Source organism: Nocardia anaemiae NBRC 100462, assembly GCF_001612725.1.
Lineage (GTDB): Bacteria > Actinomycetota > Actinomycetes > Mycobacteriales > Mycobacteriaceae > Nocardia > Nocardia anaemiae.
The window spans coordinates 57,672-111,938 of sequence record NZ_BDAZ01000051.1 but is presented as its reverse complement, the minus strand read 5'-3'; the positions used below and the strand labels follow the sequence as shown (position 1 = coordinate 111,938).

Here is a 54,267-nt window from a genome sequence, read left to right as displayed (position 1 = left end):
GCGGCGAATTCATCGAGCATGGGCTCCATCAACACCGAATGAAACGCATGACTGACCGTCAGCCGCCGAGTGCGCCGATCGGCCCAGCGTTTTTCGAGTTCGGCGATGCCCGCCTCCGGGCCCGACACCACCACCGAACCTGGTGTATTGATCGCGGCCACTGAAACCCCATCCGGCAAATCGTCGACCTGATCGACCGCATCGATCTCGCCGCCCGCGCTGAACTGGACTGCGAGCATCGCCCCACCCGCAGGGAGCCCCGCCATCAAACGACCACGAGCAGTCACCACACGCACCGCATCATCCAGCGACAACACCCCCGCCACATGCGCGGCGGTGATCTCACCGATCGAGTGCCCGATCACCAAATCCGGTATCACACCCCACGATTCGAGCAGTCTTGCCAGCGCGACCTCGACCGTGAAAACACCCAATTGCGTGTTGTCGGTCCGATCCAGGTCGGTGTCGGATGCGAAAAGCCATCCCGGATCACAAATCTCACGCACCGCCTCCGCGAACACCGGGAACGCGTCGAACAACTCACGCCCCATCCCCGCATACTGCCCACCCTGCCCAGGGAACACAAAAACCGTCTTACCCCCGACCACCCGTCGCGGAGTCACAGCATCCAGTTCGGATCGATCCAACACCGCAGCCCGCCACGGCAAATGCGCCCGCGTCATCGCCAACGAAAACCCGGCATCCAACGCCGAGATCTCCCCCAACACCGATAGTCGATCCGCTTGTGCCACAACAGCTTCAGCAGAACGCCCAGAAATCAACCACGGCACCACCGCCAACCCGAGCCCAACATTGCGCGACGCCGATCCATCCCCAGCTTCCCGCGACGCCCACTCCGCAGGGGCCTCCTCCACAATCACATGCGCATTCGTTCCACTGATCCCGAACGACGACACCGCGGCCCGTCGTGGCCGACCCACCGACTCCCACGACCGAGCCTCAGTCAATAGTTCGATTCGACCCGAAGTCCAATCCACATGCGAACTCGGCGCATCCACATGCAACGTCGCAGGCATCACCCCACGCCGCATGGCCTCGATCATCTTGACCACCCCGCGACCCCAGCGGCCGCCTGAGTGTGCCCCATATTCGACTTGATCGACCCCAACCACACCGGCTCACTCCGACCCTGACCATAGGTCGCCAACAACGCCTGCGCCTCGATCGGATCACCCAGCGTCGTACCAGTACCGTGCCCTTCCACCACATCCACATCAGCAGCGGTCAAACCAGCACTCGCCAACGCCGACCGAATCACCCGCTCCTGCGACGGACCATTCGGCGCCGTCAAACCATTCGACGCACCATCCTGATTCACCGCACTCCCACGAACCACACCCAAAACCCGATGACCATTAGCCAGAGCATCCGAAAGACGCTCCAACACAACAACACCTGCCCCCTCACCCCACCCGACACCATCAGCCGACTCGGCAAACGACTTACACCGACCATCCCGCGCCAAACCACGCTGACGCGAAAACTCCACGAACACAGCCGGTGTGCCCATCACCGTCACCCCGCCGACCAGGGCCAGACCGCACTCCCCCATACGCAACGCCGCACACGCCTGGTGCATGGCGACCAGCGAGGACGAACATGCCGTGTCCACCGAAACGGCCGGACCGAGCAGCCCCAGCGAGTAGGCGACCCTACCGGTCACCAGCGATCCGGCAGGCGTGGGCGCTCCATAGTCGTGGTACATCACGCCCGCGAACACGCCGGTATCGCTGCCCCGCAACGACAGCGGATCAATTCCCGCGTCCTCGAGCGCCTCCCAGGCCACCTCGAGCAGAATGCGCTGCTGCGGGTCCGTCGCAAGTGCCTCACGCGGGCTGATTCCGAAGAATCCGGCATCGAAATCACCAGCGTCGTAGAGGAATCCACCGGCGCGGGTATATGACTTGCCCTGGGCATCTGGATCGGGATCGTATAAATTCTCGGCCCAACCGCGATCGGTAGGGAACTCACCGATCACGTCGCGTCCGTCCGCGACCACCTGCCACAGGTCTTCCCGAGATCCGACGCCGCCTGGATAGCGACATCCCACACCGACGATCGCGACCGGCTCCGCCAGTTCGACGGAGCGCACCGCATCGGTGCGGGTGCGCTCGGCGGCGGCGCCGAGCCGTTCGAGCACATGCTCGGCAAGCGCGGTGGGGGTCGGATAGTCGAAGATCACCGTCGTCGGCAGCGTCAGCCCGATCGTCTCCTTGAGACGGTTGCGGACCTCGAGCGCTGTCAGCGAGTCGAATCCGAGGTCGCGAAAGTTCCGGTCGGGATCGACGCTGTCCGGACCTCGGTGTCCGAGCACCGTCGCGGCCTCGGCGCGGACGAGCTCGAGTAGCGACGAAAGCTGATATCCGGCAGCACCCTTCGTGTGCGCCGGGTGACGGTGGGATTGCGCCGCGGGCCGTCGGACGGACGCGATGGTCTGCCAGATCGGTAGTCGATCCCGGCCGGTCCGCGTATCGAGCACCGCGGCAACTATCTCGGGGCGGCCCGAACCGATCGCGGCATCGAACAGTGCCAGACCCTCGCGCTGCGATATCGGCATGAACCCGAGACGCTGGATGCGTGCGGTGTCACTCGCGCCGAGGGTGGCCGTCATTCCCTGATCGGCGGTCCACGGTCCCCATGCGATCGAAGTCGCCACCGAACCGGCCACGTGCCGATGCCGAGCGAGGGCGTCGAGAAATCCGTTCGCCGCAGCGTAATTCGCTTGCCCGGGTGAACCGACAACGCCCGCCGCCGAGGAGAACAGCACGAACAGGCGCAAGTCGCCGGTGAGCGTGTGCAGGTGCCAGGCTCCATCGACCTTGGGCCGCAGCACCCGATCCAGCTGGTCCGGTCCGAGTGAATCGAGCACACCATCGGCGAGCACACCGGCCGCGTGCACGACACCGATCAACGGCACGTCGGCGGGTATCGATGCCAAGAGCTCAGCGACAGCCGCGCGATCGGCGACATCGCATGCGATTATCCGCGTGTCGGCCCCGGCCTCGGTCAGTTCGGCCTGTAGTTCTGCCGCACCCAGCGTCGCCGCACCTCCGCGACTCACCAGCAGCAGGTGCCGTACTCCATACTCCCGCACCAGATGTCGCGCGAGGACCGCACCCAGCCCGCCGGTACCGCCGGTGATCAGCACGGTTCCGGTCGTCAGGTCGGCCGCCAACCGCTCGGTCGGTGCGGCGATGCGGACGAGCCGCGGCACGTACAGTGTCGCGCCACGCAGTACGAGCTGCGGTTCTGTCGAAGCCGCTGCCACAGCGACGATCTCGGCGAGGTCCGCGGCGGCGGTGTCGACGAGTGTGACGCGGCCGGGCTCCTCCGCCTGCACCGACCGCACGAGTCCCCAGACCGCGGCCGCGGCCAGATCGACCGTCTCGGTGTCGGCGATGGACACGGCACCATGGGTCAGCACAACCAGGCTGCTCTCGCCGAAGCGCTGATCGCCCAGGAACTGTTGCAGGACAGCCAATATCCTCCGCGTTGTCGCGTGCACGGCCGCGACAGCGTCGGCGTCGGCCGTTCGAAGGTCCGCCACGACCAGGGCCGGTGGCGCGCCATCGCCGAGCCGCTCCCACTCGACGAACGACACCGGCGTCGCGGACACCTGCCTCGGCTGCCATTCGACGCCTAGCAATGCCGCCCGAGGCGGCACGATTCGTTCCGTCGGTGCGGGCAATGCCGTGAACTCGCCGATCGACAGCACCGCGTTACCCTGCGGATCCGCTATCTGCACTCGCATAGCGCCGTTGGCCGTCGGCGCGATCCACGCGCGCACCGCCGCCGCACCGGATGCGTGCAGCGTCACGTGTTCCCACCCGAACGGCAGGAGCACGGCATCATCGACCGGACGTGTCACCAAGTGCGCGTGCAGAACCGCGTCGAGCAGAGCCGGGTGTAATCCGTATCGACCCGCATCCGCCGAATCCGGCAGTGCCGCCTCGACGAACAGCTCATCGCCGCGCTGCCACAGTGCGGTCAGGCCGCGAAAAGCGTCGCCGTAGCGGTACCCGTCGGCGTCGAGCCGGTCGTACGCGCCGGTCAGATCAACCGGATCCGCGTCCGCGGGTGGCCATGCGAACGGTTCGACCGCCGCGGCGTGCTCGCCGGGTACGAGCGCACCCTGTGCATGCAGGGTCCAGTCGTCCATTGACGTGTCGGCCCGGGCGTACACCGACACCGGCCGATCACCGGATTCGCTTGTGCCACCGACGATCACGTGGACGATCACGCCGCCATCGTCGGGCAGGTGCAGTGGTGCGATGAGCGATAGCTCGCGGATGGTCGGGCAACCCACCTCGTCACCGGCTCGGACGGCCAGTTCGACGAAGACGGTTCCGGCGAGCATGACGTGGTCGCCAATTCGATGGTCGGCCAACCACCGCTGCGTCGCGATCGACAGCTGCCCGGTCATTATCACGCCGCCCGAACTCGGGTTCGCCACCAGCGCATTCACCAACGGATGACCGGTGGCGCGCAGTCCGGCCGGTGTCTGGTCGGACTGCCCGGGCACCGCCCAATAGCGTTCGCGCGCAAAGGCATACGGCGGCAGTGGCACACCGCGCGCACCCCGGCCGTCGAGCACCGCGGTCCAGTGCACCCCGGCACCGCTGCCCGCCAACGCAGCCACCGCACCGACCGTCGTGGCGACATCGCCGCGATCCTTGCGCAGCATCGGCACCGACACCACATCGGCCGAGCGCACCGAATCCGCCATCAAGGCAGCCAATCCGCCGTCCGGGCCCGATACCAGGAATCGAACAGCTCCGGCGTCCTCCAGCCCGCGCACCGCGTCGGCGAATGCCACCGGCTCACGCACCTGCCGGACCCAGTAGTCCGCCGTCGCGATATCCAGATCCACCGTCGCGGCGGACATGGTGACGACCGGCATCGACGGTGCCGTGTACCCGATGCCGCGGGCGGTCACCGCGAACTCGTCGAGCATCGGTTCGACGAGCGCCGAATGGAATGCGTGCGACACCGGCAGCCGATGCACCTTGTGCCCGCGCCGTCGTAGTTCCACGACCGCGTCGTCGACCGATGCCGCCGCCCCGGACACCACGACCGACCTCGGCCCGTTTATTGCCGCGATCTCGGCGCCGGGAACGAGCGCCGAGCTGACCTCGGCCGCGCTCGCCAGCACCGCGACCATCGCACCGCCGTCCGGGAGCGCCGCCATCAACCGCCCGCGCGCCGACACCAGCCGAGCGGCGTCGGCGAGGTCGAACACACCGGCGACGTGCGCGGCCGCGATCTCCCCGATCGAATGACCGGCGACGAAATCCGCACGCACGCCCCAGGATTCGACCAGCCGGTATGCCGCGACACCGATCGCGAACAGCGCCGACTGCGCGAAATCGGTGCGGTTCAACAGGTTCGGATCCTCGCCCCACAGCACATCGCGGATCGGCTGCGCCAGCGCGGCCTCCGCCGCGTCGAATGCCGCCGCGAACGCGGGAAACGTCGCGTACAGTTCGCGTCCCATGCCCAGGTACTGGGCGCCCTGGCCCGGGAAGACGAATGCCGTCTTGCCCGCGAGCGCGCCCGCCGCCGACCGTTGTTCGGCAATCGCGTCGAGTCCTTCGAGCAGCTCGGCGCGGTCGGCTCCGACCACGACAGCCGTGCGCTCCTGGCTCGATCGGTTGGCGAGCGACCACGCGATGTCGAGGACAGACACGTCCTGCCGCGCTCGCACCCAATCCCGCAGCCGCGCCGCCTGCCGGGCGAGTCCGGCCGAATCCCGCGCCGCGACTACCCACGGCAGCACCGGCAATGCGGCGCTGTCGGAGTCCCGCGCCGCGGGTGGTGCCGCCTCCTCGAGGATGAGATGCGCGTTCGTGCCGCTGATGCCGAACGACGAAACCGCCGCACGCCGCGGCCGGTCACCAGCTGGCCACGGCCTGGCTTGGACGGCCAATTCCACCGCGCCGGTGGACCAGTCGATCTGCGGACTCGGCGCGTCGATGTGCAGCGATTTCGGCACCACGCGATGGCGCATCGCCTCGATCATCTTGATCACGCCCGCGACACCGGCCGCCGCCTGAGTGTGCCCGATATTCGATTTGAGCGACCCGAGGATCAGCGCGGGGCTCGATCCGCGGTCCCGACCATAGGTGGCCAGCACCGCGTGCGCCTCGATCGGATCACCGAGCGGTGTCCCGGTCCCGTGTGCCTCGACGACATCGACATCACGCGCGGCAATACCCGCCGCGTCCAGTGCCGCCCGGATGACCTGTTGCTGCGAAAGCCCGTTCGGCGCGGTCAGCCCGTTGCTCTCGCCGTCGTGGTTGATCGCACTGCCGCGAATTACGGCGTGCACGGTGCGCCCGTTGCGCTGGGCGTCCGAGAGCCGCTCCAGCAGCAGCACGCCGACGCCCTCGGACCACGCGACCCCGTCGGCGGCGGCCGCGAACGACTTGCTCCGCCCGTCGGCGGCGAGCCCGCGCTGGCGCGAGAAGTACTGGAACATCCCGGGTGTCGCCATCACCGTCACACCACCGGCGAGCGCGGTCTCACATTCTCGCGACCGCAGCGATTGGCCCGCCTCGTGCAGTGCCACCAGCGATGACGAGCACGCGGTGTCGATGGACAGTGCCGGGCCGTGCAGACCTAGGTGGTAGGCGATGCGGCCGGATACGACACTGATCGTGTTCCCGGTCAGCCAGTGGCCCTCGATCTGCGGCCATGCGTCGGTGTCGAGCAGGCGCGCCGCATAGTCGTTCGCACTCGCCCCCGCGAAAACACCGGTTCGGCTACCACGCAGCGCCCTCGGATCGATACCGGCGTGTTCGATCGCCTCCCATGAGGTTTCCAGCAACAACCGCTGCTGCGGGTCCATCGCGAGCGCCTCGCGCGGGGAGATGCCGAAGAATGCCGCGTCGAATTCGGCCGCGCCGTCGAGGAAACCGGCTTCGCGCGCGTAACTCCGTCCCGGCGCATCGGGATCGGCGTCGAACAGTTCGGCCAGCTCCCAGCCGCGGTCGCGCGGGAACGGGCCGATCGCATCATGCTCGCCGACGACGAGATCCCACAGCTCAGCCGATGTGGTAACTCCGCCGGGAAAGCGGCAGGCCATTCCGATGACCGCGATCGGCTCGGAGCGCTCCGCCCGCAGGCGGTTCAACTCGCTGCGTGTTTCGCGCGCTTCCCCGAGCGTGCGCTTCAGATACTCCCTGAGCTTTTCTTCGTTCGACATGATGCCGTCGGCCGGTTATCGGAGGCGGCGGAGAGCGGTCAGCGATCCGACATGACGCAGAATGATCGACCTCCATCGGCCCGGGCGGCACCGGTTGAATCGACTTGCCAGAGACACCGCGCCCGCATCGTAACCCAGACGCCAGGAACACATCGGCAAACCAGCGCTGGGAACACCGCGGCACCGGTCGACTACCAACTCGATTGCGGCGATACCGCTTTCGATCGAACTCTCCCGAAGTTATGCGCATCAGGCATCATTCGACGTCGACTGCGTCAATGATGTTGAGCCGCGCCGCGTGCAGGGCTGGCGGAACCGCCCCGGCGAGGCACAGGAGCAAAGCCCCGAGCCCGAAGACCACAGTCGCCGGAGTGAGCCCGAAGGCGATGTCCAGTCCGAGAACATGTGTGAACGCAAGCGTATTCACATATTGGTTCGCCACGCCGATCGCCAGCCCACAGATGCCGCCGACCACCCCGATCGCCGCCGCCTCCGCGAGCACCATGCGCAGCAAGAAGCGCCGTGATGATCCGATCGCTCGGAGGACACCGAGTTCGCGGCGGCGCTCGAGCACCGACAGCATCAACGTATTGACAAGGGCGACCGCGGCGACGAATACAACGATCCAGGTGATGGCACTGATCAGCACGGTCGCCTGCTGCAGGCTCGCGGTCGTCCCGGCGAGCTCCTGCTGCCCGGAGTACACGTGCACGGACGTCGGCACGGCCGCGCCGATCGCGCGCTGTACCGCCGCCCGGTCCGCGCCCGGTTGCACGGTCACCTCGAGCAGCGTCGAGCCGGGCCGGTCGAACCACTCCCGCAGCTGCGGCAGGCTCATGCCGACGAATCCGGTCAATGCGGAGAAATACGGAAACACCTCGAGCACCTCGACGTGCTGGAAACCGTGCGGCGTCGGAATCGTCAGGTCGTCGCCCGCGCGTACGCCGAGCGTGCGCGCGATATCGCGCGACACCACCACACCGGCACCGGCCAACATCCCCGCCCGCGCCGAAGCACTCAGGGACTCGAACAGCGGATGCCGCGTTCCCGCCGCGAGACCCTGCACGATCACCTTCGACCCTTTGATCGACGCGTAGGCCATCTGTCCAGGCACGACACCGGCGACACCGGGCAATGCGGCGATCGTCTGCTCGATTCCGTTCGGCAGCAGCGGTCCGGTCGGAAACACCTCGTTCGACGTCGGCTGGACCCACACGTCAACCGCCGCCGCCGGGCCGAAGGTGTCGACGGCCGAATCGATCCCGTTCTTGTTCGATCCGGTGATCGACACCGTCATCGCCACCGCGATCAGCACCGATATCACGGTGACCCAGACCCGCCGCGGCGCACGCTCGATAGTGGCCGCCGCGAGCGCGCCCGGTGCGCCGAAATACCTGGCAACCGCGACGGTCGCCGCGACCAACTGATCGAAGCATGCGAAGCAGACGAAAACGGCACCGTCGAGGAACAGCGCCACCGCGCCGATCGACCAGAGACCGAGATCAATTGTGGCGGCGGCGATCGACACGGCGATGGACCCCACACCGGCGACGGCGGCGACGATCCGCAACGACAGGTGGATCCGATCCGCCGACGAGACACCGACCGGCGCGAGCGCTTCGATCGGCGCAACCTTGTACACCTGGCGCGCCGCGACCGCCGCCGCACCGACGCACGCGACCACACAGGCGGTGAGCACCAGTGGCACGGTGAACCCGGGCAGGGCGTACCCGATCCGGACCTGCAAGGACTGGACGAGGGCAGCGGGCAGCAGACCGATCGTCCAGCGGCCCATGAGGATTCCGATGCCGATGCCGAGTACCCCGCCGATGGCGCCGAGCACCGCGGCTTCGGCGAGCAGGTCGCGCACGATGACCTGCTTGCGCCCGCCGATGGCGCGCAGCGTCGAAATGACGCCGCGGCGCTGGTTGATCGCCATGCTCATCGCGTTGTAGATGAGGAATCCCGCGACCACGAGGCCCAGTGCGGCGGCCATCAGCGTCGTGGACCGCAGCACCGCGATGACCCCGCCCGCCTGCGCGGCACGGAAGTTCGGGTCGGCCACCACCGCCCGCCCGGCGACCACGGTGTCGACCGCGGACCGCACCACACCGACGTCGGAACCGGGCGCGGCGACCAGCAATATCGAGTCGATCGTGCCGGTGCGGCCGGTGATCCGCTGTGCCAGCGCGAGCGTCGACATGATGAAGTGGCCGTCGTTGAGTCCCTGCGCCGCAGGTCCGTCGATAACCGCCGCGACGGTGACGGTGGTTTCGTCCGCCTCGAATGTCTCCCCCTCGGACCGGCCGGTGCCGGGCCCGACGAGCACGCCGTTGGGCACCGTGAGCAGCTTCGTGCCGCCGCCGGTCTGCGCGGAGACGGCCCGTTGCAGGTCGCTGTGCAGGGACGCGGCCGAGGCCGGATCAATCCCGATGAGCAGGGTGCGGGTGTCCGCGGATCCGACATCGGCCCGGATCATCGGCACGGCGGCGGCCACCCCGGGCACCCGCGCGAGCTCCGTTTGCAGCGCCTGGCCGAACCCGGCGTCGGTCACGCCCGACACCTCCAGCGCGGCGTTTCCGGCGATATCTGCGCCGAGGCGGTTCACCGACTCGGTGATAGATCCCGAGATACCGAACACCGCGACGAGCAACGCGGCCGAGACCGCGAACACCGCGACCGACATCGTCGTCCGGCTGAGGTGCACGAATAATTCACGAAAGTTGAACAGCCGCAGCCGATCCAGCGCCACGAACATTACAGATACTTACCGACGATATTCGTCATCGCGACGGACAGCGGCACGGCGCATCCGACGACATACACAGCTGGCGGCATGATTCGGAGCATGCCACACCTGACGCCGAAGCGGTTCGTGGATCGCATCCAGCCCGTGCCGTAGACCACACCGTTAAGCTCCTGCTGCTATGGCCATCAGCGCGACACTGCACACCTTCACCGTCCAACTCGCCGACCTCGACCGTGGCGTTTATCAGGAGTTGGAGTTGCGGGTCGCCCGACACCCGTCCGAAACCGCCGAATTCATGCTGACGCGGCTGCTCGCCTACTGCCTCGAATACGAGGAGGGCATCACCTTCAGCGACGGCGGCGTTTCGTCCACCGACGAGCCCGCGGTGCTGGTGCGCGATCTCACCGGACGGCTCACCGCCTGGATCGAGGTCGGCGCACCCGATGCCGATCGTGTACACCGCGGCAGCAAATCGGCTGAACGCGTTGCCATCTACACCCATCGCGACCCGGCCAAGGTGCTCGCACAGCTCACCGGCAAGCGGATCCACCGCGCCGACGCCATTCCGCTGTACAGCTTCGATCGCGACTTCATCGATACCGCCGTCACCGCGATCGAACGCCGCAACACGGTCACGGTATCGATTACCGAGCGACTGCTGTACCTGGATCTCAACGGCACGAACCTGAGTACCTCGGTCGAAGAGCACCGACTCGGCTAGCGGTCGACCCTCACCGCAGCCGTTCCGCCTCGCGCGTAAGGGTCAATAGTGTGGCGCTGAGTGCCTTCAACTCTTCGGTGTCGGCGCCCTCACCGATGGCGGTGGCCACGTCCTCGGCGGCGCAGCGGGCGGCGAACCAGCGGTCGGCCAGATCGGCCGCCTCCTGGGCGCTCAGTACCACCGAATCCGCCGGAATTCCGGTTCCCTTCAAACTGTTGCGGTGTTCGTAGGCGCGTTGGCGACAGGACTGACGGCAGTACCGGCGACGACGTCCGGCCTCCGATTCGACGATCTCCCGCCCACACCACAGGCAGCAGGACAGCAAGCGGCGCGACATGACGCAGAACCCTAATGGTTATGCCGACCGCATGGGGCTCGCGGTCCGGGTTTATCGGCGCGGCGCGGGCGTGGCGGAGTGTGGGCGGGACACCGACTACAATGGAACGGTTCGCCGGTACGCCGATGGGGAACTATTGGCGCAGGCACGATCGTTATACCTAAGGTCCAGCGAGCGTCATGCGTTCATCCGGCAGTGACCGATGAGGGACGCGGTCGCAGCGCAACAAGACTCGAGCACACAGGGAGAGGCACACCATGGCAGATCGCGTACTCCGGGGCAGTCGGCTCGGAGCGGTGAGCTACGAAACCGATCGCGACCACGACCTGGCCCCGCGACGGATTGCTCGGTACCGGACCGATAACGGAGAGGAGTTCGACGTCCCCTTCGCCGACGACGCCGAGATCCCCCCGACCTGGCTCTGCCGCAACGGCCAGGAGGGCACCCTCATGGAGGGCACCACCCAGGAGACCAAGAAGGTCAAGCCGCCGCGCACGCACTGGGACATGCTGCTGGAGCGTCGCAGCAAGGAAGAGCTGGAGGAGCTGCTCAAGGAGCGGCTGGACCTGCTGAAGACGCGACGTCGGGTTTAGGTTCCGTCAGAGGCCGCTTGCATCCAACGGGTGCAGGCGGCCTTTCTCATACCCCACTCGGACATGTCCCGCCGCTGCGGCTGGAATGCGCTCGATGTGCACCGTCGCCGCCATGGCAGGCAGTCCTGGATCTGCGACCTCGGCGGCGACAATCTCCACCCGACCGACCAGCGACGCGTCCAGGATGCCGTATCGAGCAAACAGCCCTTGTGGCAGCCGCACACGTGGGCAGCTAGCACAAGGGCTGTCAACTAGGCGACCGGCTCGGCGTGCCCGAGGCCGAACGACGACTGAGGACGAGCCGCCATGGCACTCGGCGATGACGGCTACTACTTACTTGCCACCTTCCGGTAGCGCAGCAGCGCCAACGGCACGACCACGATAAGGATGGCAAGCGAACACGCCACCGAGTATTCGATGCAGTGGTCGGCGGGCCAACCGGTCGGGGTGCCGAAGGTGGGTGGCGCACCGTTGTCGAAGAGCTTGCGACCGGCGGCGGAAACCGCGGTGATCGGGTTCCATTCGGCCACGGTGCGCAGCGGGCCGGGCAGCGATTCCGCGGAAATGAAGGCCGAAGAGATGAAGGTCAGCGGGAACAACCAGATCAGGCCCGCACTCTGAGCGACTTCGACGGTGGGTGAGAGCAGACCGGTGATCGCGCCGACCCAGGACATCGCGAATGCGAACAGCAGAATTATCGCGAAAGCCGATACGGCATCGACGATCCCGCCGTTGATCCGCCAGCCGACGATATAGCCGCAACCGACCATGACGGCCACGCTCAGAATATTCACCACCAGATCAGAGAGCGTGCGCCCCATCAGCACCGCCAGCCGCGACATCGGCAGCGTCCGCATCCGATCGATGATGCCCTTCTCCAGATCGCCCGCCAGGCCTACTGTGGTGAAGGCGGCGTTGAAAGCGACTGTCTGGGTGAAGATTCCGGCGAGCAGGAATTCGCGATATTGGCCGCCGCCGAGTGAGGCGCCGAAGATGTAGGCGAACAGGAACACGAACATCAGCGGCTGGATCGTCGCGGTCACCAGCAGGGTCGGCACCCGCAGGATGGTCAGCAGATTCCGGTATGCCACGATGGCGCTGTCGCGGATGATCCGGACGTGTGGCTGCCGAATCTCCTGCGGCGATTCGGTTTTCGCGGTGGGTTCGGCTTCGGCGCGCGCGACTGCGGTGCTCATCAAGACAAGATCTCCTCTTGTACATCGTCGATTTCCGGCTCGATTTCGCTCGCCGCGGTGCCGGTCAGGGACAGGAATACGTCGTCGAGAGTGGGCCGGTGCACGCCTGCGTCGACCACGCACACCCCGGCGTCGTCGAGCCTGCGCAGCGCTTCGACCATGGTGCGGGAGCCGTCGGCGACCACGATGGAGACTTCGTCCGCGCCCAGATCGTGGGTCGGTTCACCGATGCCGACCTGCGCGAGGATCGTCAGCGCGGGCAACACGTCCTGGCCGGGGGCCAGAGTGACGGTGAGCCGGTCGCCGCCGATGGAGGTCTTCAACTCGTCTGCCGAGCCCTTGGCGATGACCCGCCCGCGATCGATGACCGTGATGCGGTCGGCGAGCTGGTCGGCCTCTTCCAGATACTGGGTGGTGAGCAGCACCGTGGTGCCATCGTCGACGAGATCGCCGATGACGCGCCACATATCGAGACGGCCGCGCGGATCGAGTCCGGTGGTCGGCTCGTCGAGCACCACCACCGCGGGCCGTGCCACCAGTGCACCGGCCAGGTCGAGCCGCCGCGCCATACCGCCGGAATAGGTACCCGCGCGCCGATGTGCGGCATGGTCCAGGCCGAAGGAGCTCAGCAACTCCGCCGCGCGAGATGTGGCCTGTCGCTGCGACATTCCGTACAGCCGCGCCACCATGCGCAGATTCTCGTATCCGGTCAGGTTGGCATCGACTGCCGCGTACTGACCGGACAGTCCGATGCGCCGCCGTGCGGCCGCCGGATCGCGCAAGACGTCGATGCCCGCCACCCGCACCGATCCGGCACACGGCCGCAGCAGGGTGGTCACGATGCGCACGGTCGTCGTTTTGCCCGCGCCATTGGGCCCGAGCAGCGCCATCACCGTGCCCGCCGGGATCTGTAGGTCGACCTCGTCCAGCACCCGCGCCCGGCCGTAGGTCTTGACCAGGCCGTGCACCTCTACCGCCAGACTCACGACACGACCTGCCGAGCCCTCGCCCCCGGCGCCCATACTCTCGCCGCGCCTGCTACCGATTGCGCACCGCCTGTCATCTCGCTCAGGACTGCACCTCGCTGACACTCGCTCACGATTCGCTCCTACTCCGCCCCTCGGCACCGGCGTCCCGGCCCGCGCGGTCGTCGGCGATATCTCGCGCGAATCCGCCTCGGTGACACCGGGTTTCGTCGATGCGTACGGGTGCTGTGTGGATGGATTGTTCGAAACGCTCTCTCAAGACCGTGCCTCCTGCCCCGATGCGCCTTCCAGATGCTCGTTGAGCACGGGACCGATGACGGCGAGTGCTTCCGGTGTCGTCATCGCCGAGTGTTTGCAGGGCAGGTCGTGGTTGTGAATGGTGCCGGTGACGAACGGTGCCCATGCCGCGGCGCAGCGGGTCGGGTCGGTGTGGTTGATCTCGTCATCGGCCGCGGTGAAGAAGAGCACGTCACCGTCGAAGGTCCGCGGCCGGAAGCCGTGGGCCAGCACGGTGCCATTGGTGTAGCCCGCGTACAGGCGCTCCAGGTGTTCGACGGTCAGGGCGGCGAACGGTCCGGGGCGCGAGCGCAGCAGTTCGGCGGCGTCGCGCAGGGTCATGCGTGGGTCGAGGTCGACGTCATCGGCGGCACTGCCGAATTCGCCGATAATCTCGGCCACCGTGGGGATCGCATGCTCGAGCCATTCGTCGGTGAGCTGGTAGCTGTCCATCATCGACAGCAGCGCGACCTGCTCGCCCGCCTCCTGCAATTGGACCGCCACCTCCTGCGCGATCAGACCGCCCAGCGACCAGCCGAGCAGATGGTAGGGCCCTTCGGGCTGGATCGACTTGATATGTGCCACATAGTTTTGCGCGGCCTCGCCGATCGAATCGAACCCGTCCTCACCCGCGACATGCGGTGCCTGCAATCCGTACACCGGTCGCTGCGCGGGCAGATGCGCGAGCAGGCCCGAGTAGCACCAGGACAGTCCGATCGCGGGATGGATGCAGAACAGCGGAGCCAGGCTCGCGGCGGTGCGGGCCCGGATCGGCAGCACCGGCTCCAGCGTCGCGGCGATGGCCGCGCCGGGGTGAGCGGCTCCGTCCAGCCGGGCCGCGATGGCGGCCGGAGTGGACTCGCCGAACATCAGCTGCACCGGGATATCGATCCCGTTGGCGCGCAACTCTGCCACGACCTTGGTGGCCAGCAGGGAGTTGCCGCCGAGTTCGAAGAATCCGTCGTCCACACCCACCGTCTCGACACCGAGCACCGTCGCGAAGGCAGCGCACAGCTGTACTTCGGTCGGGGTGGTCGGCGCCCGATAGCCTTCGCTCGCACTGAAGACCGGTTCCGGCAACGCGTTTCGGTCGAGCTTGCCGACCGGGCTGAGCGGAACCTGGTCGATCAGCATGATCGACTGCGGCACCATGTAATTCGGCACCCGCTCGGCGAGATGTTCGCTGAGTTCGGCCGTGCTCGGCGTGATGCCATCGCGGGGCTTCACATACGAGACCAGTGCCGTCGCACCGGCGGGGGTGCGATACCCGATGGTCGTCGAGAACTCGACCTGCTCGTGCCGCGCGAGCGCGGCGTCGATCTCGCCGAGTTCGATGCGGAAGCCGCGGATCTTCACCTGATGGTCGGTGCGGCCGAGGTATTCGATTTCGCGAGCCGAGTCGGAGCTGTGCCCGAACCAGCGCACGAGATCGCCGGTGCGATACATCCTTTCCCCCGGCTTGCCGTACGGATTCGCGATGAACCGCTGCGCGGTCAGCCCCGGCCGGTTCAGATAACCTCGCGCCAGCGCAGTACCCGCCAGATGCAGTTCACCGGTCACCCCGACCGGCGCGGGATACAGCCGCCCATCGAGGATGGTGGCGTTGACGCCGCGGATCGGCTCGCCGATCGTGATCGGCCCGCCCGGTGTCATCGGCTGGGAGATCACCGTGACAATCGTGGTCTCGGTCGGCCCGTACACGTTGTACAGATTGCGGCCGGGCGCCCAGCGGGTAACCAGGTCCGGCGGCAGTGCCTCGCCGCCCACCAGCACATGCGCCAGTTCGGTGACGCCGGTCGGATCGACCGTGCCGAGTGCCGAGGTGGTGATGAACGCGTGCGTGATCCCCTCGTCGATGAACACCCTGCCCAGTTCGGCGCCGCCGACCACCCCCGGTGGCGTGATCACCAGCGTCGCCGCACCACCGAGTGCGAACAGCAGGTCGAGCATCGCGGCGTCGAAGCTCGGCGTCGCGAAATGCAGGACCCGGCAACCCGGGTGCACCTCGAAGCGCTCCGCGGTCTCCGCCGCGAAGTTCGACAGGCCACCATGGGTGACCACGACGCCCTTGGGGGTACCGGTCGAGCCGGAGGTATAGATGACGTAGGCCGGATTGTCCACCCGCAGCAAACTGGTCCGCTCGTCCATCTCGATCGGCGCATCGGAGGTATCCAGGACCCGCCCACGGAATTCGGCATCGTCGAGCACGATCCACTCGGCATCGCCTGGCATCTGATCACGGTGTGCGGCCAGCGTGATCCCCAGTGCCGCACCGGAATCGGTGAGCATATGGGAGATCCGCTGCGCCGGATACATCGGATCGACCGGTACGAATGCCGCACCAGCCTTGGCCACCGCGAGCATTGTCGCCACCGACTCGACCGAGCGCGGAATCCCGAGCGCCACCAGCGCTTCCGGACCAACGCCGCGTTCGATGAGCACCCGCGCCAGCCGGTTGGTCCACCGGTCGAGCGCGTCGTAGCTCACCTGGGTGTCGCCCGAACGCAGTGCGATGGCCTTGCGGTCGAGATTCGCCGCGGTCTCGAACACCTCGGGGAAGGTGACCGGCCGGTCCGCCTCGGCCCCGCGCACCGGGGCCAGCCCGGACCACTCGGCGGGATCGAGCAGCTCCAGATCACCCACGGCGGTGGTCGGATTCGCGGCGACTCCGGCGAGCAGCCGGACCAGTCGCTTACCGAGCCGCTGCGCGGTCTCCTCGTCGAACAGATCGCTGGCGTAGTTGACCGACAGCTTGATGCCGCCGGGTTCCCTTGCGCCGGTTTCGGATTCGGTCAGCGTGAACTGCAGATCGAACTTCGCGATCCCGGTGTCGACATCCTCGGACTCGATGCGCAGGCCGGGCAGCTCGAGCACCCGCACCGGATGGCTCTGCACCGAGAGCATCACCTGGAACATCGGGTGGTGGGCCCGCGAGCGCACCGGATTCAGCACCTCGACGAGCCGCTCGAACGGCAGGTCCGCATGCGCGAACGCGTCCAGATCGGTATCGCGCACGGCGTGCAGCAGATCGGTGAACCTGGCGTCCGGATCGATCCGGGTGCGCAGCACCAACGTGTTGACGAACATGCCGACCATTCGATCCAGCTCGGGGTGGCCACCGCGCCCGGCGATCGGCGTGCCGACAGTGATGTCGTCGGTCGCGGTCATCCGGTGCAGCAGTACCGCGAGCGCGGCGTGCAGCAACATGAACATGCTGACGTTATTGCTGGTGGCAATCGTGCGCAGTTCCCGATGGGTCAGCGCGTCGATGGGGCACTCGACAATGCCGCCGCGATAGCTCGGCACGGGCGGGCGCGGCCGGTCCGTGGGCAGGTTCAGCAGCTCCGGAATTCCGTCCAGGGTGTCGCGCCAGTAGTCGAGCTGGCGATGGACCACCGAATCGGGATCGTCCTCGCTGCCGAGCGTGTCCTTTTGCCAGAGTGTGTAATCCGCGTACTGGATCTCCGATTCCGGCCAGTCCGGCGTCGTGTCCTCGCATGCGGCCGCATAGGCGGCGGCCACATCGGCGGCCAGAGGTGCCAGCGACCAGCCGTCCATCGCGATGTGGTGGACGACCAGCACCAAGACGTGCTCGGTCGATGCCCCCGATATCGCGTCGGTGGATCCGTCCTCGTCGACCGTGATCAGCGCGGCCCGCAGCGGCACGGATGAGGCGAGATCGAATCCCGGGGCCGCGAAACTCTGTATCGCGCCGGGTATTTCGGACGAGGGCATACTCGTGACGAACAGCCTGACGGCCGCATCGGCCGGATCGAGAATCCGCTGCGTTGGCATCCCATCGATCTCGGGGAAGACCGTTCGCAGCGTCTCGTGCCGCTGCTGTACGGCATGCAATGCCCGTACCAGCGCATCGCCGTCCAGCTCGCCGCGCAACCGCAGCACCACTGGAATGTTGTAGGCCCCGGCGGCATGATCCGCGCCGTCCCCGTTCTGGTTGAACCGGTTCAGGAACCACAGTCGATACTGCGCAGCCGACAATGGAATCCGCTCCGGCCGATCGCGGCGCACCAGTTCCGCACGGGTGTCCGGACCGGATCCGGAATCGAGCAGCGTCGCGAGTTCGGCGACCGTCGGCGTGGTGAAGACGGTGCGGACCTCGAGCCGGATATTGGTCGCCGCGGCCAGCCGGGCCACGAGTTGGGTTGCCAGCAGTGAATTTCCGCCGATATCGAAGAAGCTGTCATCGGCGCTCACGTCCTCGACACCGACCAGCTCGCCCATCACCTCGGCGACCAGCCGCTCGGAGTCGGTCGCCGGTGCGCGCTGCGCCGTGCGCATCGTCAGCTGCGGTTCCGGCAGTGCGGCGACATCGAGCTTGCCGGTCGGGGTCAGTGGAATGGTGTCCAGCACCGTGATACTCGCCGGAACCATATGTGCGGGAAGCTGTCCGGCGACGTGGGCGCGCACCGCGTCGATATCCGGTGTGGTGTCGTCGGCGGGGTGGATGAACGAGACGATCCGATCGGCGCCCGCGATATGGCGCACCTCGGTGTGCGCGAACCGCACGTGCTCATGTGCGGCGAGCGCATTGGTGATCTCGCCGAGTTCGATGCGGAAGCCGCGCACCTTGACCTGATGGTCACTGCGTCCGAGGTAGACGATCTCGCCCTCGGCATTCCAGCGCACCACGTCGCCACTGCGGTACATCCGCGACCCCGGCGGTCCGAATGGGTCGGCGACGAATCGCGTCGCGGTGAGTGCGAACCGGTCGAGATACCCACGGGTGACGCCGAATCCGCCGAGGTACAGGTCGCCTGGCACACCGACCGGCACTGGACGCAGCCGCTCGTCGAGCACCAGCGCGCGGGCACCGCGCACCGGGGTGCCGATAGTGATCGGCTCGCCGACCACCATCGGATCGGAGATCGTGACGACGACGGTGGTCTCGGTCGGCCCGTATCCGTTGAACAGCTCCCGTCCCGGGGCCCAGCGAGCCACCAAGTCCGGACCATAGGCCTCGCCGCCAACCATGACCGCGCGCAGGCTCGGCAACGACCACCGTTCCCGATCAATGGTGGCCAGCGCGGCCGGGGTGATGAACGTGTGGGTGACGCCTTCGCGCTCGATCAGCGCGGCCAGTTCGTCGCCGCCGTAGATATCCGGCGGGACGATCACCATGGTCGCACCGGATCCGATCGCCAGCAGCAGATCGAAGATGGCCGCGTCGAAGCTCGGGGACGAAAAGTGCAGCGTGCGCGAATCCTTGTCGATCCGCATCCGCTCGCGGACCTCGTCGCCGAAATTCGACAGTCCGCTGTGCGTGACTGCCACGCCCTTGGGTTTGCCGGTCGAGCCCGAGGTGTAGATCACGTAGGCCAGATCGGCGATCTCGACGGGGCGCAGGCGTTCGTAGTCGTCGACCAGGCAGTCGTCGAATTCGTCCAGTTCCTCGATGAATTCGGGAGCGTCCAGCAGCAGCCAGTCGGTGCCCGCGGTCGCGGGCAGCCGATCGGCGTGCTCGGAAAGCGTGACACCCACCGTGCACCCGGAGTCGACCAGCATGTGCCGCACCCGGTCGGCTGGATAGTTCGGATCCACCGGCACGAATGCGGCACCGGACTTGGCGACCGCGAGCATCGTGATGACCGAGTCGACCGACCGGGTCAGGCCGAGTGCCACCCGGTCACCCGGGCCGAGCCCGCGCTCGATCAGCGCCCGTGCCAACCGATTCGAGCGCGCGTCGACCTCGGTGTAGGTCAGCGAGGTGCCGCTCGCGCGGATCGCCGTGCGCTGCGGATGCATATGCGCGGTGGCGGTGAAGTAAGCGGCCAGCGTGCACTGCGGCGTGGTAGCGCCGCCGGTGGCCGGGGTGAGCTGTCCGCGCTCGAATGCGGTGCGCACGTCGATATCTCGGACCAGCACCTGCGGCCCGGCGGCGACGGCCGCCAAAACAGCCAGGAACCGATCGGCCAGCGTTTTGACCGTTTCCGCATCGAAAAGCTCTGCGGCATAGACGAATTCGAAGTCACGCGCCGACGTGCCGGATCCGGCGTCGCGAGCGGCGGTACCGACGCGCAGTTCCAGATCGAATTTGGCCAGCGCGATATCCAATTCCTCGGCACGCAGCGCGAGGTCGGGCAGTTCCAGCGACGGCACCGGTCCGTCCTGCACCGTCAGCGCCACCTGGAACAGCGGCTGGCGACCGCTGCCGCGGGCATCGCGTCCCATCTCCTTGACGATGCGCTCGAACGGAATATCCGCATGCGCCATGGCCGCCAGCTCGTTGTCCCGATCCGCGCGCAGCAGCGTCGCGAACGGAATATCCGGGTCGACGTCCGAGCGCAGCACCAGCGTATTGACGAACATGCCGACCAGCTCGTCGAGCTTGGTATCGGTGCGCCCCGCGACCGGCGTGCCGATCACGATATCCCGACCACCGGTAATGAACCGCAGCATGACCGCGAGCGCCGAGCGCAGCACCATGAACATGCTCACGCCCTGCTCGCGCGCCAGTTCGGCCAGCGCCTTCCGCATTGGCTCGGGCACGGTGAAGCGCACCGAACCCGCCTCCTGCGTCGGCTCCGCCGGCCGCAGCCGATCGTAGGGCAGCGGCAGCTCGTCCGGCAGGTCCGCCAGTGCGGTGCGCCAGTAGGCGAGTTGCTCGCCCGCGAGGCTGTCCGGATCGGCCTCGTCACCGAGGTAGGCGCGCTGCCACAGCCCGAAATCGGCGTACTGCACCGGAAGTGGCGTCCAACCGGGCGCCACACCCTTGCGTCGGGCCAGATAGGCGGCGGCCAGATCCCGGGTCAGCGGGCCGAGCGACCAGCCGTCGGCGGCGATGTGATGTATCACGATGCCGAGCAGATGACGCTGAGAGTCGGTGCGCAGCAAGGTGATCCGCAGCGGGATGTCCTTGGTGAGATCGAATCCGCTGCGGGCCATGGCCCGCAGTGCCTGCTCGGCGGCACCCTCGTCGGCCGCCACCGGCTCGACCACCGGCATGGCCTTGGCGGTCGGCAGCACCGACTGCTGGGCGCCGAGATTGTCCTCGGGGAAGACGGTGCGCAGCACCTCGTGCCGCTCGACCAGATCCGTCAGCGCGGCGCGCAGTGCCGCCACATCCAGATCGCCGTCGATCCGAATCACGAATGCGATGTTGTACGCGCTCGATTCGGGTGAGAATCGATTGAGGAACCACAGTCGCTGCTGGGGCAGCGACAATGGAATGCGTCCCGGACGCGGGGTATGCACAGCCAGCGCCACCCGTTGCGTCCGGGGCGCTTCCGCTATCCGTTCCGCGATACCGGCCACCGTCGGCGCCTCGAAGATCAGCCGCACCGGCAGTTCGACGCCGAATTCCGCGTACAGCGCGGCGGCGAGCCGGGTGGCCAGCAGCGAGTTGCCGCCGACGTCGAAGAAGCTGTCCTCCGCGCCCGTCATCGGATGGCCGAGGGTTTCGCCGAACACCGCCGCGACGCGCTGCTCCAGCAGCGTACTCGGCGCACGCGAGGAACCCGCGGCCGCGAAAACCGGTGCGGGCAGGGCCTTTCGATCCAGTTTCCCGGCCGGGGTGACGGGCATCTCGTCGAGTACCGCAATCGAGGCGGGCACCATGTAACCGGGCAGCCGCTGACGCGCGGTCTCGATGAGATCGGCGGCATCGATCGGTTCATCCGCGGTCACATAGGCGACCAGGCGGGCCTGGCCGTGTTCGTCGGTGTGCACGACGGTGAGCACGGCATTCACACCCGGATGGGCGCGCAACACGTGGTCGATTTCGCGCAGTTCGATGCGGAAGCCGCGAATCTTGATCTGGTCGTCGGCGCGGCCGAGGAAGCGCAGCTGTCCGGTCGGATCCGAGACCACGAGATCGCCGGTGCGGTACATCCTTTCACCGCGCCTGCCATGCGGATTGGCCGGGAAGCTCTGTGCGGTAAGGCCGTATCGGCCAAGATAACCGCGGGCCAACCCGGGGCCGGACAGGTAGAGCTCACCCGGGGTGCCCGGTGGCACCGGATGCAGTCGCGCGTCCAGCACGAACAGCCGCATACCGCGCACCGGCATGCCCAGCGGCACCGGGCGGCCCGCCTGCATCGGACCGCTGGCGGTGGCCGCGACGGTAGCCTCTGAAGGTCCGTACATATTGTGGATGCGGTGCTCGGCCGACCACCGTTCGACCAGTTCCTCCGAGCACGCCTCACCACCGACGATGACGGCCTCGAGCTCGTCGAGCCCCTCCTCCGGCACGGTGGCCAGCGCGGCCGGTGTGATGAAGGCATGGGTGACCCGCTCTGTGCGAAGCAGACCGGCGAGTTCGGTGCCGCCGTACATGCCCGCGGGGGCGATGACGATGGTGGCGCCCGCCGCGAACCCGAGCAGTATCTCCAGCACCGACGCGTCGAAGCTGGGCGAGGAGAAGTGCAGCGTGCGTGCCGAATCCGTCACACCGAACAGGTGCATCTGTTCCTGTGCCAGCGAGGCGATACCGGCATGGGTGACGACGACGGCCTTCGGCTTTCCGGTGGAACCCGAGGTGTAGATCAGGTAGGCCGGATTTCCGGTGCGCAGCGGGTAGTGGCGGTCCGCGTCGGTGACGGGAGCGGTTGAGTAGCGGGCGGATTCGGCGGCCAGTTCCTCGGAGCCGAGCACCAGCCAATCGACATAGTGCTTGCGGTGCTTACCGCCCCCGGCGGGCCAGGCGGGCATGGCGGCCAGGGATTCCGCAACGGTGAGCCCGAGCATGGCACCGGAATCGGCGATCATATGTCCGATCCGCTCGGCCGGGTAGCTCGGATCGATCGGCACATATGCCGCACCGGTTTTCGCCACCGCCCAGATCGCCGCGATGGAATCGAGGCTGCGCGGCAAGGCGACCGCCACCACCACCTCGGGTCCGGCACCGTGCTCGATCAGCGTGCGCGCCAGCCGGTTCGACATCTCGTCGAGTTCGCGATAGCTGGTGTCGACGCCCTCGTAGCGCACGGCGGTCGCATCCGGCAACCGCTCGGCGATGTCGGTGAACAGCTGCGCCAGGGTGATCGAGGGCTCGCCGGGTGCACCGGCGATCGGCACGAGCTTCGCGTTCTCGCGCAGGTCCAGAATGTCCAGATCGCCGACCGGACGATTCGGCTCGACGACGACGGCACTGAGCACGGCGATGAAGCGCCGGGCGAACGATTCCACCGTGCGCTTGTCGAAAACATCGGTGGCATAGGCGAATTCGGCATGCAACGGACCATCGGCGATGCCGTCGTGCAGTTCCAGCTGCAGATCGAATTTGGCGATATCGTCGGCGATCGGCAGCACCTGCGCCTGCACACCAGGGAGATCGATACGCAGGTCCGGTGCGCGGTCATAGGACAGCATCACCTGGAAGAGCGGATGCCTGGCGGCGGAGCGCTCGGGGTTGACGAGTTCGACCAGCCGCTCGAACGGCACATCCGCATTGGCGAAGGCATTGAGGTCGGTTTCGCGGACCACATCCAGCATCTGGTCGAATCCGGCGGCCGGATCGACCTCCGTCCGCAACACCAGCGTATTGACGAACATGCCGACGAGATCGTCGAGCGCGGGATCCGAACGGCCCGCGATAGGGGTGCCGATTGCGACATCGGTGCTCACGCACAGCCGCGAGAGCAGGGCAGCCAATGCGGCGTGCAGCACCATGAACATGCTGACACCCCGGCTGGCGGCGAGTTCGCCTGCGGCGCGGCGGATCTCGGGCGGGATGGTGAATTCGACCCGGCCGCCGTCGGTCGAGCGGCGCAGTGGGCGCGGACGATCAAGTGGCAGGTCGAGCTGGTCCGGTAGACCGGTGAGGGCCGAACGCCAGTAGGCGAGCTGGCGGCTGAGCGCACTCGCCGGATCGGTTTCGTCGCCGAGCAGTTCGCGCTGCCACAGGGCGAAATCGGCGTACTGCACCGGCAGCGGGTTCCACTGCGGTGCCATGCCGTTCGCCCGCGCGGCTACCGCGGACATCAGATCCTTGGCCAGTGGTGCGATCGACCAACCGTCACCGCAGATGTGGTGCAGCACGATGAGGAATACGTGCCGATCGGGTCCGGTGCTCCACAGGGCCACCCGGATCGGGGCCTGACTGCGCAGATCGAAGCCGTATCCGGCGAACTCCTCGGCGAGTGCGCGCACATCGGCGCCGGTCGCATCGATCGGATCCAGGGTGAGCGGGATATCGGTGGCCGGATGCACGAGCTGATACGGGCCTTCGGGCGCATCCGGGAAGGTGGTACGCAGGGATTCGTGCCGTTCGATCACATCGACGAGCCCGGCACGCAGCGCCACGAGATCGAGGGGGCCGTCGATCTCCACGGCCAGCGGCATGTTGTAGGCGGCGGCATGTTCGGCGAAGCGGTTCAGGATCCACAGCCGTTGCTGAGCCAGCGACAACGGAATCCGCTGCGGCCGTTGCGCCGGTACCAGTTTCGGCGAGGACGCATCCGGGTTGTGCGTGGCGAAGCGCTCGATCAACGCGGCGATGGTCGAGGCCTCGAACAGGTCGCGGATGGTCAGTCCGGTGCCGAGGGCGGCATTGATCCGCGCGACGGCACGAGCGGCGATCAGCGAATTGCCGCCGAGATCGAAAAAGCCGTCCTCGACACCGATTCCGTCGATGCCGAGAACTTCGGTGAAGATCCCGGCGAGTACCCGTTCCACCTCGGTGCGTGGTTCGGCGGTGAGGTGGCCGGGCGGGCGGGCGGCAATGGGTTCGGGCAGCGCCTTGCGGTCGATCTTCCCGTTCGCGCTCAACGGGAGTTCGTCGAGCAACATCAGCACCGAGGGCACCATGTAGCCGGGCAGTGTGCGACGCAATGCATTCAGCAGTGCGGTACTGTCCAGAGTGCCCGAAAAGGCCGGTACGGCAACAACATAGGCGATGAGTTCGTCGCCGGTGCGGCCATGGTGGGCGACGCAGACGGCACGGGCGATCCGTTCGTCGGCAAGCAGTGCCGCCTCGATTTCGCCGAGTTCGATGCGCAGTCCGCGGATCTTGACCTGAAAGTCGCTGCGGCCCAGGTATTCGAGGACACCCCGACCCGAATCGCCCTGGTGGTTGCCGAGATCCGGATCGCCCTGCCAGCGCGCAAGATCGCCGGTGCGGTACATCCGGGCACCGGGGGTGAACGGGTTGGCCACGAAACGGTCAGCGGTCAAACGGGATTGGCCGAGATAACCGCGAGCCAGCTGGACGCCCGCGAGATACAACTCGCCGACGACCCCCGGCGGCACCGGCCGCAGCTGTGCGTCCAGGACGTAGGTCTGGGTGTTCCACACCGGCGAGCCGATCGGCACGGTTTCCGGGTCGGCCGGGCACGGCCAGTAGGTGACATCGACGGCGGCCTCGGTCGGCCCGTACAGATTGTGCAGTTCGGGCCCGTGCAGGGCGGCGTGGAAATCACGAACGGTGGCCGCAGGCAACGCCTCACCGCTGCAGAACACCCGACGCAGCGTGGTGCAGCCGCGCACGTCGGTGTCGGTGACGAACACCGAAAGCATGGACGGCACGAAATGTGCGATAGTAATGGACTTTTCGGCGATGGTCCGGGCCAGGTAGCCGGGATCGCGATGGCCGTCCGGCGTCGCGATGACCAGTCGCGCGCCGATCTGCAAGGGCCAGAAGAATTCCCAGACCGAGACGTCGAAGGTGGCCGGAGTCTTCTGCAGTACCGCGTCGGTGGTATCGAGCGGATATTCGTGCTGCATCCAGCGCAGCCGGTTGACGATCGCGGCGTGGGTTACGCCGACACCCTTGGGTTTTCCGGTCGAACCGGAGGTGAAAATCACGTACGCGAGGTGATCGGCACGCAGCGGGGTGCGCCGGTCGGTGTCGGTGATCGGGTGGGCATCGAAATCCGCGAGGTCGACGATATCGATCGCCACCGCGTCCGCGCCGTCGGGCAGCGCGAGTTCGTCTCGGGCCGCGGTCAATACGCAGACCGGATCAGCCTGCGCGAGGATCTGTTCGATCCGCTCGACGGGGTGGTCGGAATCCAGCGGCAGGTACGCCGCGCCCGACTTGATGATCGCGTACATGCCGACGACCAACTCGAGGCTGCGCCGCAGGTACAGTCCGACCACCTTCTCCGGGCCCGCGCCGCGCGCGATGAGCAGTCGGGCCAACCGATTGGCACGCTCATCGAGTTCGCGGTAAGTCATTGTCTCATCACCGAATTCGAGCGCGACCGCATCGGGGCAGATCATCGCCCGATCGGTGAACAAGCCGGACAGGGTGCCCTGCTGCGGCGCGGTGTCGGTGGCGTTCCAGGTGTGCACGACGCGCTCGTGCTCGTCATCGGTGATGGCGCGCAGGCTCTCGGCGCGCGTATCGGGTTCGGCGGCGAGGAAGCGGGTCAGGAAGTCCAGGAACCGGGTATGGTGCGCGGTGACCTCGGACTCCGCGTAGAGCTGCGGATTGGCCTCGAAGTCGACATGGATGCGACCGCCCTCGCCGTTGTACAGATTGATGGACAGGTCCTCAACCGGGCCGGTGGCCAGCACATGCAGTGAGCCGAGCAGACTGCCGAACTTCAGCTCGTCGTGGAACAGCATGATGTTGACCATCGGACCGAAGAACCCGCGCGCATCGCGGGAGTAGCCGCAATCGCGGCGGATGTCGTCGTGCCGGTAGCGCTGGTGCCGCAGCGCTCCGGTGATCTGCAATTCGGCGGTGCGAACCACATCGCGCACGGTGGTGTCGGCATCGAAGCGCACCCGGATCGGCACCACATTCGAGACCACGCCCGCGGAGCGGCGCAGCGCGACCGTGGTCCGCGCCGAGACCGGCAGGCTCAGCACCACGTCCGGATTACCGGTCACCGACCGGACGTAGGCGGCCAGTGCGGCGACGAACATGGTCGAGCTGTGCGTCTCGAGTTCGGCCGTGGCCGCGGTCATGGCTGCCTCGGCGGGCTCGTCGAGGACCGCGCAAGCACGCCGCCGCCCCGCGTCGGGGGCGGCGGTCAGGCCGTTCACGCTGGACAGAGTCATCGGTCCACCCGCGCCCGCTAATTGCTCCAGCCAATAGTCACGGTCGTTGCGGAACCGGCTGGAGTCGCGGTATGTGGATTCATCGGCATAGATTTTGGCCAGCGGTGTGGCTCGGGACGGCTCGGGTTCGGTGCGGTTCTCCACCGCCGTATAGATCTCCGCGGTGCGGGTGAGCGCGTTCATCGCGCCGTAGCCGTCGATCACGATGTGATGGCCGCGCGCGTACCAGATGTAGTCGGATTCACCGGTCCGCAGCACTATGTTCGTGGTCAGTGGATCGCGCTCGAAATCGATCGGTGAGCTGGCGTGCTCGTTCATCCAGCGCAGCGCGGCAGCATGCGGATCGGGCTCGTCGCGCAGATCGATCCGGCCCCAGCCGGGGCGGCGGGAGTGGTCGATGACCTGATGTGGAACACCGTCGATCTCGATCAGCCGCACATGTCCGACCTGCGTTTCGACACCGAACCGCTCGATCGAGTACAGCAAGCGTCCGACGTCCAAGTCTCCGTGGATCTCGACATACTGCGCAATGGTCAGCGGGACATCCGGGCGGATACGTTGGGCGTACCAGAGGGCTGTTTGCGCTGGCGACAGTGCGAATGGTTGTGCCGAGAATTCACCGGAAGAGCATTGGTCGACGCGATCCGTGGCCAATGACTTCATCAATCACTCCTTCTGCCGCTGTTGATGCACAACTCCCCGAGCACCGCCACCGCAGGCGCGCACGCGCCAGCTGTAGGACGTGATCCACGCCCATAGATTCGGAGCACCTAATGCAGCGGATGGCCAGCGTTGCGGATTTGTTTCACTTCGAACGACGTTGGCAGCAAGGCACTTTCACAAGCTACATTCCCGCAAACTCTCCAGATTTGCGGCTTGAGCGGCACAAATACCGGAAAAACGACGTCTTACGCCAGCCCATAGAGGCAAGCTGGCGAACTGCACGCTAACGCTCGGAGCGGACCGAAAGACGGTTTCGAGGCTCCGAAACATACCGAATGTTTGGTTAGGGGAAAGCCCTATTCATCGCGCTCAACCGATCTCGCGAGCTCAGCCGACCGGCTGGTCCATGGTGGCCTGGTCGTTCGCTAACTTGCCCCGGGCATTTCGCCGCCGGATAACTGCCACCACGACGGCAGCAGCGCAAAGAATAACCGAGACAAGCTCCGGAATGGCGCCGAATCGGGTCGCGATTGTTGTGTCGCTGCGCAACGGCAGTTGGGCGACCAGCGCGGCGGGGACGAATTCGGGTGTCTGCTGCTGGACCGTGCCGTCCGCGGTGATGATGGCGCTGACACCGGAGGTCGCGGCGACCACCAGGGCGCGGCCGTGTTCGACGGCGCGGACCCGGGACATGGCCAGCTGCTGATAGGTCATCTCGCTGTCGCCGAAGGTGGCGTTATTGGTAGGCACAGTCAGCAATTGCGCACCCGCGTGCATGGAATCGCGGAAGGCGCGGTCGAAGGCGACCTCGTAGCAGGTCGCGACGCCGATATCGACGTTGTCGGCGCGGACGGTGCCGTCGCCGTGGCCGGGGACGAAGTATCCGGCGCGGTCGGCGTAGTCGGAGAACAGGCGGAAGAAGCCGCGCATCGGCAGGTATTCGCCGAACGGCTGGATGATCTTCTTGTCGTGCCGCTCTCCCGGCCCGGCCGCACCGTTCCACACGATGACCGAGTTCGTCGTCGTGCGATCGCCGTTCACCAGCACCGCGCCGACCAGGATCGGCGCGCCGATCTGCTCGGACGCCTCGGTGATCTCCGCGGCCGCGTCGGCATTGCGCAGCGGGTCGATATCGGATGAGTTCTCCGGCCATATCACCACGTCCGGCTTGCGCGCCGTTCCCTGCGCGATCGCTCGAGCCAATTCCTCGGTGCGCCGGACATGGTTGTCCAGTACGGCGCGTCGCTGGGCATTGAAGTCCAGCCCGAGCCGCGGCACGCTGCCCTGGATGGCGGCGACGGTGATCGTCCGGTCGCCCTCTCCGGGGGCGGGAAGCGCGGTCCGGAGGACCACTCCGATGATCGGGATGATAACGAGCGTGGCCGCCGCGGCGATAATGCCAACGCGGGTCGTCGCGGAAGTACGGCCCGTCCCGGCAGCCGACGGATCATCCGTCGATGCGACCGCCACGTGAATCCACAAGTACACTAGCAGTGCCGCCGCCGCGGTCGCGGTGAGCGTCACCGCGAACCCGATGAGCGGCGCTCCCCCGACCGCCGCCAGCGACAGATACCACCCGTCGGCCTGCCCGAATGCCAAGCGCCCCCAAGGGAATCCGCCGAACGGGAAGCTCGATCGCAGCCACTCGGTGGCCGTCCACGCCGACGCCACCCACACCGGCCACCCCGGCAGCGAAAACAACAACCGCGCCGAAAGCCCGAATAGTCCTATATATAAGGCACACACCGTCGACAGGGCCAGCCACGGCACCGGCCCCACGTAAATGCCGGTCCACGGCAACAGCGGCACGAAAAATCCGAGCCCCGCCAGGAACCCGTACCCGAACCCACCACGCAGCCGCGCGGCGCCGCGCACGGTCAACGTCAGCACCACGAGCCCGATCGGCGCGAGGAACCAGAAGGGCCGCGGCGGAAAGCTTCCGAAGATAAGCAGCCCCGAAACCACCGCCGCCACCGACCGACTCGGCACCGGATACCGACCGAACGCCGCCGCCAGGCGGCGCAGAGCCGCGCCGAGTGTTTCAGGCCTCATGGATGGTGACTCCGCGGTGGACGGTGCGCAGACAGGTAGGCAGGTCCGCGTCGGGGTCGAGCGGGGGCAGACCGGGGACTCGGGAGCGCGGATCGGTGGACCAGCGTTGGACGGTGTCGGCGGCCGCGGCCACGACGAGGTCGGCGGCGTCCCAGATCGCGTAGGAAGCGGGAGCTCCCGGCACCAAGGTACCCGCCACGCCGTCGCGGATGCCGCCCGCGCGCCAGGCGCCACGGGTGGCGGCGGCGAACGCGGCACGGGGGGAAAGGCCGTGGCCGGGGGTGCGGTGGTTGACTGCCGCGCGGACTGCCGACCAGGGGTCCAGTGCGGTAACCGGTGCGTCCGAGCCGATGGCGAGGGCGATGCCCGCCGCGGCCATGGCCGCGAAGGGATTCAGCGTGGCAGCGCGTTCGGCGCCGAGGCGGCTGGCGTACATTCCGTCCGGACCGCCCCATGTCGCGTCGAAACCTGGTTGGACACTGGCGATTACACCCCAGGAGGCCAGCTTCGCGATCTGATCGGCGTCGATCATCTCGGCATGCTCGACGCGGTGCGCGCGGGACGCGATCGCCGGACCGCCGAGTTCGTCGACCACCTGTCCGAATCCGGCGACCACAGCGTCCATCGCGGCATCGCCGATGACGTGGAATCCGGCTTGGATGCCCGCCTCGGTGCAGGCGCGCACATGTGCGGCGATCGCGTCGGCGTCGAGGTAGCCGAGACCGGTTCCGCCGTCATCGGCATACGGCGCGCGCAGCTGGGCGCTGTGCGAGCCGATCGAACCGTCCACGAACAGATCGCCGCCGAGCGCATGCACCCCGAGTTCGGCGACCAGCGCCCGCGCCTCATCCGCGCTGCGCACCGCCTCACCCCAATAGGCCCGAACCTGCACACCGTGCTCGAACTCGACCAGTTCACGAATATCGGTGCGTCCGGCGATCTCTGGTCCCGCGCATTCGTGCACGGCTACGACACCGTGCGCGGCCGCCGTGTCCAGCGCCGCCTTGCGCGCCCGATCCCGTTGTGCGCGATCCAATCCCGAGAGAACCGCGGTGCGCACCAGATGGTGCGCGTCGGCGCGCAGGGGCGCACCGCGGGTGAATCCCGTCGCGGCGGTGACCGCCGCAGTCAACAACGCCGAAGACACCACCGCCGAATGCGCGTCCACCCGTGACAGATACACCTGTCGGCCGGGCCGCACCGCCGCATCGATTTCCTCGACCGTCGGCGGCCGCCCCTCCGGCCATCCGGTCTCGTCCCAGCCGTCGCCGAGAATCGCGCCGTCGGGATGCGACGCCGCGAACGCGCGCAACAGCTCCAGGCAGTGTTCGAGTGAACGCGCCGTCGACAGATCGAGTCCGGTCAGCTTCAGACCCAGTGCCGTCACATGCACGTGCGGATCGACGAACGCCGGTGCCACGAAAGCACCGTCGAGGTCGATGATCTCCGCATCCGGATGCAGCGCGCGACCCGGTTGCTCGGCGCCCAGCCACACCACGGTGCCGTCGGTCACGGCCATTGCCGTCGCGTCGGGTGAACTCGAGCTGTAGAAACGACCGCCGATCAGCAACTGGGTACTCACGAGACACCAGTCTGCCGTATGGGTGTTTCAGTCCGTCGAGTCGGACAGCCCGTGCTCCGTGGCAACCGCTTGCAGGTCGCTCGAAATGGTCGGTGGCGAAACGTCCGCGGGTTGCGCGAGCACCGCCATGACCTCCGCGTATCTCGGCGGCGCGACACCGGGCGCGGCCCGCATACCGGCCTCCACCGCGATCAGTTCCAACCGCAATGCCGCAGCCGTGAATCCGGAAATGGACTGTCCCGCAGCCGCGGCCGCCTGTCGCACGGCCGCTGCCAGCTCCTCACTCACCGTGACGGTGAGCTCTTCGGTCGCCATCCGGCCACCCTAGTCCTTTGATCCGTCTCACGAAATGGGCACGAGGGTGACAGTCGGCACGGTTTATGGAACCGGCCCCGGGTGAATTCGATCAGCCGCCGATGGCCGGACGAGTCGAGGGGCGAGGATCGTCGTACCACTCGGTGACCACCACCCCGTCGACCACATCATTGCCGTCGATGATCACGCCGCGATACGGCATCGCCGCGGCCAGACGGCTGAACCGGCGCGCGGCGAACGCGGCCACCAGCGGACGAACCAGGAAGCGGGTCGGCGGCAGCAGCAGGAGCAGCCCGAAGAACGAGGTGACCAGGCCCGGGATGAACATCAGGAACCCGCCGGCGGCGACGAGCGCGCCGTCCGCCACCGCGGTGCCCGGACTGATCTCCCCGCGTCCGGCGCGCCGGAACTGTTCGAAGACGCGACGGCCTTGTGCGCCGATGAGCAGCATGCCCGCGGCGGATCCGGCGATGAGCAGCAGGATGGTCGGCACGACACCGATGAGGTGACCGACGCCGATCAGCGCGGCGATCTCGACGATGACGTAGAGCACGAACAGTACGGCGGGCATGGCGATCCTTTCGGACGATCTACCCGGTTCAACGTCGCGTGGTCCGATTTTTCTCCCGATCCAGCCTGATAGCTGGCTGAGATCTCACCCGCCCGGTCGCACCAATCCGGTCTCGTAGGCCAGCACGACAGCTTGAACCCGGTCGCGCAGACCGAGTTTCGTCAGCACCCGCCCGACGTGCGTCTTGACGGTGGCCTCGGAAAGGTACAACTGCTCGGCGATCTCGGCATTGGACCGCCCGGCCGCGATCTGCTCGAGCACTTCGCGTTCCCGCGCGGTCAGTACCTCGAGTACGGCCGGATCTCGCATACCGCCCGGGTCGTCGACGATGAGCCGGTCCAGCAGCCGCTTGGTCACCTTCGGCGACACCACCGCGTCACCACCCGCGACACTCCGAATCGCCGAGACCAGATCCTCGGGCGGCGTGTCCTTCAAAAGGAATCCGCTCGCGCCCGCCCGCAGCGCACCCAAGGCATGTTCGTCGAGATCGAAGGTCGTCATGACCAGCACCTTGCAGCCGTCACCGGCCTCGACGATGCGCTGCGTAGCCGATACCCCGTCCACGACCGGCATCCGCACATCCATCAGCACCACATCCGGCCGCAACTCCTTGGCCCGCGTTATCGCGGCGGCCCCGTTCTCGGCCTCCCCGATCACCTCGATGTCCGGATGCGCACCGAGCACCATCTTCAAACCCATGCGCATGAGTTCCTGATCATCGACGACGAGAACGGTAATCGGCACGCCCCTAATCTATCGGCCCCGTCCAGCGTGTTTTGCACACTGTGCGCGGGACTCTGAAAGAGGCTTGCTGCTAACCGTTTTCGCTGCCGCGCACCAGCGGGATGGTCGCGTGCACCCGCCACGCGCCATCGGAGGTGCGCCCCGCTTCCAGCGTGCCACCGAGTACGGCGATGCGTTCACGCATGCCGACCAATCCCATGCCACCGCCGACGATCGGGCTCGCGGCCTGCTCCTGCACCGGAATCCCTCCGGTATCGCTGACTTCGATCACCACATCGGTTTCGCGGCGCTGCACTCGCACCCACGCCTTCGGATGCGAGCCCGCGTGGCGCAGCGTATTGGTCAGCGATTCCGTCACGATGCGGTGCATGCCCAGACTCACCTCGGGGGCGATATCGTCCAGCTCCCCGGTCATTTCGAGTTCCACCGCGAGTCCGGTATCGCGCATCATCTCGACCACCTTCGCCAGACCCGCGGTTCCGTGCTGCGGCAATTGATCCGGGGCGTGTTCGATGCGCAGCAGTGCGACGGTCCGCCGCAGTTCCCGCAAGGCCTCGCGACCGGTGCTCGCGATCGTGGCCAACGCCCGCTCGGCCGAATCCGGATCGCGGCGCAGTGCGTACTTGGCACCGTCGGCCTGCACGATGATCACACTCACCGCATGGGCGACGACATCGTGCAGTTCGCGGGCGATGCGGGTGCGTTCGGCGGCGACGGCATCGTGCGCGCGGCGTTCCCGGTCATAGTCGGCGACCGCGAGCCGTGCCGCGACCTCTTGGTCGTAAGCGTGCCTGGCACCGATGAACTCGGCCAGTGTCCAGCACAGCGCGTAGAACATCGCGGTGAAGATCAGATCCGAACCGGCTGGCTTGTGTATCAGGAGAAATGAGCTGGTGCAGTCGGCGATCAGGCCGAGGGCGTACCAAAGTGCTTCCTTGCGACCGACATACGCGACCAGTGTGTACAGCATGATGCCGAGCCCGAACAGCGCGATGTGGTCGGCGTTGTCCTCGGAGGCGTAGCTCACCACAGTCGAGGCGATCGAGAGTCCGAGCATCGCGGCCGCCATCGCCCGCGGGTACAGCCGCCGAAACGCGACCGGCCCCGGTAGCAGCACGCCGATTCCCAGGTATGCCAGCTTGCTATCGGAATTGCTCACCCCGAGGATCTCGAGCAGCATCAGCACGGCGGCCAGCATCGAATCCGAGATGAGGGGCTTGCCGCGAAGCCACAGACTGAACCGGCGCACGAACATCAGCGTAGGTGGGTACGGGCCCGATCCAACCATCTGGTTGGCTGGCCGGGTGGATTTTGCAGACTGGGCGGCCTTACTAACGGCCGCGACCGCCGCGGGCTGGGTTGATGCGGTGGTCGGCGGCGGCGGATTGATCATTCTCCCGACACTGTTCCTGGTCGCACCGGGCATCGCCCCACAGACCGCACTCGGCACCAATAAGCTCGCGGCCGTCGCGGGCACCGGCGCGTCGGTCATGACATTCGCGCGCAAGGTACCCATGCAATGGCGCACGCTGCTGCCAGCGGCCGCGATCGCGGCGGTCACCGCGGCGACCGGCGCGGCGGCGGTATCCCTCATCGATCGCGACCTGTTCATCCCGATCGTGATGGTGGTGCTGGTCGGCGTCGCCGTCTTCGTCACGCTGCGCCCGTCGATCGGCATCACCCTGGCCACGCACCCACCGACCCGGCGCAAGTTCGTCCTCGTGATCGCCTTGGCCGCCGGGTTGATCGGGTTCTACGACGGACTGCTCGGCCCCGGCACCGGCACCTTCCTGATCATTACCTTCGCCACACTGCTCGGCACCGAATTCGTGCGCGCTGCCGCGATGGCGAAGGTAATCAACTGCGGATCCAATTTCGGTGCGCTGATCTTCTTCGGCGTCACCGGTCACATCATGTTCGCACTGGGCGCGGCCATGGCGGTCGGCAATGTGGCGGGCGCGATCATCGGCTCGCACATGGCATTACGCAAGGGCGCGGAGTTCGTGCGCGTGGTACTGCTGGTGGTCGTCATCGGCATGGTGATCCGTTTGGGCTGGCAGCAGTTCGGCTGAGCCGATCAATGCATAGGTCCGGCATGCATCTTGGTATTCGACGCCAGCCACGGCTGCAGCACCCGTGAGGTCGTTTCGTGGATCTGGCGGTGTAGCCGCTCGCCGTCGACTCCGGCCACCGGACTTTGAAACAGCACCGTCAGGGCGCCGGAGACCGCGCCGACGACGGCACCGACCAGGGCGGCGGCCCCGACCTCGTCCAATTCGGCGGGAAATGCCATATGCAGCTGCCGAGCGATCTCGCGCTGGGCGACCAACTGCGCATGCGCGGCACGACCGCTCACCGCGGGCACGGTACGCGAAACCTGTGCGCGCAGTGCGGCAATGCGCGCACTCAGATCATCGACGAGATGTTCACCCGGATTGTCGCCCGCGGCCCGCAGCGCGCGTAGCAACACCTCCACCGGTCGCTCGCCCGGCCGACGAGTCGCGATGGCCGCCACCGCGGCGCGCACCCGTTCGTCCTGTTCCGGGAAGAGCAACTCTTCCTTGCTGGCGAAGTAGTTGAAGAAGGTCCGGGTGCCGACCTCGGCCGCAGCGGCGATATCGGCCACCGTGGTTTCCTCATAGCCTCTGTTCTCGAAAAGTTCGACGGCGGCCTCGAGCAGGGCACGGCGGGTACGTTCTCGTTTGCGATCGCGGAGGGCGGATGGCGGCACGCGGGCACAGTACGGCATAACCCGACTTGGGTACGGTAACCACGACTTTCGCGCGCGCCATGCTGCCAAACCGTGATCAAATGCGAGTCGCGTGCGATTGATCCCGGCGGGCCGCGTCGATCACCGAATCCAGCAAACCCGGAAACCGGGCGTCGAGATCGTCACGGCGCAACGACTGCAAGGTTTCCCGTCCGGACGGCCGCTGCCAGATGATCCCCGCATCGCGCAGCACCCGATAGTGGTGTGTCAGATTCGATTTCGGCACACCGTCAACGATCGAGCCGCAGGTGTGCTCCGCCCCATCCGCCAGCACGCGAATGATCTGTAGCCGCAATGGATTTCCCAGTGCGGCGAACACATTCGCCAGCTCGATCCGATCCCGCTCGGGGTGTGCCGTCATCACCCGGACCAAATTACTCGATTGTTGACATACAGTCGAACTGTTCATATGTTCTTGAACTATCCAACTGTATGAGAGGTCGTGCCATGCCGAGCAATACCCGATTCGACAACAAGATCGCGTTGATCACCGGCGGGACCAGCGGTATAGGGTTGGCCACCGCGCGCAGGTTGCTCGACGAGGGCGGGCGGGCTGTGATCACCGGGCGGGACAAGTCCCGTCTGGATGCCGCGGTCGAAGTGCTGAACGCTGGCGATCGCGTCCTCGGAATACCCGGCGACGCAGCGAATCTCGCCGATCTCGCCGCATTGACGACCGCGATCTGGGACCGTTACGGACGCTTGGACGTGGTTTTCGCCAATGCGGGAGTCGGCGCATTCCAGGCGGTCGCCGATGTCACCGAGGCCGAGTTCTACCGGGTCGTCGACATCAACTTCAAGGCCGCCTTCTTCACCATCCAGCACACCCTTCCGCTGTTGGCCGATGGCGGCGCGATCGTGATCAACGCATCATTCGCACTGCATCGGGGCGGGCCCGGCGCGGCGCTCTATTCGGCGACCAAGGCGGCGGTGCACAACCTGGCCCGGACACTGGCGGCCGAACTGGCTCCCCGGCGAATCCGGGTCAACTCGGTGAGCCCGGGTTACACCGGGACTCCCGCGTTCTATGCGGAAGCATCGCCGGAGGTACAGGCCGCCGCCATCGCCACCGTGGCCGCCGGGCGCATCGGAACTTCGGAAGATGTCGCCGCCGCGGTCGCATTTCTCGCCTCCGACGAGGCGTCCTACATCAATGGTCAGGACCTGCTCATCGACGGCGGTCTTGTCGCCGCCACCCCCGCGGCCATGGTCTAGAACTGCGCCGCTGGGCATTTCGTGCGGCATGGCAGTCGATGCATCTCCGCAAGGTGTGCGGCAGCGCAGCGGAAGCGGCGCTCGCCACCGCAACCGGCTAGTTTGGTCGGGTGAGCATCGCGACTTCCAATGATGTGGACGCCGAGTTCCTTGCGTTACCACTGCACGCGCTGGCCGACGCCGCCCTGTCCGCAGCGCGGGCGGCAGGTGCGCAGCACGCCGATCTGCGGGTGCATCGGCTGGTCACCCAGTCGATCCGGCTGCGCGACGGCCGGGTCGAGGCGATCAGCAATGCCACCGACCTCGGCTTCGCCGTTCGCGTGATCGTCGACGGCACCTGGGGTTTCGCCTCGCATGCCGCACTCACCCCGGAGACCGCGGCCGAGGTGGCGCGGCGTGCGGTCACCGTGGCGACGACCCTGCGCGCCCTCAATCGGGAGCGCGTCGAACTCGCTGCCGAGCCGCGATACGACAATGTGCACTGGGTTTCGGCCTACGATGTGGACCCGTTCACGGTGCCGACCGCCGATAAGGTCGCTGTGCTGCAGGACTATTCGGGCCGCCTGTCCGCTGCCGACGGGGTCGATCACGTCACCGCATCGGTACTGCAGGTCAAGGAGCAGACCTTCTACGCCGACACCGCGGGCTCCGCGATCACTCAACAGCGTGTGCGCCTGCACCCACAGCTCGAGGCGATTACCGTGGACGCGGCGGCGGGTGTCTTCGAGACCATGCGCACCCTCGCCGCACCGGCCGGACGCGGGTGGGAGTACGTCACCGGTGCGGACGGAATCTGGGACTGGAATGCGGAACTGGCGCAGATCCCCGGGTGGCTGACCGAGAAGGTGCAGGCGCCGAGCGTCGAGGCGGGCCCGACCGACCTGGTGATCGACCCGACCAACCTGTGGCTGACCATCCACGAATCCATCGGCCACGCCACCGAATACGATCGCGCCATCGGCTACGAATCCGCCTATGCGGGTACCTCGTTCGCGACCCCCGACAAGCTCGGCACACTGAAATACGGAACGCCGATCATGCACGTCACCGGTGACCGCACCGAGGTGCACGGTCTGGCTTCGGTCGGATACGACGACGAGGGCGTCGCCGGACAGCGCTGGGATCTGGTGCGCGAAGGCATTCTGGTCGGCTATCAACTCGACCGTGTCTTCGCGCCGCGCCTTGGCCTGGAACGCTCCAACGGCTGCTCCTACGCGGATTCACCGCACCATGTGCCGATCCAGCGCATGGCCAATGTCTCACTGCAACCGGATCCCGAAACCGACACCAGCACCGCCGAACTCATCTCCCGGGTCGAGAACGGCATCTATATCGTCGGCGACAAGTCGTGGTCGATCGATATGCAGCGCTACAACTTCCAGTTCACCGGCCAGCGGTTCTTCCGCATCCGCGACGGCAAGCTCGACGGCCAGCTGCGCGATGTCGCCTATCAGGCCACCACCACCGACTTCTGGGGTGCCATGGAGGCGGTGGGGGGACCGTCCACCTGGCGCCTCGGCGGCGCGTTCAACTGCGGTAAGGCACAACCCGGTCAGGTCGCCGCGGTCAGCCACGGCTGTCCGTCGATCCTGGTGCGCGGCATCAACATTCTCAACACCCGGACGGAGGCAGGTCAGTGATCGAGGTGATGTCGCCCGCAGGTGCGGTCGTCGAGCAGGCGCTGGCGCTCTCGCACGCGGACGAGGCGATGGTCATCGTCACCGATGCGCACGAGGCGTCGCTGCGCTGGGCGGGCAACTCGATGACCACCAATGGCTCCTCGATTTCCCGGGACTGGGCGGTCATTTCGATCTTCCGCGACGGCCCGAACTCCGCGCGCGTCGGCAGCGTCAGCTCCACCAGCGTCGACCCGGCCGAGATCGAAGCGGTGGTGCGCGCCAGCGAGACGGCGGCCCGCACCGCGGAACCGGCGAAGGATGCGATGCCACTGCTGACGCCGGATTCGGATGGTCTGCCGGACGCCGGGAGCGACTGGGCGTCCGCGCCGGGCAGCACCGGGATCGAGGTTTTCACCGATCTCGCACGCGAGCTGGCGGGCGGCTTCGACGGAGCTGATCGGCTCTACGGTTTCGCCTATCACCAGATGCACACGACCTGGTTGGGCACCTCCACCGGTATTCGCCGCCGCTTCGTGCAGCCGACCGGTTCGGTGGAGATCAATGGAAAGCGTGGTGAGGGTACGGATCTCGCGAGTGCGTGGGTCGGTGTCGGCACCGCGGACTTCACCGATGTCGATGTGCCCGCGCTGCTCACCGAATTGTCGCGGCGGTTGGATTGGTCCAAGCGCCGAGTCGAGCTGCCCGCGGGACGCTACGAAACCCTGCTGCCGCCCTCGGCGGTCGCGGACCTGATGATCTACCTGGCCTGGTCCATGGAGGGGCGTGGCGCGCACGAGGGGCACAGCGCGTTCGCCAAGGCGGGTGGCACCCGAATCGGTGAGCGGCTCAGCGATATTCCATTGACGCTCTACTCCGATCCGAGCGCGGGCGGACTCGAATATCGCCCGTTCGTCGCGACTTCGTCGTCCTCGGAATCGCTGTCGGTCTTCGACAACGGTCTACCGGCCAGGCGCGTGGACTGGCTGCGCGACGGCGTCATCGAATCGCTGGTCTACCCGCGTGCCACCGCCGCCGAATTCGACGCTCCCACCACGGTTCCCGGTGAGAACCTGCTGCTGACCGGCGGCTCCGGCGCGAGCCTCGACGCGATGATCGCCAAGACCGAGCGCGGTCTGCTGCTCACCACGCTCTGGTACATCCGCGAGGTCGATCCCGCCACCCTGCTGCTCACCGGTCTCACCCGCGACGGCGTCTATCTGGTCGAAAACGGCGAAGTCACCGCCGCGGTCAATAACTTCCGCTTCAACGAAAGCCCTATCGACCTACTGCGCCGCACCACCGAAGCCGGTGCCACCGAGACCACGCTGCCCCGTGAATGGAAGGACTGGTTCACCCGAACCGCCATGCCGCCCTTGCGTATCCCGGACTTCCACATGTCCTCGGTGAGCCAGGCGACCTGATTACCCGGCCGGGGTGATCTCGAGGCCGATGGTGCCGGACTTGCCGCGGCGAATACTGCTCGCGGTCACCAGAATCGGGCCGAGCAGCCAGTACTTCTTCTTGATCAGCTTGCGCACCCGTTCGGTGTCGGCGGCGTCGAGCACCCGGCCAGTGCCTTCGATGACTTCACCGCGCGGCTTACCCGACGGGTTGCACGGCTGAACGGTGACGGCGGGATTGTTTCGCAGCCGCTTGACCTTCCAGCTATTGGTTTCGGTCCACACATACAGCTTGCCGTCGTCCTCGGCGGCCCAGACGGCGGTGCCGACCGGTGTGCCGTCCTTGCGAAAGGTGGTCAGCAGCACGTAGTCGGCCTTGCCGACCGCACCTAGCGTGTTCGTCATGCGAGGCAGCCTATCCGCCGTCGGACCGGCGGGCGCGGCCTGCCATCAGTCCGACATCCGGTATTCACCCGCCTCCAGGCGCTCGAGTACGCCACCGGTCCAGTTCGACAGGTTGTCGAAAACGCCGCTCCACAGCTCGAGCAGATCGGTCGCATGCGGCGGTTCGTACCGGCCGGGGAAGGTCGGGATCATGGCGAGCAGATCGTCACGAACCGCCGCGGCATTGCGGCGTTGTTCACGCAACTTCTCGATGACATGCGCGCGTGGCAGCGCGTCCATGAAGGCGATACCCGCGCCGAGTTCTTCCATATCGATGCTGACCAGCGCCTCGTCCATGAGCTTGCGGAACTCGACCTCCCCCGCCTCGGTCAGTTCGAACAGCGTCCGCCCCGGCCCCTCGGTACTGCCCTGGGTTCCGAACGCACTCAATTTTCCTTCCTGCGTCAGCTGTTTCAGCGCGTGATAGATCGACCCCGGCTTCACATTGGTCCAGGTTTCGGCACGCCAGGAGAGCAGCTCGCGACGCACCGCGTAGCCATAGGTGGGGTGACGCAACCGCATCACGCCGAGGACCAACAGGCGCACCGCCGACATCCGGACTTCCCTTCTCTCGTGACGGCCATACTACTCAAATTTGACTTCCGACAATTCACGCCCCTAACCTCGGGTAGTCAAAATTGATTACCGGTACAAGGCAGGGGCGATGACAAGCGATACAGCGGTTCCGGTGTTGTGGAGCGGAGACCTGAAAGACACCCTCGACTTCTATCGAACACTGGGCTACACGGTGACCCACGAACAGACCAGGCCATACGCCTACGGCGCGATCGAGGCCAATGGCTGCGCGGTCCACTTCGCCGCCGCACCGCCGGGCGCCGAACTCCCCACCGAACAGGTCGGTTGCCTGATCATGCTCGACGATGTCGCCGAGCGCCACGGCGCATTCACCGCGGCGCTGCGCAAGCGTTACGGGAAGGTGCCCGCGAAGGGTTGTCCACGCATCACCCGATTCCGGCCCGGCCAAAGCAGATTCAGCGTGGTCGACCCGGTGGGTAATACCATCATCTACATCCAGCGCGACGAGCCCGAAGATGTCGACTACGGCGGTTCCCGCGAACTCGAAGGCCTGGCAAGGGTTTTGGACAATGCCCGCATCCTGCGCGATTTCAAGAATGACGATGCGACAGCGATCCGGGTGCTCGAAGTCGGCCTCGGTCGCTACGGCGTGGCAGCGGCGGCCGTCGATAAGGCACGGGCGCTTGCGGCGCTGGCCGAATTGTCCGTCGCCACCGGCGATTCCGAGCGGGCCGAGAAGTTGCGCGCCGAACTCATGGCCATACCGCTGTCGCAAGCCGAACGCGCGAGCGTCGCGGCCGAGCTGCGCGCCGCCACCGATCTCGCGGATTGGCTCTCCGAAACGGATTGAGACCGTTATGCGGCCGCAGTCAGCACCTGCGGCCCGTCCGCGGTGATCGCGACCGTATGTTCGGAGTGCGCGGTCCGTGAACCATCCGCCGAGCGGATCGTCCAGCCGTCCGGATCTGTATAGATCCGGTCGGTCGTGCGCGCGAACCACGGCTCGATCGCAATGGTCAAACCGGGCCGCAGTGGATACCCGCGACCGGCGCGTCCCGCATTCGGTATATGCGGATCCTCATGCATCGTCCGGCCGAGCCCGTGTCCGCCGAATTCGGTATTCACCGGATAGCCGTTCGCCCGCGCGACTTCCGCGATGGCCGCGGAGATATCGCCGATCCGATTACCGGGCAGCGCGGCCGCGATCGCGGCCGCCAGCGCGTCCTCGGTGGCCTTGACAAGCCGCAGGTCCTCCGCATCGGCGGTGCCGACGACCATGCTGGTGGCCGAGTCGGCGACCCACCCATCGATGCCCAGCGCCAGGTCCATGCTCAGCACATCACCGTCGCGCAGCGCATAGTCGAACGGAAGCCCGTGCAGCACAGCATCATTCACCGAAAGGCAGATCGTATTGCGGAACGGACCGCGGCCGAACGACGGCGCATAATCCCAGTAGCACGAGACCGCGCCGCGCTCCCGAATCCGCTGCCGCACATGCTCTTCCAGCTCGAGCAGATTCACCCCGACCCGCGCCATCGCACGCACTTCCGCCAGGATCTCGGCGACGAACCGCCCCGCCACCCGCATGCGTTCGATCTCGCCCGGAGACTTCAACTCCACCATGCCCAACCTCCACCTCGGTATTTTAATACCAAGCCTAGCCGCGGTCGGTATAAAAATACCAATCGGACCGCGTGACCTGGTGATGTGTTATGTTCGCGGACACGAAAGAGCACTGGTTTGTTTCGTTGTTCGCCACCCCCGGGCGGCATGCGTTCCGCCCGATCGACTCCCGATAGCGAACGTAGAGGAGCAAGCGATGAGCCCGCGTCGCAAGGCACTCGTCGTCGCCGTCGCGCTGGCCGTGGCCGTGGCCACCGCCGCCTGCGGCAGCGATTCGGTGCGGAACCAGAACCAGTCGGGCACCGCCGCGGGCCCCGCGCGCAATCCCTACCTCGCCGCCGCGACCTACGGGCTCACCCACATCGATTCGGGCCAGTCCGACACCTTCCCGTACCAAACGCCCCAGGGCGAATTCCACATCGACCCGAAGCAGCAGCAGCGCATCACCTCGGGACCGGTCAACATCATGACCCTCGCCGCCACCGATCCGGACCATATGTGGGTCTCCTCCACCCAGGGCGTGGTCTATGTCCAGGTCGGCAATGGCATGTTCCACGAGATCGCCCGCGCCGACGCACCGGGCGTGAAACCCCTGGCCCCGCAGGTGTTGGACCAGGTACTGGACCAGAACTTCACCGACGCCGGGCAGGTGGACGCGGCCGTGCACAACGACTGGGGCGTCGATTGGACGCGCATCGTCAATGGCGTCTACAGCCTGGCGGACAAGGACAACCGGGTCTACTACGTCACGCAGGACGCGCAGATCGTCGTGTTCGGCCTGGTGAATTCCAACAACCCCGAAGCGGGCGTACGGATTCTGCGCACCCTCGACTTCAAACCCTGGCTCGGCACCGTTCCCGGTCTCGGCGGGCAACCCGAGTCCATCGTCGGCCTGAATATGACCTATGACGGCAAATTGGCCGTGCTCAGCACCCGCGGGCTGGCGATCATCGACCGCAGCCTGCAAGGCGAACCGCAGCAGGTCCATTTCGGCGCCGACGAGGTGGTCTCCAACGCCATGGCCGTGGACGACAAGGGCGGGATCTACGCCGCCTCCGACAAGATCATGCGCAAGGTGGTCTGGAACGGATCCAAACTCTCGACCGACGCCGCCGACGGTGCGTGGGCCGCGCCCTACGATTTCGGGCGGCAACCGCCCGCGGTGAAGTTCGGCATCGGCACCGGCTCGACACCGACGCTCATGGGCTACGGCAAGGCCGACCGTCTCGTGGTGCTGACCGACGGCGCCGATCGGATGAAACTCGTCGCGTTCTGGCGAGACGCCATTCCCGAAGGGTTCCAACCCAAGCCGGGCACCAAATCCAATCGGATCGCCGACCAGGTCCAGGTGACGGCCGGTCTGAATCCGCAGCCCGAATTCATCCAGAGCGAACAGTCGGTCGTGGTGGACGGATACGGCGCATTCGTGGTCAACAATGCCCGGCCGCAAGGCGCACCGGACCGGCTCGTCGATGTGCTCGCGGGTGGGCCGGTATTCGCGCCGCCGTCGGGTATCGAGCGGTTCCAGTGGGATCCGGCCACCCACAGTTGGTCATCGGTGTGGTCGCGTGCCGATGTGGTGTCGACGAGCATGGTGCCCACCGAGAGCAGTAAATCCGGGGTGGTTTTCGTCAACGGTTACACCAAGGCCGACGGCTGGGAGGTGACCGGCCTGGACTGGAAAACCGGAAAGACGGTGCACCGCACCATCTTCGGGCAGAGCAATCTCGGTAACGGCGCCTACGCGCTGATCGAGTTCTTTCCGAATGGGGATCTGCTGTTCAACAGTGTCGGCGGACCGTTCCGGGTGAAGTACAACGGTTGAGCTTGCGGTATTTAAATACCGTCCATAGTCTGGTCGCATGGTCCGACTTCCGTTGACTCCCGCCCAGGTCGAGGCCGGTCGCCGTCTCGGAGCCCGGCTGCGGGCGGCGCGCGCCGATCGCGACCCGGCCCGGATCGCTCGAGCCGCCGGAATTTCACCGGAGACGCTGCGCAAAATCGAGACCGGACGGCTGCCGACGCCCGCATTCGGCACGATCGTGTCGCTCGCGGCCGCCCTGGAGATTCCGCTGCAAGAACTCGCCGATACCTGGCGCTCGGCGGGCCTCGCGGAATCGGCCTGACCTACGCCGGAGTAATCGCGATCCCGACGGATCCGTCCGCACCCTTGAACAGCTTGTGCAGGCGGATCAGCACGGTGCCGATGATCCCGTATTTGCGCGAGACCAGATCCCGCACCCGCTGCGTCCCCGCCGCATCCAGCAGCTCGGCCTTGCCCGCGACCTTCTGCTCGCTCTTCGGACGGCCGCGGCCGTCGGATATCTGTAGGGTCACCGCCGGATTGCGGCGAATCCGCTTGACCTTCCACGTCTTCGGGTTGGTCCACACCACGATCCGCTCACCGTCCGGAGCCACCCATACGGGGGTGCCGACCGGCGAGCCGTCCTTCTTGTAGGTGGTCAGCAGGGCGAATCTGCTCGTGCTCACTTCGTTCCATGTCATACCGAAAACGGTAGGCCGGTGCGATCGCCGCGACATCCGTACGCGCTCGTACGCCTCATGACGTAATGGGGCGAGCCAGCGCCCGCCCCATTCACCCGCTCAGCCGCGATAGGCCCGGAAGAACGTACGGATATCCGCGACGAGGAGTTGCGGCTGCTCCAGCGCGGCGAAATGACCACCCTCGGCGTACTCGCTGAAGTGCTCGATATGCCCTTCCGGATTCATCACCCGACGCATCAGTGGATCGGTGTTGAACACCGCCCACCCCTGCGGCACACCCGACGGCGCCACCCAATCCATACCCGAATGCGCTGTCTCCCAGAGGAATTGCGCGGCCGAGGCGCCGCTGCGGGTGAACCAGTAGATGCTGATATTGGTCAGCAGCAGGTCACGGTCGACGGCTTCGCCGGTGGCCCGGGCCGGATCGGTCCAGACCTGGAATTTCTCCGCGATCCACGCCAGTTGGGCGATCGGGGAATCGGTCAGCGCGGCGGCAATGGCATTGGGCTGGGTACTCTGCAGGACCAGATAGCCCTTCTGCTGATTCCACCTCGCCTGCGCGCCCTGGATGGCTGCGAGTTCGTCCTCGGTCAACCCCTCGGGCATAGGCAACTGCTCGCCCACCAGACCGAGCGAGCCCTGGTCACTGTTCACATGCGTCGCGATAACCCGCTCCGGATGAGTCGCGGCCAGCCGCCCGGTCACCCCCGCACCGATATCACCGCCCTGAGCGACGAACTTCTCGTAACCGAGCCGAGCCATGAGTTCGGCGAACGCCTCGGTGGTGCGCGCCAACTCCCATCCCGTCGAGGCCAGCGGCGTCGAGAATCCGAAACCCGGCAGCGACGGAATCACCACATGGAACGCATCCGCCGGATCCCCGCCGTGTGCCCGCGGATCGGTCAACGGCCCGATCAGCTCGAGGAACTCGGCAACCGAACTCGGATACCCATGCGTGATCAGCAGCGGCACCGCATCCGGCTCGGGTGAACGCACATGGAAGAAATGTATGGTCTGCCCGTCGATCTCGGTCGTGAACTGGTCATACGCATTGAGCTTCGCCTCCTGCGCCCGCCAATCGAACCCATCCCGCCAATACTCGGCCAACTCCCGCAGATAATCGGGCGCAATCCCACGCCCCCAATCGGATTCGGTGCCGGGCACCGAATGCGGCAACCGTGCGCTGGCGAGCCGCGCACGCAACTCATCGAGCTCGGCCTGTGAAATGTCGATCCGGAAGGGGCGGATGGTCGCTGTGTTCGTCATGAGAACCACTCTCCACCCCATTGCGGAAGACTTGCTTCCGCATTTCTGAATCAACTGGAGTGGAATGCGCCGGTGCGGTCGATCCGGTCGCCCGCGAGCGCCCTGGGGACGTAGTCGCGCTGGAGGATGGTCGCGACCAGTTCGCCGCGGCTGTGCACGCCGGTGCGGTCGAATACAGATTTCAGGTGGTCTTGCACGGTGTCGTGGGTGAGGTACAGCTGGGCGGCTATGCGGCGGGTGGTTAGGCCCTGGCAGACGAGCGCGGTGACTTTGCGTTCCTGCTCGGTCAGCCCGTAGGCAGCCATGATGACCGGCGCGACTTCGGCAGGCTGGGCCTGCTCGAGGATCACCGCGGTGGTGTCGGTACCCACCAGCGACGCGTGCAGGACCGCCCACCTACCTGCCCTGGTTCGCACCCGCAGCCTCGGCAGTTCCGGAGTGTCCAGGTCGAGATGACGCAACCGAGTTGCCAACGCCCACACCGCGATCGGCAGATCGGAGCCGTCCGGTGCACCGCCCAACTCGTCGAGCCATTGCGGCGCGGCCTCGTTCATCCCGACCACCGTGCCCGCGAGGTCGAGCAGAATCAGCCCCGGCGCGTCGGCGGGATCCTCGAACGCGCAGTCTTCGAGCAGCAGACCCGCGCGAATTCCTTCGCCGAGGTACGGCGCGAGGCGCTGCACGAACAATGCCTCCTCCGGCGAAAAGTCTTGTGCGGGTTCGCGATGCAGGCACATATAGCCCCAGCAGCTACCGCGCACGCGCAGCACGGCGCGAAGTTCGTCGCGCAGGCCGAGCGGTGCGAAAATATCGCGATAGCGACTGCTCCGCGCGGGCCGACCGTCGGTGGCATGCATCATGGTGTCGACCCCTTGGGGCGTGCGAGCGAGCGCGGTCCACTTGTTGACATCGGTGTCGAGGAACTCGTTCGCCACGAAATAGGGGCCGGATTCGGCGGGCAATTCCTCGCGGTAGGCGCGGGTGAAGATCAGCGTCGCCGGATCCACTGCCGACCACCACAGCGCATCGACCGGCACCGCCGAGCGCAGCCGCGCCAGCACCGCATCCCGAAGCCGATCCGGACTCAGACCGGACCGGCACATCCGGACAATAGATGCGGCGAGGTGGTCCAAGGCAGGGCCATTGAGCATTGCGCCTCCACTGCTGCTCTTCGAAGTCTAGACCCGATCGACGACCTCATACCGGCCGCGCGCGACCAACTCCACCCCGGTCGCCGCCACCGTCGCCCGCCTGCTCTGCTCAGCGAATTCGTCGGTCGCCGCAGCGGCATCCTCGGTGTCCCACAGGGTCAATGTCAGTGCCGAGCCGGAGTCGCTGTCGATCAGAAACACCGCACCGGCGTTTCCCGGCAGCCCGGCCACGAATCCCTTCACCTGGGTTGTCACATGATCAGCCCATTTCCGCAGCGCCTCGGGCGTTCCCGACCAAGTCGATGTCCGTGCGAACATTGTCTTCTCCTTCCGTTCCAGCCCATCCTCGCCCGGCAACCGACGCAAGCCCCTCCCATAAATATGGGAAATCCGCGTCCAGATCGGGGGTCCCGGGCTACTCGCCACGGTGCACCAGGTGACGCTGAGCGTCACGGGCGACAGCGATCTCATCTGGTTCTTCGACGACCTTGCTGGCCACTTCACCGGCTGGGACGGCGCCAGCATCTGGCAGAGCCTCGTCGAGTACGACTGGAACTCGACGATGTCAGCGCGAGCATTCAGCGTCGTCGACGATGACCGCATTGGCCGGGATGATCCAGATTTCCTTGCCGTCGTCCTGGACCGAGCGGGTGGTCGTATAGGCACGCTTACCCTTCCCGACGCACTTGGTGGCGACGTTTCCGAACCCGTCGGGGAAGTTGTAGACCTCGGCGGCGGAGTTCTCGCCATGCTGACCGCTGACCGGGGCGTCGGCTTTGCCTCGTTCCTCGTAATGCTGGCGGGAGCAGCCAGCCGTCAGGACGAGCATCAGGCAGGCGGCGACAGCGAACTTTTTCATCGGTTCGTCTTGCAGGTGTCGTCCGCGACCAGCTGGATGTTCGACGGGCCGGTGGCATTCGTCGTGACGTATGCCCGGTACCCGTGACCGACGCACTTCGTTGCGACATTGCCGAATCCGTCCGGCATGTTGAACACCTCGGCAGGAGTGTTGTCGCCGTGCCCGTCCAGCACGGGGGCGTCGCCCCGGCCGCGCTTGTCGTTGTAATCCTGTGAACAACCGGCCGACACCACGAGGCCGGCCAAGACCAGCACCTGCATCATCGTCTTGGCATTGCGCTGCATGGCACTCCTATCGCGATAACCCCAATTGCCAAGGCGCCCTGGCGACTTGGCCGCTTGCCCTGCCGAGGGCATGGGCAGAGCATAGGACATGGTCAATCATCCTGTGGCACATGTGAATAACGGCGGCACACGGTGCAAGCGGCAATCATCGTCTCGCGCCGCCAGCAGCCGCAGCTCGCGCGCATCGACCAACTCGCCGCGACGAGCGATACATGCCCAGTGACGCATCTCGAGAAATCCGAAACTCGCACGGCCCGACAGCTGGTGCTCCATACTCGACAAGGGAGTTTGATGCTGGTCATCACCACCAGGGGTCTGTTTCCGCGGTCGCAGAGTGGTGATGGCTCGAGTAGACCGCGTCTCAGTACGCGGCCCGGCGTCTGGCCGATGGGTACGTGAATCCGCAAAAGATAGCTTCGCCGAGAGCCGCGTTCGACCGGTGAAAGGGGAAGTCATCGTCATGCCTGGTAACCGCATAACCGAAAATGGTTGGCGCGAGTGTGAGCGCAGGGATTGTGAGACGCTTCTCGTCCCGGGCACTCGAGATGTACGCATCGAAATCCGCGGTGGTGACGCCGCCACGATCCTTACCGCCTGGGCCGCCTGGTGGCACCGCAATGTCCGCCCGATAGATATTTTCAAACCGCGCGATTACTGGGGCTGGAGCGAGGACAACGACGTCTGGGACTCCAACCACCTGTCCGGTACCGCCATCGACCTCGATGCCACGGCCCTGCCCTGGCAGCGCCGCACTATGCCGCAGCACCAGCGAGACGCGGTGGAACGTGGGCTGGCATTGTTCGAGGGCACCGTGTTCTGGGGCGGGCACTGGAACCGGGTCGACGAGATGCACAGCCAGATCGGGCTGCCACCGACCAGCCCGAAGATCGCAGAGTTCGCCGATCGGCTGCGCGCGGGTTATCTGAATATCTTCGGTCCGCCTGACCCGACCGCCTTCCCACTGCCCGCGGGGTATTACTACGGGCCACTGGAGGGCCCGATGGAATCGATCTCCGGGGAATACGAGGGCGACTCGCAGTGGGCCAAGGACGGGCTCGGTCGCTGGCAGGAGGCGCTCGACCTGCCGGTCACCAAGAAATGGAACGATGGGCTCACCCCCAAGGCGGCCACCACGTTGCAGTTGGCGAAGGGCTGGCCGCCCAATCCGCTGTTCGGCTACGGCGGGATCTATGAAGGTGAGTGGAATGCGGTGATCAAGGACGGTTGGCGTCTGCCACAGGACTGGGACCCGGACAAGATCCACGACCATGAGTCACCGATCACCAAGTGGGGCGACTACAGCCATTACCAGGCCGAATATGTCGACGACTCCTACCCGTACAAGGTGATCGCCTTCCGCGCCTCCATCGCCGATCAGGTCGATGAGAAATTCTTGAAGAACATGCGTATCGCCAAGGAGATGGTGGCCCGCGGCAAGCTCGAGAAGATCATCGCCTATCACTTCTGGGTGCCCGGCCACGACAACTGGGGCACCTTCAAAGATCAGCTGGAAGCTTCCGGCGGGGTGTTCCCGGAACTGGCGTTCATGCTCGACGTCGAGGACGGCGGGGCGAAGTGGAATATTCGCGGCGATCAAACCGTCGGGGTGAAGGACTTCATCAAGAAGGGCCAAGAGTACTTCGGCAACAAGCACGCCGCCTCGATCTACACCAACTTCACCGCCAACCCCGACCTGCTCGTCGGCATTACCGACATCGAGTTGCGCTCGGTCAAACTCATTGTGCCGCGCTATTACGGCACGGACCGCCCGCCCGCGACCCCGTCCGGTGTCAGCTGGTTCGGTCATCAGTACTCCGACCGCGAGGACACCTCGCCGTTCGGGCCGAGCGACATCAACTGGTCGAAGGTGCCACTGTCGGTATGGCTGGAGGCCTGGGGTGTCAACGCAGCAGCGGCGCGGCCGCCCGTCGAAGAAGCGGAGAGAATGGCCCAGCCCGTGCCTGTCAACGATGACGAGATCTGGGAGGCGCTGGAACGCATAGCGGACAAGTCGCATGTGGACCTGAGCGATATCCGAGTCGGCAACGGCCGTCGCCGCCGTCCGGTTGCCAGCAGCCGGAGCGGGAGCCGTACCCGGCCGAGCCGTTCCCGGGTAGAACCTTCCGGCTGAGCGCTTACCTCACGCGTATCGGGTCCGTCGACGGCCGTCGTCGGCGGACCCGGTATTTGTTTGTTTCGCGAACGCGGAAGGCTTTGTTCCGCGATTGCTGGGATCATCGAACAATGTTGGAGACTTCGGCGCGGTTGTTGCGGTTGTTGTCGTTGCTGCAGATGCATAGGGATTGGACCGGGCCCGCGTTGGCTGAGCGGCTAGGGGTTTCGACGCGCACGATTCGTACGGATATCGAGCGCTTGCGCAGGCTCGGGTATCCGGTGGATGCGACGCCGGGGGTGACGGGTGGGTATCGGTTGGGGGCCGGGTCTTCGCTGCCGCCATTGCTTTTGGATGACGAAGAGGCCGTCGCGGTGGCGGTCGGGCTGACGACCGCGGCCAACGGGGCGGTGACCGGGATCGAGGAGACCTCGGTGCGTGCGCTGGCCAAGCTGGAGCAGGTGCTGCCGTCGCGGCTGCGGCACCGGGTGCGGGCGCTGACGGCCGCCACCGTGCATGTGCCGCATCCGGGTCAGTCGAATGTGGACGCGGGAGTGCTCACCGCCGTCGCCACAGCGATTCGGGCCAGCGAGCGGCTGCGGTTCGACTACGAAACCCATTCGGACGCGATCGAACAACGACCGCCGCAGCGGCGCGAGGTGGAACCGCATCGGCTCGCGCATTGGAACGGGCGCTGGTATCTGGTGGCGTGGGACGTGGCGCGCGCGGACTGGCGCACCTTCCGGGTCGACCGGATGACGCCGCGGACACCGAACGGTGCGCGCTTCACCCCGCGCAGCGTTCCGGAAACCGAAGTGGCCGAACGGATACAGCGCGGCGTCGGTGCGGCGACATGGCGCTACCGGGCCAGGGTGCGGGTTGCGGCCCCGGCTACCGCTGTGCGTACGCGGCTGCCCGCCGCCGTCACGATCGAATCCGATGGTCCGGATCACTGTGTGATCCAAGTGGGTTCGGACACGCCGCATATGTTGACGTTGTATCTCGGACTGCTCGATGCCGATTTCGAAGTCCTGGACGCACCCGAACTCGCCGCACACCTCCGCGCGACTGCCGAACGGTTTCGTAAAGCGGCGGGCGAGAATTGAAATGTCCTGAAATACGGTGAGCGGCAACCCCGGTCGGGCCGATAATTCGAAAGCCCGGCCGGGAGTACCCGTTCGAGGGTTGGCCAAACAGCTCGATTACCTCATTACTGATTGGCGCCCGCGATACCGCCGATGATTCCGCCGATGACACATCCGGGCAGGAATCCGACGATAAAGAACAGCAGCCCGATCAGCGCGCCGACGGCGCATCCGATCAACACACCCGCGACGGTGGTGCCCGCATCACCGATGAACTGCAGCGGGGCCGATTGCGGTGCGGGAGCGTTGACCGGCGTCAATGTCAATGTCGTTGCCGCGGCATCGACTTCGGGCGTGACCTGCACCACCTGACCTGCCACCGTCTGCAGTGTGGTCGGCACGGTGGCGACCACGGAACCGTCGGGCGCGAGCACCGTGATGCCAGCATCGGGCGTCAGAACGAACTTACCCGAGGCCAGCGTGATGGTGGCATCGGAGCGGTCCGTCGCCACCGCCGCGGTGTATTGGATGCCGTGATCCACACCGTTGAGAACTGTTTCCGACGATACTTCGGGCGAGCCGTAGGCGGTGGCCGCGGTGATACCTGTCGCGGCGACGGTCAAAACCGTTGTGGCTACCAACTTTTTGATCTTCATAATGATTTCCAATCATCCAGCCGATTCGATAGATGTTCCCGAGAAACGGACATCGGACATCAATCATCATGCGCCCTCGGCACACTCGGCGTCGCGGAAATCAGAAAATCGAATTATGTTGCAAGATCAAATAATTGGAAATACCCAAGGAACTGGGGTATTGATTTTTCGGCTATTCCAGTTCGCCCTCTGTCTCGAGGTAGATCTGCCGCAACCGGTCCAGTGTTGCCTGCTCCGGATGTTGCCACAACTCCCGTTGCGCTGCCTCCAGCAGCCGCTCGGCAATGCCGTGCAGCGCCCACGGGTTGGACTGCTCCATGAACTTGCGGTTCACGTCATCGAAAATGTAACTCTCCGCGAGCTTTTCGTACATCCAGTCGGCCACCACGTTGGCGGTGGCGTCGTAGCCGAACAGATAGTCGACGGTCGCGGCCATCTCGAAGGCACCCTTGTAGCCGTGGCGGCGCATCGCCTCGAGCCAGCGCGGATTCACCACTCGGGCACGGAAGACGCGCGAGGTCTCCTCCGAGAGCGTGCGGGTGCGCACGGCGTCGGGGCGGGTGCTGTCGCCGATGTAGGCCTCGGGATTCTTGCCGGTCAGCGCGCGCACGGTGGCGACCATGCCGCCGTGGTACTGGAAGTAGTCGTCGGAGTCGGCGATATCGTGTTCGCGGGTGTCGGTGTTCTTGGCGGCTACCGTGATCCGTCGATACGCGGTGCGCATATCGTCGGCGGCGGGTGCGCCGTCGAGGTCGCGACCATAGGCGAAGCCGCCCCACGCGGTGTATACCTGCGCGAGGTCGTCGTCGGTGCGCCAGCTCTTGGAGTCGATCAATTGCAGCAGTCCCGCGCCGTAGGTGCCGGGTTTCGAGCCGAAGATGCGGGTGGTGGCGCGACGTTTGTCGCCGTGTTCGGCCAGGTCGTTCTGGGCGTGGGCGCGAACGTAATTCGACTCGGCGGGCTCGTCGAGATCGGCGACCAGCCGGACCGCGTCATCGAGCAGTGCGAGCACATGCGGGAAGGCGTCACGGAAGAAGCCGCTGATGCGGACCGTGACGTCGATGCGCGGGCGGCCCAGTTCCGCGAGCGATATCACCTCCAGGGTGGTGACGCGGCGGCTCGCCTCATCCCAGACCGGGCGAACACCCAGCAGCGCAAGGACTTCCGCGATGTCGTCGCCGGAGGTGCGCATGGCGGAAGTGCCCCACACCGACAGCCCGACCGAGCGCGGATATTCACCGTGATCGGCCTTGTACCGATCGAGCAGAGAATCCGCCATCGCCTGCCCGGTTTCCCAGGCCAGTCGGGACGGAACCGCTTTCGGGTCGACCGAGTAGAAATTCCGACCGGTCGGCAGCACATTGATCAGGCCGCGCAATGGAGATCCGCTCGGCCCAGCCGGGATGAAACCACCGTTGAGCGCGTGCAGGATCCGGTCGATCTCGATGCCGGTCTTGCGCAGGCGGGGCACGACTTCGGTCGCCGCGAAGCGCAGCACTGTTCGCACGGCGGCGAACGTCGGCTCGGCCTCGGATGCGTGCAGTGCGTCGACAATTCCGTCGACAGCGTCCACGGACCAGTCGGCAGCTTGCAGTGCGGCGAGCAACTCACGCGCCTGGGCCTCCACCGCATCGACGCGTTCGCGCACCTCGGTACCGGATTCGTTCAGCCCCAAGGCTTCCCGCAGACCCGGCACATTCCGCTCACCACCCCACAGCTGACGAGCGCGCAGCATGGCGAGAACCAAGTCGAGTTCGGTCTCCCCCG

General features: G+C 66.4%; 38 protein-coding genes and 2 pseudogenes (1 of these 40 cut by a window edge). 12 read left to right on the top strand and 28 right to left on the bottom strand.

The features are described 5' to 3' along the window. The 4 genes and pseudogenes from NA5_RS43530 to NA5_RS27155 all read right to left on the bottom strand — a co-directional run. Window positions 1-752, bottom strand: a 752-nt coding sequence (locus tag NA5_RS43530; protein WP_245672419.1) for an acyltransferase domain-containing protein, incomplete at its 3' end; no start/stop codon positions are given. A gap of 30 nt (window positions 753-782) precedes the next feature. Next, a pseudogene (locus tag NA5_RS43525) lies at window positions 783-1,037 on the bottom strand (ketoacyl-synthetase C-terminal extension domain-containing protein); the annotation flags it as partial. A 23-nt stretch (window positions 1,038-1,060) separates the two neighbouring features. After that, a complete protein-coding gene (locus NA5_RS42435; protein ID WP_062990975.1) occupies window positions 1,061-7,225 on the bottom strand; it encodes a type I polyketide synthase in 6,165 nt (2,054 codons plus the stop codon). Window positions 7,226-7,481: 256 nt separating this feature from the next. Then, complete coding sequence (locus NA5_RS27155) at window positions 7,482-9,983, bottom strand: ABC transporter permease (protein WP_062990973.1); 2,502 nt, start codon at window positions 9,981-9,983, stop codon at window positions 7,482-7,484. Window positions 9,984-10,152: 169 nt separating this feature from the next. On the opposite strand from NA5_RS27155, the gene NA5_RS27150 reads away from it, so the two are divergent. Beyond that, window positions 10,153-10,695 carry a YaeQ family protein gene (locus NA5_RS27150; RefSeq protein WP_062990971.1) on the top strand — a complete coding sequence of 181 codons (543 nt, stop codon included), beginning with the start codon at window positions 10,153-10,155 and terminating at the stop codon, window positions 10,693-10,695. A 10-nt stretch (window positions 10,696-10,705) separates the two neighbouring features. Here the strand turns inward: NA5_RS27150 and NA5_RS27145 are convergent, their stop codons facing one another. Next, complete coding sequence (locus tag NA5_RS27145) at window positions 10,706-11,032, bottom strand: hypothetical protein (RefSeq protein WP_062990969.1); 327 nt, start codon at window positions 11,030-11,032, stop codon at window positions 10,706-10,708. Window positions 11,033-11,289: 257 nt separating this feature from the next. Here NA5_RS27145 and NA5_RS27140 point away from each other — a divergent pair, with 257 nt between their 5' ends. Continuing rightward, window positions 11,290-11,625 carry an RNA polymerase-binding protein RbpA gene (locus tag NA5_RS27140; RefSeq protein WP_040691372.1) on the top strand — a complete coding sequence of 112 codons (336 nt, stop codon included), beginning with the start codon at window positions 11,290-11,292 and terminating at the stop codon, window positions 11,623-11,625. Between the two features lie 6 nt (window positions 11,626-11,631). On the opposite strand, the gene NA5_RS27135 is transcribed toward NA5_RS27140, so the two are convergent. The 10 genes from NA5_RS27135 to NA5_RS27090 form a co-directional block, all read right to left on the bottom strand. Further along, entirely contained in the window at window positions 11,632-11,847 is a 216-nt protein-coding gene (locus NA5_RS27135; RefSeq protein ID WP_062990967.1) for a hypothetical protein, read from the bottom strand. A gap of 107 nt (window positions 11,848-11,954) precedes the next feature. Further along, window positions 11,955-12,737 (bottom strand): ABC transporter permease, encoded by a 783-nt coding sequence (locus tag NA5_RS27130; RefSeq protein WP_062991007.1) that lies wholly within the window; start codon window positions 12,735-12,737, stop codon window positions 11,955-11,957. A gap of 83 nt (window positions 12,738-12,820) precedes the next feature. Continuing rightward, entirely contained in the window at window positions 12,821-13,807 is a 987-nt protein-coding gene (locus NA5_RS27125) for an ATP-binding cassette domain-containing protein (RefSeq protein ID WP_174555275.1), read from the bottom strand. 255 nt (window positions 13,808-14,062) lie between these two features. Next, window positions 14,063-27,709, bottom strand: coding sequence for a non-ribosomal peptide synthetase (locus tag NA5_RS27120; RefSeq protein WP_084484443.1), 13,647 nt, complete (start codon window positions 27,707-27,709; stop codon window positions 14,063-14,065). A gap of 387 nt (window positions 27,710-28,096) precedes the next feature. Further along, on the bottom strand, window positions 28,097-29,761 hold the full coding sequence (gene lnt, locus NA5_RS27115) for an apolipoprotein N-acyltransferase (RefSeq protein ID WP_062990963.1): 1,665 nt from the start codon (window positions 29,759-29,761) through the stop codon (window positions 28,097-28,099). Beyond that, window positions 29,751-31,343, bottom strand: coding sequence for an amidohydrolase (locus NA5_RS27110; protein ID WP_062990959.1), 1,593 nt, complete (start codon window positions 31,341-31,343; stop codon window positions 29,751-29,753). Before NA5_RS27110 ends, lnt begins: the two co-directional genes overlap by 11 nt. Window positions 31,344-31,370: 27 nt before the next feature. Further along, the gene (locus NA5_RS27105; RefSeq protein WP_062990945.1) at window positions 31,371-31,658 is read right to left on the bottom strand and encodes a ribbon-helix-helix protein, CopG family; all 288 of its coding nucleotides are present in this window, start codon (window positions 31,656-31,658) and stop codon (window positions 31,371-31,373) included. Window positions 31,659-31,749: 91 nt separating this feature from the next. Then, complete coding sequence (locus NA5_RS27100) at window positions 31,750-32,229, bottom strand: FxsA family protein (protein ID WP_062990943.1); 480 nt, start codon at window positions 32,227-32,229, stop codon at window positions 31,750-31,752. Window positions 32,230-32,313: 84 nt separating this feature from the next. Then, a complete protein-coding gene (locus NA5_RS27095; protein ID WP_062990941.1) occupies window positions 32,314-32,973 on the bottom strand; it encodes a response regulator in 660 nt (219 codons plus the stop codon). 70 nt (window positions 32,974-33,043) lie between these two features. Then, the gene (locus NA5_RS27090) at window positions 33,044-34,222 is read right to left on the bottom strand and encodes a sensor histidine kinase (protein ID WP_062991003.1); all 1,179 of its coding nucleotides are present in this window, start codon (window positions 34,220-34,222) and stop codon (window positions 33,044-33,046) included. A gap of 55 nt (window positions 34,223-34,277) precedes the next feature. Here NA5_RS27090 and NA5_RS27085 point away from each other — a divergent pair, with 55 nt between their 5' ends. Beyond that, window positions 34,278-35,045 (top strand): TSUP family transporter, encoded by a 768-nt coding sequence (locus NA5_RS27085; RefSeq protein ID WP_062990939.1) that lies wholly within the window; start codon window positions 34,278-34,280, stop codon window positions 35,043-35,045. Window positions 35,046-35,050: 5 nt separating this feature from the next. On the opposite strand, the gene NA5_RS27080 is transcribed toward NA5_RS27085, so the two are convergent. Next, window positions 35,051-35,704, bottom strand: a complete 654-nt coding sequence (locus NA5_RS27080; protein ID WP_245672417.1) for a TetR/AcrR family transcriptional regulator — start codon at window positions 35,702-35,704, stop codon at window positions 35,051-35,053. Window positions 35,705-35,780: 76 nt separating this feature from the next. Next, window positions 35,781-36,104 carry an ArsR/SmtB family transcription factor gene (locus NA5_RS27075; RefSeq protein ID WP_218020165.1) on the bottom strand — a complete coding sequence of 108 codons (324 nt, stop codon included), beginning with the start codon at window positions 36,102-36,104 and terminating at the stop codon, window positions 35,781-35,783. Window positions 36,105-36,190: 86 nt separating this feature from the next. On the opposite strand from NA5_RS27075, the gene NA5_RS27070 reads away from it, so the two are divergent. The 3 genes from NA5_RS27070 (at window position 36,191) to NA5_RS27060 (ending at window position 39,998) form a co-directional block, all read left to right on the top strand. Next, window positions 36,191-36,958, top strand: a complete 768-nt coding sequence (locus NA5_RS27070) for a glucose 1-dehydrogenase (RefSeq protein WP_062990935.1) — start codon at window positions 36,191-36,193, stop codon at window positions 36,956-36,958. Window positions 36,959-37,068: 110 nt separating this feature from the next. Next, window positions 37,069-38,598 (top strand): TldD/PmbA family protein, encoded by a 1,530-nt coding sequence (locus NA5_RS27065; protein ID WP_062990933.1) that lies wholly within the window; start codon window positions 37,069-37,071, stop codon window positions 38,596-38,598. Window positions 38,599-38,606: 8 nt separating this feature from the next. Next, entirely contained in the window at window positions 38,607-39,998 is a 1,392-nt protein-coding gene (locus NA5_RS27060; RefSeq protein WP_062990999.1) for a metallopeptidase TldD-related protein, read from the top strand. On the opposite strand, the gene NA5_RS27055 is transcribed toward NA5_RS27060, so the two are convergent. Both NA5_RS27055 and NA5_RS27050 read right to left on the bottom strand, forming a co-directional pair. Then, the gene (locus tag NA5_RS27055) at window positions 39,999-40,382 is read right to left on the bottom strand and encodes a PPOX class F420-dependent oxidoreductase (RefSeq protein ID WP_062990931.1); all 384 of its coding nucleotides are present in this window, start codon (window positions 40,380-40,382) and stop codon (window positions 39,999-40,001) included. It abuts the gene before it with no gap. 45 nt (window positions 40,383-40,427) lie between these two features. Beyond that, entirely contained in the window at window positions 40,428-40,976 is a 549-nt protein-coding gene (locus NA5_RS27050; RefSeq protein WP_062990929.1) for a PadR family transcriptional regulator, read from the bottom strand. Window positions 40,977-41,085: 109 nt separating this feature from the next. Here NA5_RS27050 and NA5_RS27045 point away from each other — a divergent pair, with 109 nt between their 5' ends. Next, window positions 41,086-41,808, top strand: a complete 723-nt coding sequence (locus tag NA5_RS27045) for a DUF8817 family protein (protein ID WP_062990928.1) — start codon at window positions 41,086-41,088, stop codon at window positions 41,806-41,808. Between the two features lie 5 nt (window positions 41,809-41,813). Here the strand turns inward: NA5_RS27045 and map are convergent, their stop codons facing one another. Next, window positions 41,814-42,581 (bottom strand): type I methionyl aminopeptidase, encoded by a 768-nt coding sequence (gene map, locus NA5_RS27040; RefSeq protein WP_062990927.1) that lies wholly within the window; start codon window positions 42,579-42,581, stop codon window positions 41,814-41,816. Window positions 42,582-42,777: 196 nt separating this feature from the next. On the opposite strand from map, the gene NA5_RS27035 reads away from it, so the two are divergent. Then, on the top strand, window positions 42,778-44,406 hold the full coding sequence (locus NA5_RS27035) for a hypothetical protein (protein ID WP_063813610.1): 1,629 nt from the start codon (window positions 42,778-42,780) through the stop codon (window positions 44,404-44,406). Window positions 44,407-44,443: 37 nt separating this feature from the next. Beyond that, complete coding sequence (locus NA5_RS27030) at window positions 44,444-44,707, top strand: helix-turn-helix domain-containing protein (RefSeq protein ID WP_062990925.1); 264 nt, start codon at window positions 44,444-44,446, stop codon at window positions 44,705-44,707. A gap of 1 nt (window position 44,708) precedes the next feature. On the opposite strand, the gene NA5_RS27025 is transcribed toward NA5_RS27030, so the two are convergent. From NA5_RS27025 to NA5_RS27010, 4 genes are all read right to left on the bottom strand, one after another. Next, the gene (locus NA5_RS27025; RefSeq protein ID WP_062990923.1) at window positions 44,709-45,086 is read right to left on the bottom strand and encodes a PPOX class F420-dependent oxidoreductase; all 378 of its coding nucleotides are present in this window, start codon (window positions 45,084-45,086) and stop codon (window positions 44,709-44,711) included. A 99-nt stretch (window positions 45,087-45,185) separates the two neighbouring features. Then, window positions 45,186-46,352 carry an epoxide hydrolase family protein gene (locus tag NA5_RS27020; RefSeq protein WP_062990921.1) on the bottom strand — a complete coding sequence of 389 codons (1,167 nt, stop codon included), beginning with the start codon at window positions 46,350-46,352 and terminating at the stop codon, window positions 45,186-45,188. 50 nt (window positions 46,353-46,402) lie between these two features. Beyond that, on the bottom strand, window positions 46,403-47,503 hold the full coding sequence (locus NA5_RS27015) for a LuxR C-terminal-related transcriptional regulator (RefSeq protein ID WP_062990919.1): 1,101 nt from the start codon (window positions 47,501-47,503) through the stop codon (window positions 46,403-46,405). Window positions 47,504-47,530: 27 nt separating this feature from the next. Next, the gene (locus tag NA5_RS27010; RefSeq protein ID WP_157110658.1) at window positions 47,531-47,821 is read right to left on the bottom strand and encodes a hypothetical protein; all 291 of its coding nucleotides are present in this window, start codon (window positions 47,819-47,821) and stop codon (window positions 47,531-47,533) included. Between the two features lie 61 nt (window positions 47,822-47,882). Here NA5_RS27010 and NA5_RS43295 point away from each other — a divergent pair. Continuing rightward, a pseudogene (locus NA5_RS43295) lies at window positions 47,883-48,029 on the top strand (DUF6228 family protein); the annotation flags it as partial. A gap of 39 nt (window positions 48,030-48,068) precedes the next feature. On the opposite strand, the gene NA5_RS27005 reads toward NA5_RS43295, so the two are convergent. Continuing rightward, window positions 48,069-48,362 carry a hypothetical protein gene (locus NA5_RS27005; protein WP_062990915.1) on the bottom strand — a complete coding sequence of 98 codons (294 nt, stop codon included), beginning with the start codon at window positions 48,360-48,362 and terminating at the stop codon, window positions 48,069-48,071. After that, complete coding sequence (locus NA5_RS27000) at window positions 48,359-48,646, bottom strand: hypothetical protein (protein WP_218020164.1); 288 nt, start codon at window positions 48,644-48,646, stop codon at window positions 48,359-48,361. The genes NA5_RS27005 and NA5_RS27000 overlap by 4 nt, the downstream gene beginning before the upstream one ends. Before the next feature lie 460 nt (window positions 48,647-49,106). On the opposite strand from NA5_RS27000, the gene NA5_RS26995 reads away from it, so the two are divergent. Further along, window positions 49,107-50,777 (top strand): M15 family metallopeptidase, encoded by a 1,671-nt coding sequence (locus tag NA5_RS26995; protein WP_062990913.1) that lies wholly within the window; start codon window positions 49,107-49,109, stop codon window positions 50,775-50,777. Window positions 50,778-50,890: 113 nt separating this feature from the next. Then, window positions 50,891-51,865, top strand: a complete 975-nt coding sequence (locus NA5_RS26990) for a helix-turn-helix transcriptional regulator (RefSeq protein WP_062990911.1) — start codon at window positions 50,891-50,893, stop codon at window positions 51,863-51,865. 104 nt (window positions 51,866-51,969) lie between these two features. Here the strand turns inward: NA5_RS26990 and NA5_RS26985 are convergent, their stop codons facing one another. Both NA5_RS26985 and cobN read right to left on the bottom strand, forming a co-directional pair. Beyond that, the gene (locus NA5_RS26985) at window positions 51,970-52,500 is read right to left on the bottom strand and encodes a DUF8020 domain-containing protein (RefSeq protein ID WP_062990909.1); all 531 of its coding nucleotides are present in this window, start codon (window positions 52,498-52,500) and stop codon (window positions 51,970-51,972) included. Between the two features lie 172 nt (window positions 52,501-52,672). Further along, a protein-coding gene (gene cobN, locus NA5_RS26980) for a cobaltochelatase subunit CobN (protein ID WP_062990907.1) crosses the window boundary here: on the bottom strand, window positions 52,673-54,267 show its end. The gene runs 2,014 nt beyond the window's last position; only the last 1,595 of its 3,609 coding nucleotides appear in the window; its start codon lies off the right edge, out of view; its stop codon occupies window positions 52,673-52,675.

Bases quoted from the DNA above. Each gene is read 5' to 3' on its own strand.
- NA5_RS27010 (WP_157110658.1), bottom strand. From the start codon at position 47,821: ATGTTCGCACGGACATCGACTTGGTCGGGAACGCCCGAGGCGCTGCGG.
- NA5_RS27060 (WP_062990999.1), top strand. From the start codon at position 38,607: ATGTCGCCCGCAGGTGCGGTCGTCGAGCAGGCGCTGGCGCTCTCGCAC.
- NA5_RS27145 (WP_062990969.1), bottom strand. From the start codon at position 11,032: ATGTCGCGCCGCTTGCTGTCCTGCTGCCTGTGGTGTGGGCGGGAGATC.
- NA5_RS27100 (WP_062990943.1), bottom strand. From the start codon at position 32,229: ATGCCCGCCGTACTGTTCGTGCTCTACGTCATCGTCGAGATCGCCGCG.
- NA5_RS27020 (WP_062990921.1), bottom strand. From the start codon at position 46,352: ATGACGAACACAGCGACCATCCGCCCCTTCCGGATCGACATTTCACAG.
- NA5_RS27105 (WP_062990945.1), bottom strand. From the start codon at position 31,658: ATGGCGACCGAAGAGCTCACCGTCACGGTGAGTGAGGAGCTGGCAGCG.
- NA5_RS27045 (WP_062990928.1), top strand. From the start codon at position 41,086: ATGACAAGCGATACAGCGGTTCCGGTGTTGTGGAGCGGAGACCTGAAA.
- map (WP_062990927.1), bottom strand. From the start codon at position 42,581: ATGGTGGAGTTGAAGTCTCCGGGCGAGATCGAACGCATGCGGGTGGCG.
- NA5_RS27075 (WP_218020165.1), bottom strand. From the start codon at position 36,104: ATGACGGCACACCCCGAGCGGGATCGGATCGAGCTGGCGAATGTGTTC.
- lnt (WP_062990963.1), bottom strand. From the start codon at position 29,761: ATGAGGCCTGAAACACTCGGCGCGGCTCTGCGCCGCCTGGCGGCGGCG.
- NA5_RS42435 (WP_062990975.1), bottom strand. From the start codon at position 7,225: ATGTCGAACGAAGAAAAGCTCAGGGAGTATCTGAAGCGCACGCTCGGG.
- NA5_RS27000 (WP_218020164.1), bottom strand. From the start codon at position 48,646: ATGCAGCGCAATGCCAAGACGATGATGCAGGTGCTGGTCTTGGCCGGC.
- NA5_RS27050 (WP_062990929.1), bottom strand. From the start codon at position 40,976: ATGTCGGCGGTGCGCCTGTTGGTCCTCGGCGTGATGCGGTTGCGTCAC.
- NA5_RS26995 (WP_062990913.1), top strand. From the start codon at position 49,107: ATGCCTGGTAACCGCATAACCGAAAATGGTTGGCGCGAGTGTGAGCGC.
- NA5_RS27070 (WP_062990935.1), top strand. From the start codon at position 36,191: ATGCCGAGCAATACCCGATTCGACAACAAGATCGCGTTGATCACCGGC.
- NA5_RS26985 (WP_062990909.1), bottom strand. From the start codon at position 52,500: ATGAAGATCAAAAAGTTGGTAGCCACAACGGTTTTGACCGTCGCCGCG.
- NA5_RS27150 (WP_062990971.1), top strand. From the start codon at position 10,153: ATGGCCATCAGCGCGACACTGCACACCTTCACCGTCCAACTCGCCGAC.
- NA5_RS27155 (WP_062990973.1), bottom strand. From the start codon at position 9,983: ATGTTCGTGGCGCTGGATCGGCTGCGGCTGTTCAACTTTCGTGAATTA.
- NA5_RS27015 (WP_062990919.1), bottom strand. From the start codon at position 47,503: ATGCTCAATGGCCCTGCCTTGGACCACCTCGCCGCATCTATTGTCCGG.
- NA5_RS27025 (WP_062990923.1), bottom strand. From the start codon at position 45,086: ATGACATGGAACGAAGTGAGCACGAGCAGATTCGCCCTGCTGACCACC.
- NA5_RS27055 (WP_062990931.1), bottom strand. From the start codon at position 40,382: ATGACGAACACGCTAGGTGCGGTCGGCAAGGCCGACTACGTGCTGCTG.
- NA5_RS27035 (WP_063813610.1), top strand. From the start codon at position 42,778: ATGAGCCCGCGTCGCAAGGCACTCGTCGTCGCCGTCGCGCTGGCCGTG.
- NA5_RS27005 (WP_062990915.1), bottom strand. From the start codon at position 48,362: ATGAAAAAGTTCGCTGTCGCCGCCTGCCTGATGCTCGTCCTGACGGCT.
- NA5_RS27030 (WP_062990925.1), top strand. From the start codon at position 44,444: ATGGTCCGACTTCCGTTGACTCCCGCCCAGGTCGAGGCCGGTCGCCGT.
- NA5_RS26990 (WP_062990911.1), top strand. From the start codon at position 50,891: ATGTTGGAGACTTCGGCGCGGTTGTTGCGGTTGTTGTCGTTGCTGCAG.
- NA5_RS27140 (WP_040691372.1), top strand. From the start codon at position 11,290: ATGGCAGATCGCGTACTCCGGGGCAGTCGGCTCGGAGCGGTGAGCTAC.
- NA5_RS27120 (WP_084484443.1), bottom strand. From the start codon at position 27,709: ATGAAGTCATTGGCCACGGATCGCGTCGACCAATGCTCTTCCGGTGAA.